The 56,266-nt window shown below is 62.4% G+C and carries 56 protein-coding genes, 1 tRNA gene and 1 pseudogene (1 of these 58 cut by a window edge); 46 read left to right on the forward strand and 12 right to left on the reverse strand.

Features of this window, described 5'->3' with window-relative positions:
• Both ACLEJU_RS12795 and norR read right to left on the reverse strand, forming a co-directional pair.
• Positions 1-1,269, reverse strand: a 1,269-nt coding sequence (locus ACLEJU_RS12795; protein WP_440776682.1) for an Ig-like domain-containing protein, incomplete at its 3' end; no start/stop codon positions are given.
• Between the two features lie 138 nt (positions 1,270-1,407).
• On the reverse strand, positions 1,408-2,961 hold the full coding sequence (gene norR, locus ACLEJU_RS12800) for a nitric oxide reductase transcriptional regulator NorR (RefSeq protein WP_435424860.1): 1,554 nt from the start codon (positions 2,959-2,961) through the stop codon (positions 1,408-1,410).
• 155 nt (positions 2,962-3,116) lie between these two features.
• Between norR and hmpA the strand changes: the two genes are divergently transcribed.
• The 12 genes from hmpA to ACLEJU_RS12860 all read left to right on the forward strand — a co-directional run bounded on the left by hmpA (position 3,117) and on the right by ACLEJU_RS12860 (position 14,604).
• A complete protein-coding gene (gene hmpA / locus ACLEJU_RS12805) occupies positions 3,117-4,292 on the forward strand; it encodes an NO-inducible flavohemoprotein (protein WP_435424861.1) in 1,176 nt (391 codons plus the stop codon).
• Positions 4,293-4,638: 346 nt separating this feature from the next.
• A complete protein-coding gene (locus tag ACLEJU_RS12810; protein WP_159412057.1) occupies positions 4,639-5,145 on the forward strand; it encodes a disulfide bond formation protein B in 507 nt (168 codons plus the stop codon).
• Positions 5,146-5,703: 558 nt separating this feature from the next.
• Positions 5,704-6,639, forward strand: coding sequence for a ubiquinol oxidase subunit II (gene cyoA, locus ACLEJU_RS12815; protein WP_103445643.1), 936 nt, complete (start codon positions 5,704-5,706; stop codon positions 6,637-6,639).
• A gap of 3 nt (positions 6,640-6,642) precedes the next feature.
• Positions 6,643-8,661, forward strand: coding sequence for a cytochrome o ubiquinol oxidase subunit I (cyoB, locus tag ACLEJU_RS12820; protein ID WP_027920309.1), 2,019 nt, complete (start codon positions 6,643-6,645; stop codon positions 8,659-8,661).
• A gap of 3 nt (positions 8,662-8,664) precedes the next feature.
• Positions 8,665-9,288 (forward strand): cytochrome o ubiquinol oxidase subunit III, encoded by a 624-nt coding sequence (cyoC, locus tag ACLEJU_RS12825; protein ID WP_027920308.1) that lies wholly within the window; start codon positions 8,665-8,667, stop codon positions 9,286-9,288.
• The gene (cyoD, locus tag ACLEJU_RS12830) at positions 9,288-9,620 is read left to right on the forward strand and encodes a cytochrome o ubiquinol oxidase subunit IV (protein WP_103445642.1); all 333 of its coding nucleotides are present in this window, start codon (positions 9,288-9,290) and stop codon (positions 9,618-9,620) included. The genes cyoC and cyoD overlap by 1 nt, the downstream gene beginning before the upstream one ends.
• Positions 9,621-9,631: 11 nt before the next feature.
• Positions 9,632-10,519 (forward strand): heme o synthase, encoded by an 888-nt coding sequence (cyoE, locus tag ACLEJU_RS12835; protein WP_110638487.1) that lies wholly within the window; start codon positions 9,632-9,634, stop codon positions 10,517-10,519.
• A 336-nt stretch (positions 10,520-10,855) separates the two neighbouring features.
• Positions 10,856-12,064: an alanine transaminase gene (gene alaC, locus ACLEJU_RS12840; RefSeq protein WP_054887540.1), complete on the forward strand. Its 1,209-nt coding sequence runs from the start codon at positions 10,856-10,858 to the stop codon at positions 12,062-12,064.
• 151 nt (positions 12,065-12,215) lie between these two features.
• A complete protein-coding gene (locus tag ACLEJU_RS12845) occupies positions 12,216-12,599 on the forward strand; it encodes a YkgJ family cysteine cluster protein (protein WP_079229671.1) in 384 nt (127 codons plus the stop codon).
• Positions 12,600-13,094: 495 nt separating this feature from the next.
• A complete protein-coding gene (locus tag ACLEJU_RS12850) occupies positions 13,095-13,658 on the forward strand; it encodes a GNAT family N-acetyltransferase (protein WP_103445639.1) in 564 nt (187 codons plus the stop codon).
• Positions 13,655-14,212 (forward strand): hypothetical protein, encoded by a 558-nt coding sequence (locus ACLEJU_RS12855; RefSeq protein WP_435424295.1) that lies wholly within the window; start codon positions 13,655-13,657, stop codon positions 14,210-14,212. Before ACLEJU_RS12850 ends, ACLEJU_RS12855 begins: the two co-directional genes overlap by 4 nt.
• An 11-nt stretch (positions 14,213-14,223) precedes the next feature.
• Positions 14,224-14,604, forward strand: a complete 381-nt coding sequence (locus tag ACLEJU_RS12860; protein ID WP_435424296.1) for a lysozyme inhibitor LprI family protein — start codon at positions 14,224-14,226, stop codon at positions 14,602-14,604.
• Positions 14,605-14,752: 148 nt separating this feature from the next.
• On the opposite strand, the gene mnmH is transcribed toward ACLEJU_RS12860, so the two are convergent.
• Positions 14,753-15,853, reverse strand: a complete 1,101-nt coding sequence (gene mnmH / locus ACLEJU_RS12865; protein WP_435424297.1) for a tRNA 2-selenouridine(34) synthase MnmH — start codon at positions 15,851-15,853, stop codon at positions 14,753-14,755.
• Positions 15,853-16,887 (reverse strand): selenide, water dikinase SelD, encoded by a 1,035-nt coding sequence (gene selD / locus ACLEJU_RS12870; protein WP_435424298.1) that lies wholly within the window; start codon positions 16,885-16,887, stop codon positions 15,853-15,855. The genes mnmH and selD overlap by 1 nt, the downstream gene beginning before the upstream one ends.
• 130 nt (positions 16,888-17,017) lie before the next feature.
• Here selD and ACLEJU_RS12875 point away from each other — a divergent pair, with 130 nt between their 5' ends.
• The 4 genes from ACLEJU_RS12875 to phnE are packed head-to-tail and all read left to right on the forward strand — an operon-like array spanning position 17,018 to position 20,251.
• Complete coding sequence (locus ACLEJU_RS12875; protein ID WP_435424299.1) at positions 17,018-17,872, forward strand: putative selenate ABC transporter substrate-binding protein; 855 nt, start codon at positions 17,018-17,020, stop codon at positions 17,870-17,872.
• Complete coding sequence (locus ACLEJU_RS12880; RefSeq protein WP_435424300.1) at positions 17,869-18,666, forward strand: phosphonate ABC transporter ATP-binding protein; 798 nt, start codon at positions 17,869-17,871, stop codon at positions 18,664-18,666. Before ACLEJU_RS12875 ends, ACLEJU_RS12880 begins: the two co-directional genes overlap by 4 nt.
• A complete protein-coding gene (locus ACLEJU_RS12885; RefSeq protein ID WP_435424301.1) occupies positions 18,660-19,487 on the forward strand; it encodes a PhnE/PtxC family ABC transporter permease in 828 nt (275 codons plus the stop codon). Before ACLEJU_RS12880 ends, ACLEJU_RS12885 begins: the two co-directional genes overlap by 7 nt.
• Positions 19,484-20,251 carry a phosphonate ABC transporter, permease protein PhnE gene (phnE, locus tag ACLEJU_RS12890; protein ID WP_435424302.1) on the forward strand — a complete coding sequence of 256 codons (768 nt, stop codon included), beginning with the start codon at positions 19,484-19,486 and terminating at the stop codon, positions 20,249-20,251. Before ACLEJU_RS12885 ends, phnE begins: the two co-directional genes overlap by 4 nt.
• 30 nt (positions 20,252-20,281) lie before the next feature.
• On the opposite strand, the gene ACLEJU_RS12895 is transcribed toward phnE, so the two are convergent.
• Positions 20,282-21,172 carry a bestrophin family protein gene (locus tag ACLEJU_RS12895; RefSeq protein WP_435424303.1) on the reverse strand — a complete coding sequence of 297 codons (891 nt, stop codon included), beginning with the start codon at positions 21,170-21,172 and terminating at the stop codon, positions 20,282-20,284.
• Positions 21,173-21,379: 207 nt separating this feature from the next.
• On the opposite strand from ACLEJU_RS12895, the pseudogene ACLEJU_RS12900 reads away from it, so the two are divergent.
• A pseudogene (locus tag ACLEJU_RS12900) lies at positions 21,380-21,508 on the forward strand (addiction module antidote protein); the annotation flags it as partial.
• Between the two features lie 28 nt (positions 21,509-21,536).
• Here the strand turns inward: ACLEJU_RS12900 and ACLEJU_RS12905 are convergent.
• The gene (locus tag ACLEJU_RS12905; RefSeq protein WP_435424304.1) at positions 21,537-22,016 is read right to left on the reverse strand and encodes an N-acetyltransferase family protein; all 480 of its coding nucleotides are present in this window, start codon (positions 22,014-22,016) and stop codon (positions 21,537-21,539) included.
• A gap of 180 nt (positions 22,017-22,196) precedes the next feature.
• Between ACLEJU_RS12905 and ACLEJU_RS12910 the strand changes: the two genes are divergently transcribed.
• The gene (locus tag ACLEJU_RS12910) at positions 22,197-23,261 is read left to right on the forward strand and encodes a diguanylate cyclase (RefSeq protein ID WP_435424305.1); all 1,065 of its coding nucleotides are present in this window, start codon (positions 22,197-22,199) and stop codon (positions 23,259-23,261) included.
• An 11-nt stretch (positions 23,262-23,272) separates the two neighbouring features.
• On the opposite strand, the gene ACLEJU_RS12915 is transcribed toward ACLEJU_RS12910, so the two are convergent.
• The gene (locus tag ACLEJU_RS12915; protein ID WP_435424321.1) at positions 23,273-23,920 is read right to left on the reverse strand and encodes a trypsin-like peptidase domain-containing protein; all 648 of its coding nucleotides are present in this window, start codon (positions 23,918-23,920) and stop codon (positions 23,273-23,275) included.
• A gap of 249 nt (positions 23,921-24,169) precedes the next feature.
• On the opposite strand from ACLEJU_RS12915, the gene ACLEJU_RS12920 reads away from it, so the two are divergent.
• The gene (locus ACLEJU_RS12920; RefSeq protein ID WP_435424306.1) at positions 24,170-24,379 is read left to right on the forward strand and encodes a Fic family protein; all 210 of its coding nucleotides are present in this window, start codon (positions 24,170-24,172) and stop codon (positions 24,377-24,379) included.
• A 272-nt stretch (positions 24,380-24,651) separates the two neighbouring features.
• Here ACLEJU_RS12920 and ACLEJU_RS12925 read toward each other — a convergent pair whose 3' ends face one another.
• Positions 24,652-25,722, reverse strand: coding sequence for a hypothetical protein (locus ACLEJU_RS12925; RefSeq protein WP_435424307.1), 1,071 nt, complete (start codon positions 25,720-25,722; stop codon positions 24,652-24,654).
• Positions 25,723-25,860: 138 nt separating this feature from the next.
• A tRNA-Leu gene (locus ACLEJU_RS12930) sits at positions 25,861-25,945 on the reverse strand.
• A gap of 108 nt (positions 25,946-26,053) precedes the next feature.
• Here ACLEJU_RS12930 and queA point away from each other — a divergent pair.
• The 6 genes from queA (at position 26,054) to ACLEJU_RS12960 (ending at position 32,118) form a co-directional block, all read left to right on the forward strand.
• Entirely contained in the window at positions 26,054-27,103 is a 1,050-nt protein-coding gene (gene queA / locus ACLEJU_RS12935) for a tRNA preQ1(34) S-adenosylmethionine ribosyltransferase-isomerase QueA (RefSeq protein WP_435424308.1), read from the forward strand.
• Positions 27,104-27,117: 14 nt separating this feature from the next.
• Positions 27,118-28,233, forward strand: a complete 1,116-nt coding sequence (gene tgt / locus ACLEJU_RS12940; RefSeq protein WP_163986015.1) for a tRNA guanosine(34) transglycosylase Tgt — start codon at positions 27,118-27,120, stop codon at positions 28,231-28,233.
• A gap of 42 nt (positions 28,234-28,275) precedes the next feature.
• Positions 28,276-28,611 carry a preprotein translocase subunit YajC gene (gene yajC / locus ACLEJU_RS12945; protein ID WP_027920288.1) on the forward strand — a complete coding sequence of 112 codons (336 nt, stop codon included), beginning with the start codon at positions 28,276-28,278 and terminating at the stop codon, positions 28,609-28,611.
• 64 nt (positions 28,612-28,675) lie between these two features.
• On the forward strand, positions 28,676-30,538 hold the full coding sequence (gene secD / locus ACLEJU_RS12950) for a protein translocase subunit SecD (RefSeq protein ID WP_435424309.1): 1,863 nt from the start codon (positions 28,676-28,678) through the stop codon (positions 30,536-30,538).
• A 10-nt stretch (positions 30,539-30,548) separates the two neighbouring features.
• Positions 30,549-31,457, forward strand: coding sequence for a protein translocase subunit SecF (gene secF, locus ACLEJU_RS12955; protein ID WP_060511428.1), 909 nt, complete (start codon positions 30,549-30,551; stop codon positions 31,455-31,457).
• 118 nt (positions 31,458-31,575) lie between these two features.
• Positions 31,576-32,118, forward strand: coding sequence for a glycine zipper 2TM domain-containing protein (locus ACLEJU_RS12960; protein ID WP_103445626.1), 543 nt, complete (start codon positions 31,576-31,578; stop codon positions 32,116-32,118).
• Between the two features lie 104 nt (positions 32,119-32,222).
• Here ACLEJU_RS12960 and suhB read toward each other — a convergent pair whose 3' ends face one another.
• Entirely contained in the window at positions 32,223-33,041 is an 819-nt protein-coding gene (gene suhB / locus ACLEJU_RS12965; RefSeq protein WP_435424310.1) for a type III secretion system regulator SuhB, read from the reverse strand.
• A 151-nt stretch (positions 33,042-33,192) separates the two neighbouring features.
• Between suhB and trmJ the strand changes: the two genes are divergently transcribed.
• The 21 genes from trmJ to ACLEJU_RS13070 all read left to right on the forward strand — a co-directional run bounded on the left by trmJ (position 33,193) and on the right by ACLEJU_RS13070 (position 51,958).
• Positions 33,193-33,963, forward strand: coding sequence for a tRNA (cytosine(32)/uridine(32)-2'-O)-methyltransferase TrmJ (gene trmJ / locus ACLEJU_RS12970; RefSeq protein ID WP_435424311.1), 771 nt, complete (start codon positions 33,193-33,195; stop codon positions 33,961-33,963).
• 3 nt (positions 33,964-33,966) lie between these two features.
• Entirely contained in the window at positions 33,967-34,755 is a 789-nt protein-coding gene (gene cysE / locus ACLEJU_RS12975; protein ID WP_103445624.1) for a serine O-acetyltransferase, read from the forward strand.
• 179 nt (positions 34,756-34,934) lie between these two features.
• Positions 34,935-35,426, forward strand: a complete 492-nt coding sequence (gene iscR, locus ACLEJU_RS12980) for a Fe-S cluster assembly transcriptional regulator IscR (protein ID WP_054887562.1) — start codon at positions 34,935-34,937, stop codon at positions 35,424-35,426.
• 46 nt (positions 35,427-35,472) lie between these two features.
• Positions 35,473-36,687: an IscS subfamily cysteine desulfurase gene (locus ACLEJU_RS12985; RefSeq protein WP_103445623.1), complete on the forward strand. Its 1,215-nt coding sequence runs from the start codon at positions 35,473-35,475 to the stop codon at positions 36,685-36,687.
• A gap of 46 nt (positions 36,688-36,733) precedes the next feature.
• The gene (gene iscU / locus ACLEJU_RS12990) at positions 36,734-37,120 is read left to right on the forward strand and encodes a Fe-S cluster assembly scaffold IscU (RefSeq protein WP_007929523.1); all 387 of its coding nucleotides are present in this window, start codon (positions 36,734-36,736) and stop codon (positions 37,118-37,120) included.
• Between the two features lie 35 nt (positions 37,121-37,155).
• Positions 37,156-37,479 carry an iron-sulfur cluster assembly protein IscA gene (iscA, locus tag ACLEJU_RS12995; protein WP_023630636.1) on the forward strand — a complete coding sequence of 108 codons (324 nt, stop codon included), beginning with the start codon at positions 37,156-37,158 and terminating at the stop codon, positions 37,477-37,479.
• An 8-nt stretch (positions 37,480-37,487) separates the two neighbouring features.
• On the forward strand, positions 37,488-38,009 hold the full coding sequence (gene hscB, locus ACLEJU_RS13000; RefSeq protein ID WP_435424312.1) for a co-chaperone HscB: 522 nt from the start codon (positions 37,488-37,490) through the stop codon (positions 38,007-38,009).
• A 42-nt stretch (positions 38,010-38,051) separates the two neighbouring features.
• Positions 38,052-39,914, forward strand: coding sequence for a Fe-S protein assembly chaperone HscA (hscA, locus tag ACLEJU_RS13005; RefSeq protein WP_435424313.1), 1,863 nt, complete (start codon positions 38,052-38,054; stop codon positions 39,912-39,914).
• A 3-nt stretch (positions 39,915-39,917) separates the two neighbouring features.
• Positions 39,918-40,259 (forward strand): ISC system 2Fe-2S type ferredoxin, encoded by a 342-nt coding sequence (fdx, locus tag ACLEJU_RS13010; RefSeq protein WP_027920278.1) that lies wholly within the window; start codon positions 39,918-39,920, stop codon positions 40,257-40,259.
• A 10-nt stretch (positions 40,260-40,269) separates the two neighbouring features.
• Complete coding sequence (iscX, locus tag ACLEJU_RS13015; RefSeq protein ID WP_027920277.1) at positions 40,270-40,470, forward strand: Fe-S cluster assembly protein IscX; 201 nt, start codon at positions 40,270-40,272, stop codon at positions 40,468-40,470.
• An 89-nt stretch (positions 40,471-40,559) separates the two neighbouring features.
• Positions 40,560-40,985, forward strand: coding sequence for a nucleoside-diphosphate kinase (gene ndk, locus ACLEJU_RS13020; RefSeq protein ID WP_008092560.1), 426 nt, complete (start codon positions 40,560-40,562; stop codon positions 40,983-40,985).
• Positions 40,986-41,013: 28 nt separating this feature from the next.
• On the forward strand, positions 41,014-42,159 hold the full coding sequence (rlmN, locus tag ACLEJU_RS13025; protein ID WP_054887568.1) for a 23S rRNA (adenine(2503)-C(2))-methyltransferase RlmN: 1,146 nt from the start codon (positions 41,014-41,016) through the stop codon (positions 42,157-42,159).
• 13 nt (positions 42,160-42,172) lie between these two features.
• Positions 42,173-42,934 (forward strand): type IV pilus biogenesis/stability protein PilW, encoded by a 762-nt coding sequence (gene pilW, locus ACLEJU_RS13030; protein WP_435424314.1) that lies wholly within the window; start codon positions 42,173-42,175, stop codon positions 42,932-42,934.
• Entirely contained in the window at positions 42,931-43,950 is a 1,020-nt protein-coding gene (locus tag ACLEJU_RS13035; RefSeq protein WP_435424315.1) for a RodZ domain-containing protein, read from the forward strand. Before pilW ends, ACLEJU_RS13035 begins: the two co-directional genes overlap by 4 nt.
• A 3-nt stretch (positions 43,951-43,953) precedes the next feature.
• Positions 43,954-45,063: a flavodoxin-dependent (E)-4-hydroxy-3-methylbut-2-enyl-diphosphate synthase gene (gene ispG, locus ACLEJU_RS13040; protein WP_027920273.1), complete on the forward strand. Its 1,110-nt coding sequence runs from the start codon at positions 43,954-43,956 to the stop codon at positions 45,061-45,063.
• A gap of 24 nt (positions 45,064-45,087) precedes the next feature.
• Entirely contained in the window at positions 45,088-46,377 is a 1,290-nt protein-coding gene (gene hisS / locus ACLEJU_RS13045) for a histidine--tRNA ligase (protein WP_435424316.1), read from the forward strand.
• A gap of 39 nt (positions 46,378-46,416) precedes the next feature.
• Positions 46,417-47,055, forward strand: a complete 639-nt coding sequence (locus ACLEJU_RS13050) for a tetratricopeptide repeat protein (protein ID WP_435424317.1) — start codon at positions 46,417-46,419, stop codon at positions 47,053-47,055.
• Complete coding sequence (bamB, locus tag ACLEJU_RS13055) at positions 47,056-48,198, forward strand: outer membrane protein assembly factor BamB (protein WP_435424318.1); 1,143 nt, start codon at positions 47,056-47,058, stop codon at positions 48,196-48,198.
• A 117-nt stretch (positions 48,199-48,315) separates the two neighbouring features.
• Positions 48,316-49,779 (forward strand): ribosome biogenesis GTPase Der, encoded by a 1,464-nt coding sequence (gene der / locus ACLEJU_RS13060; protein WP_103445617.1) that lies wholly within the window; start codon positions 48,316-48,318, stop codon positions 49,777-49,779.
• A 251-nt stretch (positions 49,780-50,030) separates the two neighbouring features.
• A complete protein-coding gene (locus ACLEJU_RS13065; RefSeq protein WP_435424319.1) occupies positions 50,031-51,179 on the forward strand; it encodes a pyridoxal phosphate-dependent aminotransferase in 1,149 nt (382 codons plus the stop codon).
• A complete protein-coding gene (locus tag ACLEJU_RS13070; RefSeq protein ID WP_435424320.1) occupies positions 51,167-51,958 on the forward strand; it encodes an amidohydrolase in 792 nt (263 codons plus the stop codon). Before ACLEJU_RS13065 ends, ACLEJU_RS13070 begins: the two co-directional genes overlap by 13 nt.
• A 169-nt stretch (positions 51,959-52,127) precedes the next feature.
• Here the strand turns inward: ACLEJU_RS13070 and ACLEJU_RS13075 are convergent, their stop codons facing one another.
• Together ACLEJU_RS13075 and ACLEJU_RS13080 are read right to left on the reverse strand one after the other, a co-directional pair.
• A complete protein-coding gene (locus tag ACLEJU_RS13075) occupies positions 52,128-54,683 on the reverse strand; it encodes a PepSY domain-containing protein (RefSeq protein ID WP_435423405.1) in 2,556 nt (851 codons plus the stop codon).
• A gap of 102 nt (positions 54,684-54,785) precedes the next feature.
• Positions 54,786-56,266: the 3' portion of a TonB-dependent receptor gene (locus ACLEJU_RS13080; protein ID WP_435423402.1), read on the reverse strand. It continues 829 nt past the right edge of the window; only the last 1,481 of its 2,310 coding nucleotides appear in the window; its start codon lies beyond the right edge, outside the window; it ends in the stop codon at positions 54,786-54,788.

Below are 56,266 nucleotides of genomic sequence, written 5' to 3' on the forward strand. Positions count from 1 at the left end.
CGCCGGGGGTTGCAGGTCGGGCGAGGTGACCGAGCCCGGTTGCGAAACGTTACCGGCTGCGTCGGTGAGGGTCACCTGAACACTGCTGCCATCGTTCACTGCCGGGTTCAGGGTGATCTGGAAGTTGCCATCGGCCCCGACCGTACCACTGGCAATCAGGTTGCCCTGGGCATCGCGCACCTGCACGCTGGCGCCGACCTCGCCGCGGCCGCTGAGCTGCTGACCGGCCTGGCTGATCACAAGGCCGGTCGGGGCGTCTGGGGGCGTGGTGTCGGGGGGATTGCCGATACCATCGTCCGGTGCGCTGATGGTGGTGGCGCTGGACATGTTACCGGCAGGGTCGGTGACCGTGACCTGCAAGGCTTGGCCGTCGGTCTGCGGCGGCTGCAAGGTGACGCTGAACTGGCCGTCGGCACCGGCTACCGCACTCCCCAGAACAGCGCCGTTGGGGCCGAGTACCTGCACGGTCGAGCCGGGTTCGGCGCTGCCGGTGAGGGTGTTGCCTTGCGCGTTGATTGCCAGCTCTGTCGGTGCGGTTGGTGCGGTGGTGTCCGGTGCGGTTACTGCACCAGGCTGCGACGCGTTACCCGCGGGATCGGTCAGGGTGACGCCGAGGTTTTCACCGTTGGCCTGAGGGGTGTTCAAGGCGACATTGAAGCTGCCGTCGGCATTCACCGTGCCGCTGCCGATCAGGTTGCCTGCGGCGTCGAACACCTTCACCGCGGCACCCGCTTCACCGCGCCCGCTCAGGCGCAGGCCGTCAGGCGAAACCAGAAGGTCGATGGGCGTGGCGGGTGGTGTGGTGTCGCCGGGCGCACTGCCGCCACCTCCGCCACCACTGCTGTTGTTGGCCGCTGCGGCTACGCCGCCGACACCGAGCAGGCTGAGGCCGGCGATGGCGAAGGTCGAGGTGCCGGCGCCAGCGACGCCGATACCGGCCACCAGCTCGTCAAGCGAGGCCACTTCGTCAAAGGTGAAGCCAGTGAACGCCGTCGCATCATAGTTGGCGTGCCACAAAGTGCCGTCTTCGCCAACGAACACCATGTCGCTGCCAACACCTGCCTGGTCCACGGCAAAGAAATTGCCGACGGTGACCTTTTCTCCGGATTTGAGCGTGACAATCAGGTCCTGGCCGCGCCGGGTGACGGTGGCCACCTGGTCGGGAGCGACGGGCATCTGCACCACGCCTGGGCTGTTGAGGGTGATGTTGCCCCAGGCATTCTGGGTGGCTACGGCGGATTGCTTGTCGGCGACGACGATGTTGTCCATGAGTGCTCCCTGCTGGATTTCGGTACACAGGGGCGCATTCGCGACCCATGGCCGTGTAACCGGAGATTAGGGAGATATAGCAGTCCAGCAGATTGCCACCAGATGGCTTTCCGGATAGTCCTTTAGTGAATGCGGGGGTCAGCGAAGCCCCAGGCGACGAGCCAGGCGGCTCAGATTGGCACGGTCCAGGCCCAGCTCGCGGGCTGCTGCGGCCCAGTTGTCCTGATGACGTTGCAGGCAGGCATCGATCATCTGGCGTTGGTAATCATCCAGTGCTTCGCGTAGGCCGCCGACGGGTACCGTCAGGGCTGCAGGCGTGGCATGGGCAAGAGGCACTGCCGTGGCTGGCTGGGCGGCTCGCAGGTCAAGGTCGCTGGCTTCCAGTGTGAGGATGCGTGGGCGCTCCGGGTGTTGGCCCATGGCCTTGAGGGCCGAGCGACCGATCAGGTGTTCGAGTTCGCGTACGTTCCCCGGCCAGTCATATGCCAACAGAGCTGCTTGCGCTTCACTGCTCAGCCGAAGGCTGTTCAAGCCAAGGCGCGATCGGTTCTGTTCGAGGAAATAGCCGGCAAGAAGCAGCACATCGCGCCCACGTTCGCGTAACGGCGGCACCTGTAGCGGATACACGCTGAGGCGGTGGTAGAAGTCGGCGCGGTAGTTGCCTGTGCGCACCTCGGCGGCCAGGTCGCGGTTGGTGGCGGCGATCAGGCGCACATCGACGCGGTGTTCGCGGTCCGAGCCCAGGCGCTGCAGCTGGCCGCTCTGCAGCACACGCAACAGCTTGGCTTGCACGCTCAACGGCAATTCGCCCACTTCATCGAGGAACAACGTACCGCCGTTGGCCAACTCGAACTTGCCGCGGCGTTCGCCATGGGCGCCTGTGAATGCGCCACGCACATGGCCGAACAGTTCGCTTTCCACCAGGGTGTCGGGGAGGGCTGCACAGTTGAGGCTGACCAGGGGTTTGTCGGCGCGGTTGCTGGCCTGGTGCAGGGCCATGGCCACCAATTCCTTGCCCACACCAGTTTCGCCAGTGATCAACACGGTCAGCTCGCTGCCGCCCACCAGGCGTATTTCTTCGAGCAGGCGCTTGTGCGCCGGGCTCTGGCCGATCAGCTCCTTGTCCTGGCCGCTGGCCTGGCGGTAGATCTCGGCGCGGTGGTGCTCGTCCTCGGCGCGCAGGGCCAGGTGCTCGATGCGCTCGGCCACGGTCACGGTGGCGGCGGCCAGGCTGGCGAAGGCTTGCAGGGCTTCCAGCTCCAGGCTCTGGAACTGGCCGGGGGTCAGGGCGTCGAGGGTAACCAGGCCCCACGGGCGCTCGTCGACCATCAGTGGGCAACCCATGCAGTCGTGCACCTCAAGGTCGGCGTCAGGTGCATTGACCAGGCCATCGTAAGGGTCGGGCAGCTCGGAGTCGCTGGCAAAGCGTGTCGGCTCCGGGCGGCTGAGCAGGATCTGGAAGCGCGGGTGCTCACTGACCTTGAAGCGACGGCCCAGGGTATCGGGCGAAAGCCCATCGACCGCCAGCGGCACCAGCCATTCACCATCCAGGCGTAGCAGCGCGGCAGCATCGCAGGGCAACAGCCCGCGCATGGCCTGCAGCAGGCGGCGGTAGCGTTCCTGGTCGGGCAAGTCGCGGGACAAGTCGCTGACCAGGGGCAGCAGGGTGGTGAGCAACGGCTTTGTAGTCATATGGACTCCTGTTAGTCGTTTTGACTATACGCTCGGGCAGGTCGATTTGACATGATCGGCGTCAATACCCTGATTTCATTGGAGAAAAAAGTTGGCATGATTGCTGTAATAACAAGGGCAACCATTTGAAGCCTCAGGCTCAGGAGTTGTCGCAAATGCTCAATGCCGAACAACGTGCAATCATCAAAGCCACTGTCCCTCTGCTGGAAACCGGTGGTGAGGCGCTGACCACCCACTTCTACAAGATGATGCTCAGCGAGTACCCAGAGGTTCGCCCGCTGTTCAACCAGGCCCACCAGGCCAGCGGCGACCAGCCACGCGCTCTGGCCAATGGCGTGCTGATGTATGCCCGTCACATCGACCAGCTGGAGCAGTTGGGTGGCCTGGTCGGCCAGATCATCAACAAACACGTTGCCCTGCAGATTTTGCCGGAGCACTACCCGATCGTCGGCAGCTGCCTGCTGCGCGCCATCGAAGAAGTGCTGGGCAAGGAAATCGCCACCCCTGAAGTCATCGCTGCCTGGGCCGCTGCCTACGGCCAGCTGGCCGACATCCTGATCGGCGCCGAGGAAAGCCTCTACAAACAGAAAGAAGAGGCTACCGGCGGCTGGCGTGGCACTCGCGAATTCCGCCTGGCCCGTCGCGAGCAGGAAAGCAGCGAGATCACCTCGTTCTACTTCGCCCCGGTGGATGGCCAGCCGGTACTCAAGGCCGAGCCTGGCCAGTACATCGGCCTGCAGCTGTTCATCGACGGTGTCGAGCAGCGGCGCAACTATTCGCTGTCGGCCCTGTGCGACGGCCAGCAATACCGCATCAGCGTCAAGCGCGAGGAGGGCGGCAAGGTCTCCAACTACCTGCACGATGAGCTGGTGGTGGGCGACACCCTGCAGCTCTTCCCGCCTGCGGGTGACTTCACCCTGGCGGCCAGCGACAAGCCGCTGGTGCTGATCAGCGGTGGTGTGGGCATTACCCCAACCCTGGCGATGCTTGAAGCCGCACTGCAAACCCAACGTGAGGTGCATTTCATCCACTGCGCGCGTAACGGAGCCGTGCATGCGTTCCGCGACTGGGTCGACGGCCTGGCCGAGCGCCATCCGCAGCTCAAGCGTTTCTACTGCTATGCCGAGCCGGAAGGTGGTGCTGCCGCCGATGCTGTGGGCCTGCTGAGCGAGGAACTGCTGGGCGAGTGGCTGCCGCACGGGCGTGACGTGGATGCCTACTTCCTTGGGCCCAAGGGCTTCATGGCGGCGGTCAAGCGCCAGTTGAAGGGCCTGGGTGTGCCGGAGCAGCAGAGTCGCTACGAGTTCTTCGGGCCGGCGGCAGCCCTGTAGGAGCGGGCTTGCCCCACGAAAGGGCCGGTGCAGGCGAATATTTTTCTGCCTATATATAAAGAAAGGTGAAAGGTGCCTTGGGCACCTTTCATCTTTAATCCTCCTTTAATCACTGTATCCTTCACTCCCGGGTGTCGAGGGGCTTGCCCCTGCGCGGCACCCGGGCAGCCGCTTTTTTACCGGCCGACGTTGAACCGACGTTGCTGCAGCCGGTCACAGAGTCTCCGGATAGCCCTGCGCAGTGCTGTCTCGCCGCCCCCTCGCACGCTAATGGGCCATGCCTGCGTGTAGAATTGCACTCAGGCGGGCGGACCACGCTGCCACCTATCCATCGAAGGAATCGGCAATGAACGAACAAACATCGCGCCTGAATCGCGAACGGCGTTTTCTGGTGCTGCTGGGGGTGATCTGCCTCGCCCTGATCGGCGGTGCGCTGTACATGCAGGTGGTACTGGGCGAGGCACCTTGCCCACTGTGCATCCTGCAACGCTATGCCTTGCTCTTTATCGCCCTCTTCGCGTTCATTGCCGCTGCCATGCCCGGGCGCCGCAGCCTGACCCTGTTCGAGGGCCTGGTGGTGCTCAGTGCCATTGGCGGAATCGTTGCGGCTGGCAACCATGTGTATATACTCGCCAACCCCATGGTCAGTTGCGGCATCGATACCCTGCAACCGATCGTCGACGACCTGCCCCTGGCCAAGCTCTGGCCACTGGCGTTTCAGGTCGACGGCTTCTGCAGCACGCCGTACCCGCCGATCCTCGGCTTGTCACTGGCGCAGTGGGCGCTGGTGGCGTTCGTCCTGACGGCCATCCTGGTACCGTTCGGCATCTACCGCAACCGGCGCCAGTCTTAGACATAAGTCCCGAATTCGGTGTGGTCTTTTGCACCGGATGAGAAGAGTGAAAAGTCCTCCCCCGCTTGATCCAGATCAACCTCGAAGCCTTGCGAAATGCGGGTTCCAGGGCTAGCAAGCGGGGTGCGACAAACTGTCGCGAAGTTGATTTGTCGAGCTGGATTGTTACGGATTCCGTAAAGGACTGTTGCTCAATAAGTCATAGTCAAGGGTTGGCGACCTATCTACAATCGCCCCCAATTTCCGTTCGGCACTGCTTGCGAGTCGCAGGATTGAAGGAAGCCCCAGCGCTCCTTTTTGCTGACTTCGTCAAGTTTCGCCCAACGGCGATACCGGGCGGACCCCCCTCCGCGTTTTCCCGCACCAAATGGACTTGGTCTGAAGTACAGGCCTGTTGCCTACGAAACCATAAGCACCGCTAACACGCTTTGCGCCAAGGTCCTGCAGTCGGACCCGGGCAGGAGCGAGTACGGGCGCGAAATGCCGCACTTGGCAGGACGAAGTGTTGGCTACCAAAACACAAATTGCATTGAAGCAAGCTGATCTAGAGGTCGTGAGATGAGTAAAAAGCGTTACCCCAGACTGTTTGGCATATTGCCCTTTTTAGGCATGCTTTTACTCAGTGGGTGCAACTGGACCCTGCTCGACCCGAAAGGTCAGGTCGGCATTGAGCAAAAGAACCTGATCCTGATCGCTACCGGCCTGATGCTGCTGGTGGTGATTCCGGTCATCATCATGACCGTGGCGTTCGCCTGGAAGTACCGTGCTTCCAACAAGGCTGCCACCTACACCCCAGACTGGTCGCACTCGACCAAGATCGAACTCGCGGTGTGGATCATCCCGATCATCATCATCATCGCCCTGGGCTACGTCACCTACAAGTCGACCCACAAGCTGGACCCATACCGTCCGCTGGATTCCGACGTGAAGCCGATCCAGATCGACGTGGTCGCGCTGGACTGGAAGTGGCTGTTCATCTACCCAGAGCAAGGCATTGCCACCGTCAACCAGATCAACTTCCCGGCTAACGTCCCGGTGAACTTCCGCGTCACCTCCGACGCCGTGATGAACTCGTTCTTCATCCCGGGCCTGGGTGGCCAGATCTACGCGATGGCGGGCATGACCACCAAGCTGCACCTGATCGCCAACGAAAATGGCGTCTTCGACGGTATCAGCGCCAACTACAGCGGTGCTGGCTTCACCGGCATGAAATTCAAGGCTAATGCGACCTCTCAGGAAGACTTCGACAAATGGGTCGCCGAGGTCAAGCAGTCGCCGCTGAAACTGGGCAAGGCCGAGTACGAAGCACTGGCCAAACCTAGCGAATACAACCCAGTCGCGCTGTACAGCGAGGCACCTGCTGAACTGTTCCAGACCATCGTCGACAAGTACGAAGGTATGAACCGCGGCAAGCCGGTCCACGAAGAAGCAGGCAGCAAAGATCTGGCCACCACCGAGTCGAGTGTGCAACCAGCTGCCGGTGCAGAGGAGTAAGAGATGTTCGGTAAATTAACCCTGGAGGCGATACCCTTCCACGAGCCGATAGTCATGGTGACGCTTGCCATGATCGCGCTCGGGGGTATTGCTGTCGTTGGTGCTATCACCTATTTCCGCAAGTGGACCTACTTGTGGACCGAGTGGCTGACTACTGTCGACCACAAAAAGATCGGCGTGATGTACATCGTCGTCGCGATGGTCATGCTGCTGCGCGGCTTTGCCGACGCCATCATGATGCGTACCCAGCTGGCTGCCGCTACCGGTGGCTCCGAAGGCTACCTGCCGCCTGAACACTATGACCAGATCTTCACCGCTCACGGTGTGATCATGATCATCTTCATGGCGATGCCGTTCTTCACCGGCCTGATGAACCTCGCGGTTCCCCTGCAGATCGGTGCACGTGACGTTGCCTTCCCGTTCCTGAACTCCCTGAGCTTCTACCTGCTGCTGGCAGGCGTGCTGCTGGTCAACATCTCGCTGGGCGTTGGTGAATTCGCCAAGACCGGCTGGGTTGCCTATCCGCCGCTCGCGGGCATTCAGTACAGCCCTGGGGTGGGTGTCGACTACTACATCTGGGCGCTACAGCTCTCAGGCTTGGGTACGACACTGACCGGTGTGAACTTCCTCGTCACCGTGATGAAGATGCGCGCACCTGGCATGAAGCTGATGGACATGCCGATCTTCACCTGGACCTGCACCTGGGCCAACGTGCTGATCGTGGCTTCGTTCCCGATCCTGACCGCTGCACTCGCACTGCTGACTGTTGACCGTTATCTGGACTTCCACATTTTCACCAACGAGCTTGGTGGGAACCCGATGATGTACGTCAACCTGTTCTGGGCGTGGGGTCACCCTGAGGTATACATCCTGATCCTGCCGGCCTTCGGCGTGTTCTCGGAAGTGACTTCGACCTTCTCCGGCAAGCGTCTGTTCGGCCACCACTCGATGATCTACGCATCGGGCGCCATCGCCGTTCTGGGCTTCGCTGTATGGCTGCACCACTTCTTCACCATGGGTGCCGGCGCCAGCGTCAACACCTTCTTCGGCCTGGCGACGATGCTGATCTCCATTCCGACCGGTGTGAAACTGTTCAACTGGCTGTTCACCATGTACCAGGGCCGTGTGCGCTTCACCGCGCCAATGCTGTGGACCCTGGGCTTCATGATCACCTTCTCGATCGGTGGCATGACTGGCGTTCTGCTGGCTGTTCCAGGTGCTGACTTCGTACTGCACAACAGCCTGTTCGTAATCGCTCACTTCCACAACGTGATCATTGGTGGTGCGGTATTCGGCTACATCGCCGGCTTCGCCTACTGGTGGCCAAAAGCGTTCGGCTTCAAGCTGAACGAGAAGTGGGGCAAAGCTGCCTTCTGGTTCTGGATCTCCGGCTTCTACGTAGCGTTCATGCCGCTGTACGCCCTGGGCTTCATGGGCATGACCCGTCGTCTGAACCACTCCGACAACCCACTGTGGGAACCCTACCTGTACGTAGCCGTTGTCGGCGCCGTGCTGATCCTGTTCGGTATCGCCTGCCAGCTGATCCAGATCGTCGTTTCGATCCGCGATCGCGAGCAGAACCTGGACGTGACCGGCGACCCATGGGGCGGCCGTACCCTGGAATGGTCGACCTCGTCGCCACCTCCGTTCTACAACTTCGCCCACATGCCAGAGAAAGTTGGCCTGGACTGCTGGAACGAAGCCAAGGAAGCCGGTGTTGCCTACAAGGTGCCGGGCAAGTACGAAGCGATCCACATGCCGAACAACACCGCTACCGGTCTGTTCATGGGTATGTTCCTGACTGTCTTCGGCTTCGCTTTCATCTGGCACATCTGGTGGCTGGTTGGCGCGAGCCTGCTGGCAACCATCGCGGTCTTCGTTCGCCACGCTGCGCGTGACGACCAGGGCTACATGGTTCCGGCCGAAGAAGTGGCGCGCATCGAAGGCGAGCGTCTGAAGGCGCTGGCCAAAGCAGGTGCTCTGCCTGCCGGCGCACGTGTCGAATCGTTTGAACGGGTGTAATCAATGTCCAGTCAAGTAATCCACGGTGGCGCGCATGGTCATGACCATGCTCACGATGACCACCACCACGACTCGGGCCAGATGACCGTCCTCGGTTTCTGGCTGTACCTGATGACCGACTGCATCCTGTTTGCGTCGCTCTTCGCCACCTACGCGGTGCTGTCCGGCAGTTTTGCCGGCGGCCCGTCGGGTCACGACATCTTCCAGCTCGACTTCGTAGCTGTAGAAACGCTGTTCCTGCTGCTGTCCTCGATCACCTTCGGCTTCGCCATGCTGAAGATGTTCGACGGCAAGAAAGCGGGCGTACTGGGCTGGTTGGCTGTGACCTTCCTGTTCGGTGCAGGCTTCATCGCGATGGAAATCTATGAATTCCATCACCTGATCGGCGAGGGCTTCGGCCCGACCCGCAGTGGCTTCCTGTCGGGCTTCTTCGCCCTGGTAGGTACCCACGGTCTGCACGTGACCGCCGGCCTGATCTGGATGGCAATCATGATGTACCAGATCAACAAGCACGGCATCACGCCGACCGCCAAGACCCGCATGAGCTGCCTGAGCCTGTTCTGGCACTTCCTTGACGTGGTCTGGATCTGCGTATTCACCGTCGTCTACCTGCTGGGAGTTCTGTAATGGCTAACGCACACGACACTCATCACGAAGGTAACCACGGCAGCGTCAAGTCGTACATGATCGGCTTCATCCTGTCGATCATCCTGACCGCGATCCCGTTCGGCCTGGCCATGTCGCCAAGCCTGCCGAAGAACCTGACCGTTCTGATCATCGTGGCCATGGCCGTGATTCAGGTAGTGGTACACCTCGTGTACTTCCTGCACATGGACCGCTCGAAAGAGCAACGTTCCAATGTGTCGACGTTCCTGTTCACCGCGATGGTAATCGCTCTGCTGGTCGGCCTGTCGCTGTGGATCATGTTCAGCATCCACTTCGAAATGATGGCCAAGTGAGGTAAGACTGCATGTCCGTTAAGCACTTTATCCAAATCACCAAACCGGGGATCATTTTCGGTAACGTGCTTTCCGTGGCAGGCGGTTTCTTCCTTGCCTCGAAGGGCCATGTGGACTTCGCCCTGTTCCTGGCGGTGGTGATCGGTACTTCGCTGGTGGTGGCGTCCGGATGCGTGTTCAACAACTGCATCGACCGTGACATCGACCACAAGATGGAGCGCACCAAGAACCGCGTCATGGTCCAGGGCGGCATGTCGCTGACCCTCGCGCTGGTCTACGCCACCCTCCTCGGGGTGGCGGGCTTCAGCTTGCTGTATGTCCAGGCCAACCCGCTGTCGGCGTTCTGTGCGCTGATCGGCTTCATCGTCTACGTCGGTTTCTACAGCCTCTGGCTGAAGCGCAAATCGGTGCACGGCACCTTGGTCGGCAGCCTGTCCGGTGCCATGCCTCCGGTGATCGGCTACTGCGCCGTGAGCAACAGCTTCGACCTGGCTGCAGTGACCCTGCTGGTGATGTTCAGCCTGTGGCAGATGCCGCACAGCTTTGCCATCGCGATCTTCCGCTTCAAGGATTACAGCGCTGCCAACATTCCGGTCCTGCCGGTGGCTCGTGGTGTCCTCGCAGCGAAGAAGCAGATCGTGCTGTACGTGCTGGCGTTCCTGCTCGCTACCTTGATGCTTACCCTCGGCGGTTACGCCGGCCTCGGCTACCTGGCCGTGGCGGCAGCCATGGGTCTGTACTGGCTGTACATGGCCTGGGGTGGCTACAAGGCCGAGGATGACAGCAAGTGGGCCCGCAAGGTGTTCGGCTTCTCCATCCTCACTGTCACTGCCCTGAGCGTGATGATGGGTGTGGACAGCCAGACCGCTGCAGACGTGCTGATGACCTACGCGCGCTGATCGAGGCGAGTGCTTCACTAAAGAACCCGGCCATTGCGCCGGGTTTTTTTATGCCTGTGATTTTTGCGTTGGCTTCTTCGCGGGCACGCCCGCTCCCACAGGGTTATGCACATGCCGTGGGATAGTGCGGTACTTGTGGGAGCGGGCGTGCCCGCGAAGAGGCCTGGCCTGAAAACATAAAACTCTGATTTTCAAGCGATAAATCTGAAAAGTCTTAACAAAACAGGAAATTATCCTTTACAGGCATCCTGTTTCGGCACTATCTTCTGATTCAGGCCGCCGCAGCGGCCAGCGTCGCTCGGACGGTTCCGGGCGCTTACGTCTCCAGAGGAAACCATGGCCAATCCAGGTTCGCCGCGCCGCTTCGCGCGCATCGATCGTCTTCCCCCTTACGTCTTCAACATCACTGCCGAGCTCAAGATGGCTGCCCGCCGCCGTGGCGAGGACATCATCGACCTGAGCATGGGCAACCCTGATGGCGCGACCCCGCCGCACATCGTCGAGAAGCTGGTGCAGGTCGCCCAGCGTGATGACACCCATGGTTACTCCACCTCCCGCGGTATCCCGCGCCTGCGCCGGGCTATCTCCAACTGGTACAAGGAACGCTACGAGGTCGACATCGACCCGGAAAGCGAAGCCATCGTCACCATCGGCTCGAAAGAGGGCCTGGCGCACCTGATGCTCGGCACCCTCGACCACGGCGACACCGTGCTGGTGCCCAACCCGAGCTACCCGATTCACATCTACGGTGCCGTGATCGCCGGTGCCCAGGTGCGATCGGTACCACTGGTGCCAGGGGTAGACTTCTTCAACGAGCTGGAGCGGGCGATTCGCGAGTCGATCCCCAAGCCGAAGATGATGATCCTCGGCTTCCCGTCCAACCCCACCGCTCAGTGCGTGGAGCTGGACTTCTTCGAGCGCGTGGTGGCGCTGGCCAAGCAGTACGACGTGCTGGTGGTGCACGACCTGGCCTACGCCGACATCGTCTACGACGGCTGGAAGGCCCCGTCGATCATGCAGGTACCGGGCGCCAAGGACATCGCGGTGGAGTTCTTCACCCTGTCCAAGAGCTACAACATGGCCGGCTGGCGGATCGGCTTCATGGTCGGGAACCCCGAACTGGTCAGCGCCCTGGCACGGATCAAGAGCTACCACGACTACGGCACCTTCACCCCGCTGCAGGTGGCTGCAATCGCCGCGCTGGAAGGCGACCAGCAGTGCGTGCGTGACATCGCCGAGCAGTACCGCCAGCGTCGCAATCTGCTGGTCAAGGGCCTGCACGAACTGGGCTGGATGGTCGAGAACCCCAAGGCGTCGATGTACGTGTGGGCGAAGATTCCGGAGCAATATGCGCACCTGGGTTCGCTGGAGTTCGCCAAGAAACTGCTGGCCGAGGCCAAGGTCTGCGTGTCGCCGGGCATCGGTTTTGGTGACTATGGCGACGACCATGTGCGCTTTGCCTTGATCGAGAACCAGGACCGCATTCGCCAGGCGATCCGCGGTATCCGCCAGATGTTCCGGGCCGATGGCCTGACCCAGAAATAACGCTTCACCCGGGCCCGCTTCGGCGGGCTCGGGCCTGCCGGATCAACGGCAAACTATTTTTGCATTGCCCCTCTTCTCAGCCGACCTGGCTTCGATTACAAATGGCGCGCGGGCCCAGCCCCGATAACAACAACCTTCCTTCCGTGCCATCATGTCCGAATACAACCCTTGCCTTGACTGCGGCGCCTGCTGCGGGTACTTCCGTGTGTCCTTCTTCTGGGGCGAATGCCAGTCTGCCGGCGGCCTTGTGCCGGATGACCTGGTGGTACAGATCAACCCCACCCGCGTTGCCATGATCGGCACCGACGCCAAGCCTTGTCGCTGCGTGAGCCTGCAGGGCGAAATCGGTACCGAGGTGGCGTGCACCATCTACGCCAACCGTTCCAGCCCGTGCCGTGAGTTCGAGGCGTCGTGGGAAGGTGGGGTACATAACCCCAGCTGTGACGATGCGCGGGCGGCCTATGGGCTGCCGCCACTGACCCCGCCGGGGGCCAACGAGCCGCATTGGCCGGATGATGGGGCCGAGGTGGCCTGAGCCATCAGCTGTAGAAAAAATCTGAATCTGAAACCAAATGCTTCAGCAGGGCAGGGTTGGCGATTTATCCTACGGCCTCTGTCGGATGCCGTCTGATAGGCAGGGAACCGCTTCAGCGATAACTTCATGGCTCGCCCACATTGGCGAGCGAGTGTGAGAACTCGTTGTTGGTAGACGGCCATTTTTCTGGCAGCTGTGCGCGTGCAGGCTTCGGTCTGACCGTGATGTCTCCAACACGGGCTTCTCACCTCGCGCACGGCTGCCACCCTAATCTGTGAGAAGGATTGAGGCGGTTGCCCTGATAGTTTTTGGAGCCGCTTTGCGGCCCATCGCCGGCAAGCGCGGCTCCCTCAGGTACAGCGCAAGCCTCAGGCTTGTGACACTCCTGTGGGAGCTGCGCTTGCCGGCGATGGGCTGCAAAGCAGCCCCGGGATGCTCGAACCGGTCACATGACGTTAAACTGTCATCTCCCCAGCAATGGACAGGAGATCCGGCGTGACCCCACCCCGCAGTTTCCCGACTGACCTCTGCCTCGACAGCCCGCGCCTGCAGCTTCGGCCGATGCGCCATGCCGACGCTGAGCAGTGGCTGACGATCATGGCCGACCCCGAGGTCATGCGTTACTGGCACCATGCGCCCTGGCAAGACCTGGCCGAAGCCGAAAGCGCCCTGGCCGCCGACCGCGAAGCCTATACCAATGGCGACCAGCTCAAGCTCGGCATGTACCGCCGCGACAATGGCGAACTGATCGGCATGGTCCAGCTGTTCAACATCGACGATGTCTCGCGCCGCGGCGAGATCGGCTACTGCTTGGCCAGCGCGGTGCAGGGCAGGGGCTACATGGACGAAGCGCTGACCTGCTTCATCGACTACATTGCCCATACCCTGCACATGCGCCGCCTCGAAGGCGAGATCGACCCACGCAATCAGGGCTCGGCCCGCACCCTCGAACGCCAGGGCTTCGTCCTTGAAGGCACGTTGCGGGCGCGCTGGTGCGTGGCGGGTGAGCTGACTGATTCAGGCATCTACGGCCTGCTGCTGGAGCCGCCAGTCGCATGACCCTGGGCGCCCGCTTACCGGCCCTCTACCTGACCCTGAGCCTTGCCCTGTACCTCCTCAGCCTGGCCTTCGATGGCGCCCAAATGAGTGCTGGCCGGCACATGCCGGCGCTGCAGATGTTCCTGTACGGCCCTTGGGGTATTCCCTTCGGCATGTTCCAGTGGTTCGCCAATCCGCTGCTGGCGGTGGCCATCCTTTGCCATCGACGCTTTCGTCGGCTGGCGTTGCTGCTTGGGCTGGGCGCGTTATACCTGGCGGCCACCAGCTTCGGCATCGAACGCCTGCCAGACAACATCAGCTATGAATTCACCAACCGTACCGGTTTCGGCGTGGGCTTCTACCTGTGGCTAGCAGCGATCTCGGTGTTCTGCGTGGGCCAGGCCTGGCAATGCTGGACCGCACGCAGCAGTGACAATGTGCCGGGCTGGAACTGGCTGGATGTCGCCCTGATTGCGGCACTGGCCGTGACCGCCTACGCGGCGACCCAGATGCCAGCGCTGCAATTCGAGCCGGGCAAGGTGCTGATGCCGCCGGAGCCGGTACAAACGTTATGAAGGGGTTTGTGATGAACAAGCGATACCTGATGCTACTTGCCTTCTTCGCGCCGGTGGCGCTGGCTGACGACAACTCGCCGGCCTACAGCCAGTGCATGGACAAAGCCTCCAGCACGCTGGCCATGAGCAGTTGCATCCAGACAGAGACCCAACTTCAGGACCAGCGCCTGAACCGGGTCTACAAACAGCTGACGAGCAAGCTCGAATCGGGGCCGCAGAAGAGCCTGCGTGATGTGCAGCGGCAGTGGATCGCCTACCGTGATGCCAACTGCAAGTTCCATGTGCAGGCCAGTGGCGGGACCATGGCGCAGCTGGAAGGCGGCATGTGTGTGCTGAACATGACCCGCGAACGGTCGGCGGAGCTGGAGCGGGTGCTCAGCCCCGGGATGTGAAGGGATTGATGGGGACTGTAGGAGCGGCCTTGTGTCGCGAAAGGGCCGCAAAGCGGCCCCCAGCGATGTGTGCATCTGCGCTGAAACCCTAAGGCTGCTTCGCAACCCTTTCGCGACACAAGGCCGCTCCTACAAGGGCGCGTTTCGATCAGCGTCGGGCTCGGGCCTTGAGGTACTCGCGCACTTCCACGCCATCCCCGGCAAACTCGATCCGCTCGGCCTTGGCATCACGCTGGTAGGCGTACATCGGGTCGTAGTATTCCTTGAGTAATCCTTCGATCCAGCCCCGGTGCAGGCCCACCGCGCCACTGCGCAGTTGCTCGTCCAGCGCCTCACCGAGGATCGCTGACAAGCGCTGGAAGCGCTCTCCACCAAGACGCTTGCGGATATTGGCCATGCTCTGCAGCAGGCGTTCGGCATACAGCCGGCGACCTTGCTCTTCGCCATGCACGGCGACGAATTCTGCGCACAGGTTGATCACGTAATCGCGCAGGATGCGCTCGACGCGATTCTCGAAACTGTCCTCCAGCCACACCATCGGGTACTGCTGCATGCCTTGGTACAGCTCCAGCGGCACCGAGCAACTGCCGACGATCCGGCCTTCATCTTCCAGCACGAATTGTTCTATGCCGCGGGCACGCTTCTTCAGCACGTCGACGGCCAGCTTGTTCTCGAAGTCGATCTGCGCCGGCTGGCCGGTGGCGCGCTTGCCGAAACTGGAGCCGCGATGGTTGGCGTGGCCTTCGAGGTCGAGGACGTTGTTCAGCTGGTGCAGCACTTCGGTCTTGCCGGTGCCGGTGAGGCCGCCGACCAGCACGAAATCGCATTGCTCGACGGCCTGCTGAGTGGTTTCCAACAGGAAGGTACGCATGGCCTTGTAGCCGCCCTTGATGCGCGGGTAGTTGATGCCGGCCTCGTCGCGCAGCCACTGCTGCACGATCAGCGAGCGCAGGCCGCCACGGGCGCAGTACAGGTAACCATCAGGGTGGGCCTTGGCGAAGCTGGCCCAGGCATGCAGACGCTCGCGCTTGGTCGCGCCACTGACCAGCTGGTGACCGAGGGTGATGGCGGCGGCCTGGCCCTGCTGCTTGTAGCAGGTGCCGACCTTTTGCCGCTCCTGGTCGGTCATCAGCGGCAGGTTGACGGTGCCGGGGAAGGCGCCTTTGACGAATTCGATCGGTGCGCGCATGTCCATCATCGGCGCGTCGTCGAGGAACAGCTGGCGGAAGTCGGTGCAGTCGGGGCGCATCAGTTCACCTCGACCGCATGGCTCTGTCGCTCGACCAGCAGGCCGATTGGCGACAGATTCAGCCCCAGTTCGCCTGCCACTGCCAGGAACTCGGCTTCGCCTTCAGGGGTAACGGCAACCAGCAGGCCGCCACTGGTCTGCGGGTCGCACAGCAGGTGCTTCTGCTCGTCGCTCAAGGCGCCGAGCTTGTGCCCGTAGCTGTCGTAATTGCGCAGTGTGCCCCCAGGAATGCAGCCTTCGGCCAGGTAATGGTCGACGCTCGGCAGGCGTGGCACGGCGGCGTAGTCCAGCTCCGCCGTCAGGCCGCTGCCTTCTGCCAGCTCCACCAGGTGGCCGAGCAGGCCGAAGCCGGTAACGTCGGTCATTGCCTTGACCCCATCGAGCTTGCCAAAGCGGCTGCCCGGGGTATTCAGGGTGCACATCCAGTCGCGTGCCAGGCCCTGGTCCTGCTCGCGCAGCTTGGCCTTCTTCTCGGCGGTGGTGAGGATACCGATGCCCAATGGCTTGGTCAGGTACAGGCGGCAGCCTGCAGTGGCGGTGTCATTGCGCTTGAGATGGCGCTTGCTGACCACGCCGGTGACCGCCAGGCCGAAGATCGGCTCGGGTGCGTCGATGGAGTGGCCGCCGGCCAGCGGGATGCCGGCTTCGGCGCACACGGCGCGGCCGCCGCGGATCACTTCGCGGGCGACTTCCGGTGGCAGCACGTTGACCGGCCAGCCGAGGATGGCGATTGCCATCAGCGGGTCGCCGCCCATGGCGTAGATGTCGCTGATGGCATTGGTGGCGGCGATGCGCCCGAAGTCGTACGGGTCATCGACGATCGGCATGAAAAAGTCGGTGGTCGATACCACCCCGCGCTCGTCATCCAGGGCATACACGGCGGCGTCGTCACGCGAGGCATTGCCGACCCACAACTTCGGGTCCAGGGCCTGGGCGCCGCTTTCGGCGAGGATCACATCCAGCACCTTCGGGGAGATCTTGCAGCCACAGCCGGCACCGTGGCTGTACTGGGTGAGGCGAATCGGCTCGCTCATGTGTACCTCGCAAAGGGGTCAATTTGTTGCGCCGATTGTAGCAAAGCTGGCCTTTGCGCCTGCGCCTCTTATACTTCCCACGGTCGGCGCGCATGCCGACCTTTGCCTGCAATTGACCCGGAGAATTCCCATGCTCAAACGCCCCCTGGCGCTCGCCGCCGGCCTCGTGCTGTCCTGCTGTGCCGTAGTTGCCCAGGCTGCTGACATCCTGCGGGTCAGTGCCATCCCCGACGAAGCGCCGACCGAACTGCTGCGCAAGTTCGAGCCATTGGGCAAGTACCTGTCCAAACAGCTGGGCATGGAGGTGAAGTTCGTGCCGGTGGCCGACTACCCGGCGGTGGTAGAGTCGCTGGCCAGCAACCGCCTGGACATGGCCTGGCTGGGTGGTTTCACCTTCGTCCAGGTGCACCTGAAGGACCCGACCGCCACGCCGCTGGTGCAGCGTGAGCAGGACGCCCAGTTCACCTCCAAGTTCATTACCGCCAACCCGGCCGTGAAAAGCCTGGCCGACCTCAAGGGCAAGTCGTTCGCCTTCGGTTCCATCTCGTCCACCTCGGGCAGCCTGATGCCGCGCTACTTCATGCTCAAGGAAGACAACATCAAGCCTGAGAGCTATTTCAGCCGCGTGGCCTACTCCGGTGCCCACGACGCCACCGTTGCCTGGGTACAGGCGGGCAAGGTCGATGGCGGTGTGCTCAATGCCAGCGTCTGGCAGAAGCTGGTCGATGCCGGCAAGGTCGATACCAGCAAGGTCAAGGTGTTCGCTACCACGCCAGCCTACTACGACTACAACTGGACCGTGCGCGGCAACATGGACCCGGCGCTGAAAGAGAAAATCAAGAAGGCCTTCCTCGACCTCGACCCGGCCAACCCGGAGCACAAGGCGATCCTCGATCTGCAGGCGGCCAGCCGCTTCATCGAGACCAAGCCTGAAAACTATGCGGGCACCGAGCAAGCCGCACGTGAGGCCGGCCTGCTCAAGTGACTATTCATGTACACGGCGCTGGCCTGCGCCACGGGCAGGTCCGCGCGCTCGAGGCTGTCAGCCTGAGCATCGCCAAGGGTGAGCGGGTGGCGATCATCGGCCCTTCGGGCGCCGGCAAGTCCAGCCTGCTGCACCTGATGGCCACCGCCGTGCAGCCCAGCAGCGGGCATCTGGAACTGTTCGGTGAGCAGCCCTGGGCGCTGTCTGCCGGGGCGCGCCAGCGCCTGCGTGCGCGGATTGGCCTGGTGCACCAGGCTCCGCCGCTTCCTCCGCGCCAGCGGGTGGTGACGGCCGTACTCGCGGGGCGCCTGGGGCAGTGGGGCCTGCTGCGTGGCCTGCTCAACCTGGTGTATCCGACTGATGTGCCGGGGGCGCGTCAGGCCTTGGCCGAGCTAGGCCTGGCCGACAAGCTGTTCGTCCAGTGCGGGCAGTTGTCCGGTGGGCAGTTGCAGCGGGTCGGCATCGCCCGGGCGTTGTATCAGCGCCCGGAAGTGCTGTTGACCGACGAGCCGGTGTCGGCCATGGACCCGGTGCTGGCCGATCATAGCCTTGCATTGCTCAATCGCCATGCCGTGGCCAATGGCGTGACCCTGGTGGCAAGCCTGCATGCGGTGGACCTGGCGCTGGCGCACTTTCCGCGGGTGATTGGTATTCGTGAAGGGCAGGTGGCGTTCGACTGCCCGGCCGAGGCGGTAACCGAGCAGTTGCTGGATGCGTTGTACGCCAACGAGCAACTGGGCTCGCCTGTGCAAGCCCAGGGGCCGACCCTGACCGTGCAGATTCCACGATGCTGAAGGCCGACACGCGCGACCCGGCTGCGTTGCCGCGGTTGCTGCTGACCTTGCTGGCGTTGGCCGTGCTGTGGCCTGGCCTGCAATTGAGCGAACTTAACCCTGGCGTATTGCTGCAGGCGGAGAACCGGCAGCAGATCGCCAGCTTCACCAGCGCCTTCTGGCCGCCGGCGCACAGTGCCGAATTCCTCAAGTTGCTATACGAGTCCACCTTGCAGACCTTGGCGGTGGCGACAGCCGGCATGGCCCTGGCACTGGTGCTGGCGGTCCCGACCAGCCTGCTGGCCAGCCGTGCGCTGTCCCTGCGCGCTGCCTCCCGGGGTGGCCGGGCTGGGCCGTGGTCGCGCTTGTTGCGCCTGCCAGTGCGCGGCTTGCTGATATTCCTGCGCAGCGTGCCGGAGATTGTCTGGGCGCTGCTGTTCGTGCGGGCTGTTGGCCTGGGGCCGACAGCCGGGGTGCTGGCCATCGCCATCACCTACAGCGGCATGCTCGGCAAGGTCTACGCGGAAATCTTCGAATCGGTCGACCAGCGCCCGGCGCATGCCTTGCTGCAGGCCGGCAGCGGTCGGTTGGCGGCGTTCTTCTACGGCATCTTGCCCAGTGCGTCGGCGGAAGTGGTGTCCTATACCGTCTACCGCTGGGAATGTGCCGTGCGCGCGTCGGTGGTGATGGGCTTTGTCGGCGCCGGCGGGCTGGGGCAGCAGATCGACCTGTCGATGCGCATGTTTGCCGGGGGCGAAGTGGCGAGCATGCTGCTGGCGTTCCTCGGCCTGGTACTGCTGGCCGACCTGCTGAGCCGCTTCCTGCGCGGGAGGCTGGCATGAACCGGGTAATCAACCTGCTGGTGATCGTTGCCATCGGGGTGGCGGTGGTGGCGTCGTTCGGTTATCTGCAACTGGACCTGCATGCCTTGGTGGGGGATGGCGGATTAGGGCAGATGGGCGAGTATGCCGCTCGCTTCCTGCATCCTGACTTGTCCGGCGAGCACTTGCAGGCTGTAGGACGGGGTGCCATGGAGACCCTGGCCATGTCCGGTCTGGGCACCTTGCTGGCGATGGCCATCGGTATGCTGTTGGCCCTGCCGGCGGCGGGGCGTTTCGGTTGGCCGCTGCAATCGCTGGCGCGATTGCTGCTCAATGCCTTGAGGGCCATTCCGGAGTTGGTGTGGGCCGCCTTGACGGTACTGGCGGCGGGCCTGGGGCCTAATGCCGGTACCTTGGCCCTGGCGTTGCACACGTCCGGGGTGTTGGGGCGCCTGTTCGCCGAGGCGCTGGAGAATGCGCCGGCAGAACCTGCCGCAGCGATTCGCCTGCAGGGTGGGGGGCAGGTGGCCGCGTTCTGTTTCGGGACCTTGCCGAACCTGTGGCCGCAGTTGCTCGCTTACAGCCTGTACCGCTGGGAGAACAACATTCGCATGGCCAGTGTGCTGGGGTTTGTCGGGGCAGGGGGGCTGGGGCAGATGCTCTATACCACCCTGAGCCTGTTCCAGGAGGCCCAGGCCAGTACGGTGATCATGGCCATGTTGGTGTTGGTGTTGTTGGTTGATGCCTTCAGTGATCTGCTGCGTCAGCGATATGTGCGCGCCTGACAGATAGCCGGGGCTGCAAAGCAGCCCCATTCACGATACCAACTCCCCACACTGAGCTTCCCGCTGCATCGACTCCAGATTCCGCTCGATGGTTTCGCAGATGGTATCCATCTGGATCTGATGCTCACTGAAGCGAAACGGACTCTGCAGATCCGTCCCGATCCGCTCGATCGCCAGCAGCATGAACCCGACCACCGTCGACGCCAGCGGCGTGAACCAGCCCAGCGATTCCACCAGCCCCACCGGCACGATCAGGCAGAACAGGGTGATGAACAGCCGTGGGAAGTACACGTAGGGGTAGGGCAGCGGTGTATTGGCGATCCGTTCCATGCCACCCTGGGCGTTGGACAGGTCCACCAGTGTCGACTCCAGCCGCGCCAGGCGAATGCTGTCCAGCCGCCCGGCCTGGTATTCCCGTGCCAGTAAGGCCGCCGAGCCGCTGAGAATATCGTTGGCGAAGTTGTTCGAATGGTTACGCCGCTCGAACTCCCCCGGCGGGATGAACGCCATCAGCTCGTCCGGGCAGGCTTCACCCTTCAGGTGCGCCGCCAGGCAGTTCACATAGGCGATGTGCCGACGCAACAAGGTCGCCTTGACCGGATTCAGTCCATCCTCGGTGTCATCGATCAGCGTCAGCGTCTGCCGGGCGAAGCTGCGCGAACCGTTCACCAGTGCCCCCCACAAGGTGCGCGCTTCCCACCAGCGGTTGTAGGCGCTGCTGTTGCGAAAGCTCACCAGCACCACCAGCGCCGAACCTAGCAAGGTCAGCGGGATCAGCGGCAGGGTGAACTTGCTGTTGAAGAACAGCATGAAGTCGATGGTGACCAGCACGTCCCAGAGCAGCAGCCAGAACAGCGACCAGCCGATGTAGCCGAACGTCTTCACGATCAGGCGGTACTTGCGGGCGATGACGTCTTTCACACGAGCTGCCTCGAAAAGCCGGGGATGCAGGATGGGACGTCGAGGGGCGGGGATGGTTCGGTGATGTTCGTCTTGGGGTGTTACTGAACGTGTTGTTAAAAGCGGGAAACGGCCTACACAGCTTTCGGATGCCGCTGGCTAGAGGGTCAAAAAAAGAACTGGCACTGTCGATGCTTCTTCATTTCGCGCATTTATGCAGGGGTTGTGATGGAGCGAAACCTGATTCCTTTCGACATGGCAAAGCTTCTGGATTGCGAAGCAGCAATCCAGGAGTACCTGATACAAGTAATGAACGATGGCGACTCTGCCGAGCTTGCCCGGGCGCGGCTTCACATCGACAAAGCCTGGTCGCGTAATGCCATGATCAACTCAATTGCTGTTTCATCTGCACCAACGCCACCCGCCTGCCATCCGGAGCCTGGCGCTCCTCAATGCCAAACGGCACGAAACCAAGCTGTGGATAAAGCAGCAAACCCGCAGTGTTGTGGTTGAAGCAGGATACCCAGACCTCCCGCGCCGCGAACTGCTCGCGGGCCAGGTCGACCATGCATTGCACCAGGTAACGCGCCACGCCCTGGCCGCGAGCGGCGGGGGCGACCACCACGTTGCCGAGGGCGCAGATACCGCCGTGCTCGGCTTTGTAGAAGTTGGCGAAACCGAGTACCAGCCCGTCGCCTTCGACCACGGTCGAACCGCTGCGCTGGGCGATGGCATCGCTCAGTTGCTCGGGGGTCAGCGGGTAGGCGGCCTTGGGGAACATGTAGAACAGCTCATCCGGGCCTTGCGGGAAGCAGCAGATGGCCGGGATGTCACCAGGATGAACGGGGCGGTGGGCAAGCTGCATGGCAGGTCCTTTTGCATGAGTGTAAAGGCCGTACCATCATAATCGGCATTTCGTCCGCCAGGTTTGGTGCCCTGAAATAAGTGATGGCACAATGCCTTCGTCGCCGAACCGCCGGGCACTATTCCGCCGCGCAGCCTGTCCGGTGCATTGAAAGTACAGCAATCTTTCGGTGAGCCCGCCATGAACGAGCGCAGGGGCAAAGGCCTCTCTTTCGCAAAACGCATGCATATTCCCCGCGCCATCGGCACGGGGCTGGGCTTCTTCTGTGTGATGATTGGCATTGCGCCGCTGCAGCCGAGCGGGTGGGTGTGGGGCTTGCTGGCGGTGCATGGCTTCGTCTGGCCGCACCTGGCCTACCTGATTTCGCGCGTTTCGCCTCACCCGTTCCGCGCCGAACAGCGCAACCTGATCTTCGACGGTTTCGCCGGTGGCTGCTGGGCCGGGGTGATGGGCCTGAACCCGCTGCCGAGCGTGATCATTTTGTCGATGATCGCGATGGACAAGATCGCCGCTGGCGGCTGGCACATGTTGTTCAAGACCTTGCTGGCCCAACTGGCGGGTATCGGCTTGGGCATCTGGCTGTACGCGCCGGTGCTGTTCCCGCAGACAACTCAGGCACAGATGCTTGCCTGCCTGCCGATCTTGCTGATCTACCCTATGGCCATCGGCATGATCTGCTACCAGGTCACCGTGCAACTGGCCCAGCACAAGCGTGCGCTAGCCCGTCTCAGCCAGACCGACAGCCTGACCGGCCTGAGCAATCACGGGGCCTGGCAAAGCATGTTGCTGCGTGAGTTCCGCCGCTGCCAGGCGAATGGTGCCAGCAGCTACCTGGCGCTGCTCGACATCGACCATTTCAAGCAGATCAACGACCGCCATGGCCACCTGATAGGCGACAACATACTGCGGGTGATCAGCGCCAGCTTGACGCTGCATCTGCGCAAAAGTGACCCGGCGGCGCGCTATGGCGGGGATGAGTTCTGTGTGATGCTGCCCGACACCAGCGCCGAGCAGGCCATCGACATTCTCGAGCGCCTGCGCCAGGCCATCGAAGCCTTCCACGACCCTGCCCTGCCGCAGTTGTCATTGACCCTGAGCATCGGCATTGCGCCCTTCGACGCTGAGCTGGTCAATGCCGAAGCCTGGCTGCATGCCGCCGACATGGCGCTTTACGCTGCAAAGCATGCTGGCCGCAACTGCATCGTGCTGGCCGGCGCAGATGAACAGGTGGAACGTTCTGCCTGACCTTCGAAGGCTCAAGGCTTGCTGGCCAGCGCGACATAACCCTTGATCGCCGCAGGCGCGCCGTGCGGCTTGCCCTTGTGCGCCAGGTATTGGAAGCGGCGCCATTCCTTGTCGATTTCACTGTAGGACATGAACACGCTGACCCGCGCCTTGTCGGCCAGGTCTGGGCGGTTACGGGCATCGATCCCGTCCTTGGCGATGAAGGCGATGTTCATTCCGACCACCTTGCCGTCATCGGCGAATACCGGGCCACCGGACATGCCTTTGGTGATAGGGCCGTCATGCACCGAGTAAAAGACGCTGCCCGGCGTACCGTCCAGGCGCACGAGTGAGTCGAGCGTACGCCCCTTGCCTTGCACCGGCATCATGAAGCTGTTGAAGCCGACCGCAGTCACCGACTCGCCCGGAACGAATTGGCGCCACTGCGGCACCTTGCTGGCCTTGTGCTTGAAGAACACCACATCACCCAAGCCTTCATGCACCACGTTGCGCAGGAACGGAGTGTGCTTGGCAGTGACGGCGTAGTCTTCGTTCCACTGGATGGCGCTGGCCATCAACAGCATCGGCAGGGGGGCGCCGGAGGTGACGACAAAAGCCTGGTCGTAGACAGGGTCTGAAACGTAAGCGGTTGGCATTCCATTGCACCCACTCAGCAGCATCATTGCTGCCAGACAGGGCGCGGTTTTGTTCATGGGGCACGCAGAGGTGGTAAAAGGGGTGAGTGAATATGGCCAAGTGGCATCACTGTGGCAATGCTTTTGATATATACCCGACGAGTGACAGCTTATGGCCATCATTGGGGTGGCGGCCAATTGATTTGCTGGATGCTTGGAAGGCCTGAAGTCGTTGGGGTGACGTCAAAAGGTCGGGCTTGTCAGAACGAATGAGCTGGGTTGAGCTGCATTGGGGTGCCTTCTCTGCTGGACGAGATGTTCGGGCAGGTGCTCGATAAGGCACGACAGATCAAGAACCCGATCGAGGCTGCATTCTTCCTGTGGATAAACCTGGCTTATCTGCAACCGTTCGAGGATGGCAACAAGCGCACGAGCCGACTGGCAGCGAATATTCCTTTGATGCTCTACAACTGCTCGCCGTTGTCGTTCCTGGTTGCTCAATGAGGCGATCAATGCCGTAGTCCGTGAGGGATAAGCGCAGATCAGGTGGAGGCTGGGCTGGAATTATCGGTAGAAGAAAAACACCAGTTCGAAACTTTGTTGCGGGGGAGTTGGACATTCTCGCGCTGCACAACTGTGCCCGTTATCGGTTGACGATGAAGCAAATCAAGGCGTGGATCGATGCAGGTCGTCCATTCTGAGGTTGCTTGAACGCTCCACAGCCAGCCACACGGCTGTGTAATCTGCTGTGGAGTGATCGCAGTGTCAGGTGAGATTCATAGGCCGGGTTGGTCGTGGCGCAGTGTGACCACGCTGTAGGCAAATTCGTTGTCCTTTTTGGACTTCCCGTTGGTTGCGTCGGTAACCTGAACCCTGTCGTCGTCATGCACGACCATTACCTGGCTTTCGCTCAGCACCTCGACGCCCTCCGGCTTGTTGTCGAACCACAGGGGCTCCCCCTCAGGGCCGAGGACTGGCTGCGGCGAACCTGCGTGGTCTTGAGACAGTAAGGACAGAGGCAGGCTCCACAGGTAGCCGCCGATCTCTTCGCCATCCTCATGGCTGGTGGTTGCCAGCAGGCGCTTGTTGTAGGGGTCGTATTCCAGCCCGGAGAGGCTTAGAGGGCGCTCGTCCCCCGGCATTTTCGGGGTGAACCGGTAGGCCTGTTCAAATTCGCCGCTCAGTACGATTTCACCTTTGTGCATCTTCATGGGTGCCCGCAGGATGATGAAGTCTGGTTTGGCCGTCTTTGAGTCGGCGCCCAGTCGGCGGATCCCCAGTAGCAGGTTCCTGTCAGGATCGACCGCGATGCCTTCGACCTGAAAGAAAGGTTCGCCGACCACTGCATTGATCTGTTGCCGAAGCTGTTGCGGATCACCGAATACCTTCGCCGCCCTGGGGTTATTCACAGGCCAGTACAGAATTCTGCTGGAAGCTGGATTGCTTGCCCGGGTGAACGCGTTGGTAGCGATTGCAAAGTGGGTATAGTCGAAGGTGACCTTCGTCAGGCCCTCGAGCTTTTCTGCGGCGTCGATCAAATCGCCTCGCAGGTAGCTCAGATGTTCAAAGTCCAATGGCGGCTTTGGTGTGCCTTGCAGGTCAATCGAGAACAGCGTCGAAGTGCCTAGGCCCTGGATGGGTTTGTCATTGGCGAAGAACAGTTGCTGGCCGATTTTCACCACGCCGGATACTTCACAGTTCACATCCTTGTCACCGCGATGGGCAGCATCGAGGCAGCGGCCTGTGAAGTGTTGAACAGAAATGGCCTGGATGGGGGCTGCGGCATTGGCCGCTGCAGTTGCCAGGGAAACCGAGGCAAACAGGGCGCAGCGTAGACTCTTTTGCATTTCGCGATTCCATGCGTGAACGGGAGTAGGGGTCAGGCTATGGAACCGGGGGCGAGAGTGGAACTGGTAGTTTTGCCAGGTGCAAGCCAAATTGCGGGCACAAAAAAACCGACCATAAGGTCGGTTTTTTCTGGATCTTGGTGCCCCGAGGGAGACTCGAACTCCCACTCCTTTCGAAAACGGATTTTGAATCCGCCGCGTCTACCAATTCCGCCATCAGGGCTTGTGGCGCGCAGTATAGAGAGGTCGCCCAAGCCGGTCAATCGGCTTTCATGGTCAATTTTCACGCATTGGGCTAAACTTCCCGGCCCTGTCGAACCCGAACATCATCATGCGCGTCGCCGATTTTTCTTTCGAACTCCCCGATTCCCTGATCGCCCGCCACCCTCTGGCCGAGCGCCATGGCAGCCGTCTGCTGGTCCTCGATGGGCCGAGCGGGGCGTTGGCGCACAAGCAATTCCCCGATCTGCTCGACTATCTGCGGCCGGGCGACCTGATGGTGTTCAACAACACCAGGGTGATTCCGGCGCGGCTGTTTGGCCAGAAAGCCTCCGGCGGCAAGCTGGAAGTGCTGGTCGAGCGTGTGCTCGACAGCCACCGCGTACTGGCCCATGTGCGTGCCAGCAAGGCGCCGAAAGAGGGGGCAGTGATCCTCATCGATGGTGGTGGCGAGGCCGAGATGGTTGCCCGCCACGACACGCTGTTCGAGCTGCGTTTCACCGAAGAGGTGCTGCCATTGCTCGAGCGCGTTGGCCACATGCCACTGCCGCCCTACATCGACCGCCCGGACGAAGGCGCCGACCGTGAGCGCTACCAGACTGTGTACGCCGAGCGCGCCGGTGCGGTGGCCGCGCCCACTGCCGGCCTGCACTTCGACGAAGCGCTACTGGAAAAGATCGCCGCCAAGGGCGTCGAGCGCGCCTTCGTCACCTTGCACGTGGGAGCCGGTACCTTCCAGCCGGTGCGGGTCGACAAGATCGAAGACCACCACATGCACAAGGAATGGCTTGAAGTGAGCCAGGATGTGGTCGATGCCATCGAGGCCTGCCGTGCCCGTGGCGGCCGGGTGATCGCGGTCGGTACCACCAGCGTCCGCTCGCTGGAGAGCGCAGCGCGTGATGGCGTGCTCAAGGCCTTCAGCGGTGACACCGACATCTTCATCTACCCGGGCCGCCCATTCCATGTGGTCGATTGCCTGGTCACCAACTTCCACCTGCCAGAGTCCACGCTGCTGATGCTGGTCTCGGCCTTCGCCGGTTACCCCGAGACCATGGCTGCCTACGCGGCGGCGGTGGAGAACGGTTACCGCTTCTTCAGTTACGGTGATGCCATGTTCATCACCCGCAATCCGGCGCCACGCGGCCCAGAGGATCAAGCATGAGTCGCACCTGTCGAATGTCGTTCGAACTGCTGGCTACCGACGGCAAAGCCCGTCGTGGCCGGCTGACCTTCCCCCGTGGCACGGTCGAGACCCCGGCGTTCATGCCGGTGGGCACCTATGGCACGGTCAAGGGCATGCTGCCGCGTGACATCGAGGCCATCGGCGCCGAGATCATCCTCGGCAACACCTTCCACCTGTGGCTGCGCCCAGGTACCGAGGTGATCAAGAAGCACAATGGCCTGCATGACTTCATGCAGTGGAAAGGCCCGATCCTCACCGATTCCGGCGGCTTCCAGGTGTTCAGCCTGGGCGCCATGCGCAAGATCAAGGAGGAGGGTGTCACCTTCGCCTCGCCCGTCGATGGCTCCAAGGTGTTCATGGGCCCGGAAGAGTCCATGCAGGTGCAGCGCGACCTGGGCTCGGACATCGTGATGATCTTCGACGAGTGCACGCCGTACCCGGCCGAGCACGACGTGGCGCGCACCTCCATGGAGCTGTCGCTGCGCTGGGCCCAGCGCTCGAAGAATGCCCACGGCGACAGCACCGCAGCGCTGTTCGGTATCGTCCAGGGTGGCATGTACCAGGACTTGCGCATGCGCTCGCTGGAAGCGCTGGTCAATATCGACTTCGACGGCCTGGCCATCGGCGGCCTGTCGGTCGGCGAACCGAAGCACGAAATGATCAAGGTCCTCGATTACCTGCCAGATCAGATGCCGGCTGACAAACCTCGTTACCTTATGGGGGTAGGCAAACCGGAAGATCTGGTTGAGGGTGTGCGCCGCGGCGTCGACATGTTCGACTGCGTGATGCCCACGCGCAACGCGCGCAACGGCCACCTGTTCGTCGATACAGGGGTGATCAAGATCCGCAACGCGTTCCATCGCCACGATGATTCGCCGCTGGATCCGACCTGTGACTGCTACACCTGCACCAACTTCTCCCGCGCTTATCTGCACCATCTGGACAAGTGCGGCGAAATGCTGAGCAGCATGCTGAATACCATCCACAACTTGCGCCATTACCAGCGCTTGATGGCCGGTTTACGCGAGGCTATTCAACAGGGTAAATTGGCCGCCTTTGTCGACGCCTTCTACGCCAAACGCGGGCTTCCTGTGCCGCCTTTGGACTGACTGTTCGCATCCATTATTAGAAAATTACATTAGGAGTGCCCAATGAGCTTCTTGATCCCCGCCGCTTACGCGGACGCTGCAGCACCCGCCGCTGGCCCAGCCGGTACCGGCTTCGAGTGGATTTTCCTGGTCGGTTTCCTGGTCATCTTCTACCTGATGATCTGGCGCCCGCAGTCCAAGCGCGCCAAAGAGCAGAAGAACCTGCTGAGCAACTTGCAGAAAGGTGACGAAGTTGTCACCAACGGCGGCATCGCCGGCAAGATCGTCAAGGTTTCCGATGACTTCGTGGTCCTGGAAGTTTCCGACACCGTCGAACTGAAGTTCCAGAAGGGTGCCATCGCGGCCACCCTGCCAAAAGGTACGCTCAAGGCTATCTGAGTTACCGGTTTCATTTTTCCAGTCGGGGCGCGCAAAGCGCCCCGCGTCTTGAACGGGCGGCGTGATGCTGAACAAATACCCTCTGTGGAAATACGCACTGATCCTGGTGGTACTGGCGATCGGTTTCATTTATTCCGCTCCCAACCTCTACCCGGATGATCCGGCGGTGCAGATCAGCGGAGCCAGCTCGGCGCTGCAGGTCAAACAGGCCGACCTCGACCGCGTCAGCAAGGCGCTGGGCGATGCCGGTATCACCGTCAAGGGCGCAAGCCTGGGTGAGAAGGGCAGTGGGCTGATTCGCCTGACCAACCAGGAAGATCAACTGCCAGCCAAGGATGTAGTGCGCAAGGCACTGGGCGATGATTACGTCGTGGCCCTGAACCTCGCCCAGACTACCCCGCAATGGCTGCGCAACCTGGGTGCAAGCCCGATGAAGCTGGGCCTGGACCTGTCCGGTGGTGTGCACTTCCTGCTGGAAGTGGACATGGACAAGGCCATGAGCGCCCGCATGAAAGTCTACGAAGGCGAGGTCAAGACCTTGCTGCGCAAAGAGCGCATCCGCTATCGCAGCCTGCCGCAGCAGGATGGCGGTGTGATGCTGGGCTTCGCTGACGATGCTACCCGTGAACAGGCACGTGCCCTGATTCGCAAGAATTTCAATGATTTCGACCTGACCACCACTGAGCGCAACGAGCTCGCCGTGCTGCGTCTGGCGCTGACCCAGGCGAAAGTCGCCGAGATCCGCGAATACTCTATCAAGCAGAACCTCACCACCGTCCGCAACCGTGTGAACGAGCTGGGCGTGGCCGAGCCGCTGGTGCAGCGCCAGGGCGCCAACCGCATCGTGGTCGAGCTGCCGGGCGTGCAGGACACTGCCGAAGCCAAGCGTATCCTCGGCAAGACCGCCAACCTGGAGTTCCGCTTCGGTGCCGAGCCGGGCGCTTCCAAGGCCACTACCGAGGTCTTCGAGTTCCGCGAAGGCAACCGTTCCGCTGCTGTCGAGCGTGGCCTGATCATCACCGGTGACCAGGTCACCGATGCTCAGGCCAGCTTCGACGAGCATGGCCGCCCACAGGTGAACATCCGCCTGGATGGCCACGGTGGCGAGCTGATGAGCCGCGCGACCCGCAGCAACGTTGGTCGCAGCATGGCGGTGATCTTCATCGAGCAGAAGCCGGTCACCCGCTACGTCAAGCAGACTGTCGATGGCGTCGAGAAGGACGTTGCCGTACAGAGCTTCCAGGAAGAGAAGAAGATTATCAGCCTGGCGACCATCCAGTCGCCGCTGGGCAGCCAGTTCCGCATCACCGGCCTGAACGGCCAGGGCGAATCCTCGGAACTTGCCCTGCTGCTGCGTGCCGGTGGTCTGGCTGCGCCGATGTACTTCGCCGAAGAACGTACCATTGGTCCAAGCCTGGGTGCTGACAACATCACCAAGGGTATCGATGCGTCGCTGTGGGGCATGCTGTTCGTCTCGCTGTTCATCATCGCCATCTACCGTGGCTTCGGCGTGATCGCCACCATCGCCCTGGCGGGCAACATGGTGCTGCTGCTGGCGCTGATGTCGCTGCTGGGCGCGACCCTGACCCTGCCGGGTATCGCCGGTATCGTGTTGACCATGGGTATGGCGGTGGACGCCAACGTGCTGATCTTCTCGCGTATCCGCGAGGAGCTGAATGCCGGCATGTCGGTGCAGCGCGCCATCCACGAAGGTTTCAACCGCGCCTATACCGCGATCATCGACGCCAACCTGACCAGCCTGCTGGTCGGCGGCATCCTGTTCGCCATGGGTACCGGCCCTGTCAAGGGCTTCGCGGTCACCATGTCCCTCGGGATTTTCACCTCGATGTTCACCGCCGTCATGGTGACCCGTGCAATGGTCAACCTGACCTGCGGCGGGCGTGACATCAAGAAGCTGTGGGTTTGAGGGAGCTGCGATGAAAACCATCAACTTCATGGGCGTGCGCAATGTCGCGTTCGCCATCACTGTGCTCCTCACTGTGCTGGCACTGTTCAGCTGGTGGCAGAAGGGCCTGAACTTCGGCCTGGACTTCACCGGCGGTACGCTGATCGAGCTGACCTACGAGCGCCCGGCCGACCTCAAGGCGGTGCGTGCCGAGCTGGTCGATTCCGGCTTCCACGAGGCCGTGGTGCAGAGCTTCGGCGCCACCACCGACCTGCTGGTGCGCATGCCGGGCGATGACCCGCAGCTGGGTGCCAAGGTCGGTGCGGCCTTGCAGAAGGCTGGCGGCGACAACCCGGCCACCCTCAAGCGCGTCGAGTTCGTCGGCCCGCAGGTGGGTGAAGAGCTGCGTGACCAGGGCGGCCTCGGCATGCTCCTGGCACTGGGCGGCATCCTCATCTACCTGGCCTTCCGCTTCCAGTGGAAGTTCGCCGTGGGCGCGATCGTCTCGCTGATCCACGACGTGGTGGTGACCCTGGGTATCCTGTCGTTCTTCCAGATCACCTTCGACCTGACGGTGCTGGCGGCGGTGCTGGCGATCATCGGCTACTCGCTGAACGACACCATCGTCGTGTTCGACCGGGTGCGTGAGAACTTCCGTGTGATGCGCAAGGCCTCGCTGATCGAAAACATCAACGTCTCGACCACCCAGACCCTGCTGCGGACCATTGCCACCTCGGTGTCGACCTTGCTGGCGATCGCCGCGCTGCTGTTCTTCGGTGGTGACAACCTGTTCGGCTTCTCCCTGGCGCTGTTCATCGGTGTCATGGCTGGTACCTACTCGTCGATCTACATCGCCAACGTGGTACTGATCTGGCTGAATCTGAACAGTGAAGATCTGATCCCGCCGGTGAAAAACGAAGGTGTGGATGACCGTCCTTAAGGGCTAGTCCTACGCCGTTCGGCGATGAAAAGGCGTGAGTGTTGAACTCACGCCTTTTTTTTTGCTCCAAGGCTGGGAGAAAGCAGGTTAGCTCCTGCAGGTACAACAGGAGGTTCATGTGAACAAATCAATGCTCGTAGGCGCTGTGCTGGGTGCTGTCGGTGTTACTGCCGGAGGTGCTGTTGCCACCTACAGCTTGGTGAACAAAGGGCCTGAGTACGCCCAGGTCACCGACGTGCAACCGATCAAGCAACAGGTCAAGACACCCCGCGAAGTCTGCAAAGATGTTGCCGTGACCCGCCAGGCGCCGGTCAAGGACCAGCACCAGATCGCCGGTACCGTGGTTGGCGCCCTTGCAGGTGGCCTGCTGGGTAACCAGATCGGCGGCGGTACCGGTAAGAAGATCGCTACCGTGGCCGGTGCAGTCGGTGGTGGTTATGCCGGTAACAAGGTGCAGGAAGGCATGCAGCAGCGTGATACCTATACCACCACGCAAACCCGTTGCAACACGGTCAATGACATCAGCGAGAAGGTAGTGGGTTACAACGTGACCTATTCCATCGGTGATCAGGTGGGCAAGGTGAAGATGGATCGTGAGCCGGGTTCGACCATTCCACTGGACAAGAATGGCAAGCTGATCCTCAGTGAAGCCGGGCAGTAAGCCAGGTGCAGGCCGCTCCTGCAAAGGGCGCGTATGGTTGGGCTTAACCATCAGGCACAAAAAAGCACCCCGAGGGGTGCTTTTTTTTTGCCTGCAATCCGCGCTTAGCGCTTCATGTGCTCTGGCAGGTGTGGCTGGATAGCAGTGAGTACGGCCTTGAAGCACTTGATGTTGCCTGCAACGATGTGGCCCTTGTCGAGGAACTCGTGGCCACCGTTGAAGTCGCTCACCAGGCCGCCGGCTTCCTGGATCAGCAGCACGCCCGCCGCCATGTCCCACTCGGACAGGCCCGACTCCCAGAAGGCGTCGAAGCGGCCGGCAGCCACATAGGCCAGGTCCAGGCTGGCGGAGCCGGCGCGGCGGATGCCGGCGGTCTGGCCAGTCAGGGCGCGGAACATGCCCAGGTAGTTGTCCATGTCAGCCATCTGGTTGTCACGGAACGGGAAGCCGGTACCCAGCAGGGCGCCGTCCAGGCTGGTACGCGAGCTGACGCGCAGGCGGCGACCATTGAGCTGGGCGCCACGGCCACGGCTGGCGGTGAATTCTTCCTGGCGAACCGGGTCGACGATCACGGCGTGCTCGAGGCGGCCACGGTATTTGCAGGCGATGCTGACAGCGAAGTGCGGGATGCCACGCAGGAAGTTGGTGGTGCCGTCCAGCGGATCGATGATCCACAGGTAGTCTTTGCCTTCTTCGCCGGTGCCGGCGTGCAGGCCGGTTTCTTCACCTTGAATGGAGTGGTTCGGGTAGGCCTTGCGCAGGGCGTTGACGATGCTCTGCTCGGCGGCGCGATCCACTTCGGAGACGTAGTCCTTGGCCTCTTTCTCGTCGACCTTGATGCTATCCAGGCGTTCGATGGAGCGGAAAATCAGTTCACTGGCGCTGCGAGCGGCGCGCAGGGCGATATTCAGCATAGGCTGCATGGGCGGGTCACCTGGAGATGTTAAAGAAGAAAGCCGAACATTCTAGCAGAAAAGTTTGGCGGCAGAAGTGTCACATTTGCTTTCATGGCGTTACGCTGGTCGGTTCTGTAAGATCGATTACCCCCAAACCTGCATCTGTGAGCACAACACCTTGCTGCAAAATATTCGTGTTGTTCTGGTCAATACCAGCCACCCCGGCAACATCGGCGGCGCTGCGCGTGCCATGAAAAACATGGGCTTGTCGCGTCTGGTGCTGGTGCAGCCAAAAGAGTTCCCGTCCGGCGACGCCACCGCGCGCGCCTCGGGCGCCGACGACATCCTGGCCAATGCCCAGGTGGTCGACTGCCTTGAAGACGCGCTGGTCGGCTGCAGCCTGGTCATGGGCACCAGTGCCCGTGAACGCAGCATCCCCTGGCCGTTGATCGACCCGCGCGAGTGTGGGGCCAAGGCCGTGGAGCACGCCACCGGCGGTGAAGAGATCGCCCTGGTGTTCGGGCGTGAACACGCCGGCCTGACCAACGAAGAACTGCAGCGATGTCACTTCCACGTGCACATTCCCTCGAACCCCGATTTCAGCTCGCTGAACCTCGCCGCCGCGGTCCAGGTGCTCTCCTACGAGGTGCGCATGGCCTGGCTGGCAGTCGAAGGCGCGCCGTCGAAAGTCGAGAAGTTCGATGCCAACTCGCTGCGCAGCAACGAGCTGGCGACCATGGACGAAATGGAGCTGTTCTATGAACACCTGGAGAAGACCCTGGTGGACATCGGCTTCCTTGACCCTGAGAAGCCCAAGCACTTGATGGCGCGCCTGCGCCGGCTATATGGGCGCAGCTCGGTCAATCGTTCGGAAATGAGCATTTTGCGCGGCATCCTCACCGAGACCCAGAAGGTCGCACGGGGCGAGCCGCATAAACGGAAGGACTGACAGATGTTCGAGCGTCTGCGTGAAGATATCCAGAGCGTTTTCCATCGCGACCCGGCGGCGCGCAATGCCTTCGAGGTGCTGACCTGCTATCCCGGCATGCACGCCATCTGGCTGCATCGCCTGGGCAACGCCCTGTGGAAGCGCGATTTCAAGTGGCTGGCCCGCCTGGTGTCGAACTTCGGTCGCTGGCTGACCGGCATCGAGATTCATCCCGGTGCGACCATCGGTCGGCGCTTCTTCATCGACCACGGCATGGGCATCGTCATCGGCGAAACCGCCGAGATCGGCGACGATGTCACCCTTTATCAGGGCGTGACCCTGGGCGGCACCAGCTGGAACAAAGGCAAGCGCCACCCGACCCTGGAGAACGGTGTGGTGGTAGGGGCGGGCGCCAAGGTGCTGGGCCCGTTCACCGTCGGTGCCGGGGCCAAGATCGGCTCCAATGCGGTGGTGACCAAGGCGGTGCCGGCCGGTGCCACAGCAGTCGGCATCCCGGGGCGGATCATCGTCAAGAACAGCGAGGACACCGAACTCGAGGCCAAGCGCAAGGCCATGGCCGAGAAGATCGGTTTCGATGCCTATGGGGTCAGCGGCGACATGCCGGACCCGGTGGCCCGGGCCATCGGCCAGATGCTCGACCACCTGCAGGCCGTCGACGAGCGCCTGGAGGGTATGTGCGGCGCGCTGACCAAGATGGGCAGTGACTACTGTGCCAAGGAGCTGCCGAAGCTACCGGAAGACGACTTCGCGGTCGAAACCCAGGCCGCCCAGCGCGACACTCAGTCGCATTGATTGCGCCGCAGTGAAGTCACTCTGACATATGGGGCGTGTGCTCACGCCCCATTGCTGCTACACTCGCGCCCGCCTCCCAGATGCAAATCCGACTAAAGCAGTAGGTCTAATAGTTGACTTAAATGCTCAGGAATCGCATACTCGCACACATTCCGTAACTCCCGTGGTACCCATTAGCCATGCGACTGACTACCAAAGGCCGATACGCCGTCACTGCCATGCTCGACCTGGCATTGCACGCGCAGCATGGGCCGGTGTCTTTGGCCGACATTTCCGAGCGCCAGGGCATTTCCCTTTCTTATCTGGAACAGCTGTTCGCCAAGCTGCGCCGCAGCAGTCTGGTCTCCAGCGTGCGCGGTCCGGGCGGGGGCTACCAGCTGTCGCGCGGCATGGAAACCATCCAGGTGGCCCAGGTCATCGACGCGGTCAACGAGTCGGTCGACGCCACCCGTTGCCAGGGCCTCGGGGATTGCCATGCCGGTGACACCTGCCTGACCCACCACCTGTGGTGCGACCTCAGCCAGCAGATCCACGAATTCCTCAGCGGCATCAGCCTGGCCGACCTCGTCATGCGCCGCGAGGTGCAGGAAGTCGCCCAGCGCCAGGACCTGCGGCGTGTCGCAGGCCGTACCGCCTTGCTGGACAAGATTGAGACGTCCGCCGTCGACTGACCTTTTAATAGTGACGAGCGACGCCACCGCCTGATAGGAGATACCCATGAAGTTGCCGATCTACCTCGATTACTCCGCTACCACGCCGGTCGACCCACGTGTCGCCCAGAAGATGGCCGACTGCCTGCTGGTCGACGGCAACTTCGGTAACCCGGCCTCGCGTTCCCACGTGTTCGGCTGGAAGGCCGAAGAAGCGGTCGAGAACGGTCGCCGCCAGGTTGCCGACCTGATCAATGCTGATCCGCGCGAAATCGTCTGGACCAGCGGTGCCACCGAGTCCGACAACCTCGCCCTGAAAGGCGTGGCGCACTTCTATCAGACCAAGGGCAAGCACATCATCACCTCCAAGATCGAGCACAAGGCGGTCCTGGATACTGCTCGCCAGCTCGAGCGTGAAGGTTTCGAAGTCACCTACCTGGAACCGGGCGAAGACGGCATCGTCACCCCGGCCATGGTTGAAGCCGCCCTGCGCGACGACACCATCCTGGTCTCGCTGATGCACGTGAACAACGAAGTCGGCTCGATCAACGACATCGCCGCCATCGGTGAACTGACACGTTCGCGCGGCGTGCTATTCCATGTCGACGCCGCCCAGTCGGCCGGCAAGGTCGAAATCGACGTTCAGAAGCTGAAGGTCGACCTGATGTCGTTCTCGGCGCACAAGGTCTACGGCCCTAAAGGTATCGGCGCGCTGTACGTCAGCCGCAAGCCGCGTGTGCGCCTGGAAGCCATCATTCACGGCGGTGGCCATGAGCGCGGCATGCGTTCGGGCACCCTGCCGACCCACCAGATCGTCGGCATGGGCGAAGCGTTCGCCATCGCCAAGCAGGAAATGGCCGCCGAGAACGTGCGCATCAAGGCCCTGAGCGACCGCTTCTTCAAGCAGGTCTCGGACCTTGAAGAGCTGTACGTCAACGGCAGCAAGACTGCCCGCGTGCCGCACAACCTGAACCTGAGCTTCAACTACGTCGAAGGCGAGTCGCTGCTGATGTCCCTGAAGGACATCGCGGTATCGTCCGGTTCGGCCTGTACCTCCGCTTCGCTCGAGCCGTCGTATGTACTGCGCGCTCTGGGCCGCAACGACGAGCTGGCGCACAGCTCGATCCGCTTCTCCTTCGGCCGCTTCACCACCGAAGAAGAAGTCGACTACGCCGCGCAGCAAGTCTGCATGGCTGTCAACAAACTGCGTGAGCTGTCGCCGCTGTGGGACATGTACAAAGACGGCGTTGACATCTCCAAGATCGAGTGGGCCGCCCACTAAGCAGTCGCCGGCAAGAGCGGCTCCCTGATGAGGAAGGAATTGCACCATGGCATACAGTGAAAAGGTCATCGACCACTACGAAAACCCACGCAACGTCGGCAAGATGAACGCCGAGGACCCGGATGTCGGTACCGGCATGGTCGGCGCTCCGGCGTGCGGTGACGTGATGCGCCTGCAGATCAAGGTCAACGAGCAAGGCATCATCGAAGATGCCAAGTTCAAGACCTACGGCTGCGGTTCGGCCATCGCCTCCAGCTCCCTCGCCACCGAGTGGATGAAGGGCAAGACCCTGGACGAAGCCGAAACCATCAAGAACACCCAGCTGGCGGAAGAACTGGCGTTGCCGCCTGTGAAGATCCACTGCTCGGTACTCGCCGAAGATGCCATCAAGGCTGCCGTTCGCGACTACAAGCAGAAGAAAGGCTTGATCTAAGCTGCCCGTTGCAAGGTAAGACTCAAGGAGTTCCGATGGCTATCAGCATGACAGAAGCCGCCGCCAACCACATTCGCCGCTCCCTCGACGGGCGCGGCAAGGGTGAGGGCATTCGCCTGGGCGTGCGCACCACCGGCTGCTCGGGCCTGGCCTACGTGCTGGAGTTCGTCGACGAGCTGGCCGCAGAGGACCAGGTATTCGAGAACCATGGCGTCAAGGTGATCATTGATCCCAAGAGCCTGGTTTACCTCGATGGCACCGAGCTGGACTTCGTCAAGGAAGGGTTGAACGAAGGCTTCAAGTTCAACAACCCCAACGTGCGCGGTGAGTGTGGCTGCGGCGAAAGCTTCAACGTCTGAGGCTGGCCGTGGGTACTCCTTGTCATTTCGCTCTGTTTGACCTCCAGCCCTGCTTCCGCCTGGACCTCGACAAGCTGGCCACTCGCTATCGCGAGCTGGCCCGCGAGGTCCATCCGGACCGCTTCGCCGACGCCTCCGAGCGCGAGCAGCGGGTAGCGCTGGAAAAGTCCGCAGCTCTCAACGACGCCTACCAGACCCTGCGCAGTGCGCCGCGCCGTGCCCGCTACTTGCTGGCTATCGGTGGCCACGAAGTGCCCCAGGAAGTCACGGTCCATGACCCTGACTTCCTGTTGCAGCAGATGCAGTGGCGCGAAGAGCTCGAAGAGCTGCAGGACGAAGCCGACCTCGATGGCGTGGCCGTGTTCAAGAAGCGCCTGAAGGCCGCTCAGGACTCGCTCAACGAGGATTTCGCCGCCTGCTGGGATGTGCCTGCCGAGCGCGACAAGGCCGAACGCCTGATGCGCCGCATGCAGTTCCTCGACAAGCTCGCCCAAGAAGTGCGCCAACTGGAAGAGCGCCTCGACGATTAACCCGGTGTCGCCCGTGATGACGCCTAAGGTATTCAGATAAGCATGGCCCTACTGCAGATCGCCGAACCCGGTCAAAGCCCTCAGCCGCACCAGCGTCGCCTGGCGGTGGGGATCGACCTGGGTACCACCAATTCTCTGGTCGCTGCCGTACGCAGCGGTCGTAGCGAGCCCCTGCCCGATGCGCAGGGCAACGTCATTCTGCCGTCGGCGGTGCGTTACCTGGCTGGCCACAACGAAGTCGGCCTGGCCGCGCGTGAAGCGGCATCCAGCGACCCGCTGAACACCGTGCTGTCGGTCAAGCGCCTGATGGGTCGTGGCCTGGCAGACGTCAAGCAGCTCGGCGAGCAGTTGCCGTACCGCTTCATCGGCGGTGAGTCGCACATGCCGTTTATCGACACCGTCCAGGGGCCAAAAAGCCCGGTGGAAGTGTCCGCCGACATTCTCAAGGTGCTGCGTGAGCGTGCCGAAGCTACCCTCGGTGGTGAGCTGGTGGGTGCGGTCATTACCGTGCCGGCCTATTTCGACGACGCCCAGCGCCAGGCTACCAAGGACGCCGCGCGCCTGGCCGGCCTGAACGTGCTGCGCCTGCTCAACGAACCGACCGCCGCTGCCGTGGCCTATGGCCTGGACCAGAATGCCGAAGGCCTGGTGGCCATCTATGACCTGGGCGGTGGCACCTTCGATATTTCCATCCTGCGCCTGACTGCCGGTGTGTTCGAAGTGCTGGCTACCGGTGGCGATACAGCCCTGGGCGGCGACGATTTCGACCACGCCATTGCTGGCTGGATCATCGAACAGGCCGGCCTCTCCGCTGATCTCGACCCGGCCACCCAGCGCCAGCTGCTCCAGGCCGCCTGCGCCGCCAAGGAAGCACTGACCGACGCTGATACTGTCAGTGTCAGCCACGGTGGCTGGACTGGCGAGCTGAGCCGCACCGCTTTCGAAGCGATGATCGAACCCCTGGTTGCCCGCAGCCTGAAAGCCTGCCGCCGCGCCGTGCGCGACAGCGGTGTCGAGCTGGAAGAAGTGGGCGCAGTGGTGATGGTCGGTGGTTCGACCCGCGTGCCGCGCGTGCGCGAAGCGGTGGGCGCGCTGTTTGGCCGCACCCCGCTGACTTCGATCGACCCGGACCAGGTCGTGGCCATTGGCGCCGCCATCCAGGCCGACACCTTGGCCGGCAACCGCCGCGAAGGTGGCGAATTGTTGCTGCTCGACGTCATCCCGCTGTCCCTGGGCCTTGAGACCATGGGCGGTCTGATGGAGAAGGTGATCCCGCGCAACACCACTATTCCGGTGGCCCGCGCCCAGGAATTCACGACTTATAAAGATGGCCAGTCGGCCATGATGATCCACGTCCTGCAGGGTGAGCGCGAGCTGATCAGCGACTGCCGCTCCCTGGCCCGCTTCGAGCTGCGCGGCATTCCGGCCATGGTGGCCGGCGCCGCCAAGATTCGCGTGACCTTCCAGGTCGATGCCGACGGCCTGCTCAGCGTTGCTGCCCGTGAACTGGGTTCGGGCGTGGAAGCCAGCATCCAGGTCAAGCCGTCCTACGGCCTGACCGACGGCGAGATCGCTCGCATGCTCAAGGACTCCTTCGAGCACGCAGGCTCCGACAAGCAGGCGCGCCAGCTGCGCGAGCACCAAGTCGACGGCGAGCGCCTGCTCGAAGCGGTGCAGGGCGCTCTGGATGCCGACGGTGACCGCCTGCTCAGCGAAGATGAGCGGGTCGCCATCGAGTACCAGATGCAAGAATTGCGTGATTTGCTCAGCGGCACCGATGGCGCGGCCATCGAGCAGCAGACCAAGCGTCTGTCGCAGGTGACCGATGCATTTGCCGCCCGTCGCCTTGATTCGACGGTCAAAGCCGCACTGGCCGGGCGCAACCTGAATGAGATCGAGGAGTAACCGATGCCCCAGGTGATTTTCCTGCCGCACGAGAAGTTCTGCCCGGACGGGCTGGTGGTTGAGGTGGAGCCAGGGACCAACATCCTGGAGCTGGCCCACGAGCACCACATCGAGATGGAAAGCGCGTGCGGCGGTGTGTGCGCCTGCACCACTTGCCACTGCATCGTGCGCGAAGGCTTCGACTCGCTCGAGGAAGCCGACGAGCTGGAAGAGGATATGCTGGACAAGGCCTGGGGCCTGGAGGCGCAATCGCGCCTGGCCTGTCAGGTGATCGTTGGTGAGGATGACCTCACCATCGAGCTGCCCAAATATACGCTCAACCACGCTGCCGAAGCGCCGCACTGAGGTTTGCCCCATGAGCTTGAAATGGATTGATGTACTTGAGATCGCCATCCAGCTTGCGGAAAGCAAGCCAGACGTCGATCCTAAATATGTGAATTTCGTCGATCTGCACCGTTGGGTGCTGGCCTTGCCAGAATTCAGCGACGATCCGTCACGTGGCGGTGAGAAAGTGCTCGAGGCCATCCAGGCGGCCTGGATTGAAGAAGCCGACTAAGCGTGACGCTGCAGGTTAGGCAATCCCCTGGAACCCGCGTATAATTCGCGGGTTTAATTTTTCGTAACACTCATATTCTGGAGTTTTCCATGGCTGTTCAACGTACTTTCTCGATCATCAAGCCTGACGCCGTTGCCAAGAACGTTATCGGCAAGATCACCACCCGCTTCGAAGAAGCTGGCCTGAAAATCGTTGCCTCGAAAATCAAGCAACTGTCCAAAGCCGAAGCCGAAGGCTTCTACGCCGAGCACAGCGCTCGTGGCTTCTTCGGTGACCTGGTTGCCTTCATGACTTCCGGCCCAGTTGTCGTTCAGGTTCTGGAAGGCGAAAACGCCATCGCTCTGAACCGTGAGCTGATGGGCGCTACCAACCCTAAAGAAGCTGCTGCCGGCACCATCCGTGCTGACTTCGCCGAGTCGATCGACGCCAACGCCGTTCACGGTTCGGACTCCGAAGCTGCTGCTGCTCGCGAAATCGCTTACTTCTTCGCTGCTACCGAGGTAACCACTCGCTAAGCGAAAGCTTACGGGTGAGGGTGAATCCATGACGACATCTACTGGCAAAATCAACCTGTTGGGGCTGACCCAGCCGGAAATGGAAAAGTTCTTCGACTCGATAGGGGAGAAGCGCTTCCGTGCCGGTCAGGTGATGAAATGGATTCACCATTTTGGCGTGTCCGACTTTGCGGCCATGACCAACGTTGGCAAGGTCTTGCGCGAAAAGCTCGAGGCCGTTGCCGAGATTCGCCCCCCGGAAGTGGTCAGTGAAGACATTTCCGCCGACGGCACCCGCAAGTGGGTGATCCGCGTTGCCTCCGGCAGCTGCGTCGAAACCGTCTACATCCCCACCGACGACCGCGGTACCCTCTGCGTTTCGTCGCAAGCCGGCTGCGCCCTGGATTGCAGTTTCTGCTCCACCGGCAAGCAAGGCTTCAACAGCAACCTCACTGCCGCCGAAGTGATCGGCCAGGTGTGGCTTGCGAACAAATCCTTCGGGACCGTCCCGGCCAAGATCGACCGCGCGATTACCAACGTGGTCATGATGGGCATGGGCGAGCCCCTGCTGAACTTCGACAACGTCATCGCCGCCATGCACATCATGATGGATGACCTGGGCTATGGCATCTCCAAGCGCCGCGTCACCCTTTCCACCTCGGGCGTAGTGCCGATGATCGACGAACTGGCCAAGCACATCGACGTGTCCCTGGCGCTGTCGCTGCACGCGCCGAACGACGAACTGCGCAACCAGCTGGTGCCGATCAACAAGAAGTACCCGCTGAAGATGCTGCTGGAATCGTGCATGGGCTACATGTCGACCCTGGGCGGCAAGCGCGTGCTGACGATCGAGTACACCCTGCTCAAGGACGTCAACGACCAGCCTGAGCATGCGGCACAGATGATCGAGCTGCTGCGCGACGTACCGTGCAAGATCAACCTGATCCCGTTCAACCCGTTCCCGCATTCGGGCTACGAGCGGCCGAGCAACAACGCGATCCGCCGCTTCCAGGACCTGCTGCACCATGGTGGTTTCAACGTCACCACCCGTACCACCCGCGGCGACGACATCGACGCCGCCTGTGGTCAGCTGGTCGGCCAGGTCAACGACCGTACCCGCCGCAGCGAGCGCTACATCGCGGTACGCCAGCTGTCCGCTGACGCCGAGCTGCAAGACAGCGCCGTGCGTCACTGAGTACGGCCTTGCCATGAGCCTGCGCGCCGCGCTGTCGATCCTTGCGCTTTCGCTGCTGGCCGGCTGCGTGTCGGGCGGCGCGAGCGATCCACTGGCCAACCGGCAGGGGCGGACGGAGGCAGGGCGGGCCTACACGCAGCTTGGCCTGGGTTATTTGCAACAAGGTTTGACCCAGCAGGCCAAGGCCCCCTTGGCCAAGGCCCTTGCGCTGAATGCCGGGGATGCCGATGCTCACGCGGCCCTGGCCCTGGTGTTCCAGGCCGAAGGCGAGCCGGCCCTTGCCCAGGCGCACTTCGAAAAAGCGCTTGCAGCCCGCCCGGGCGACACGCGAATTCGCAACAACTACGGCAGTTTCCTATATGCTCAGCAACGTTTTGTCGAAGCCGAGCAGATGTTTCGCCTGGCCAGTGCCGATACCCTGTATCCTGAACGTTCGCGTGTGTACGAGAACCTTGGCCTGACGGCCCTGGAGCTCGACGATCGCGTCCAGGCACATGCGTATCTGACCAAGGCCCTGCAACTCAATCGACGCCAGCCCAGAGCGTTGCTGGAAATGGCTGAGTTGTCCTACGAAAACAGGCATTATGTGCCGGCCCGGGATTACTACGATCGTTTCAGCCAGTTGAGCGATCACAGCGCCCGTAGCCTTCTGCTGGGCAGCCGCCTTGCCCGGGTATTCGACGAGCAGGGCACCCTGGCCGATCTGGGCCAGCAATTACAACGACTTTATCCCGGCACGCCGGAATATCAGCAATACCTGTCGGAGCAACGATGAAAGCCGCGCATCCCGAAGTAGCAGCAGCGACTGGCCAGAACCCCGGCGAGCTGTTGCGCCAGGCCCGCGAGAAACGGGAGTGGTCGCAAGCCGAGGTGGCCCGCAAGCTCAACCTCACCGTAAGTTCGCTGAACCACGTGGAAACCGGCGCCTTCGACAAGCTGCCTGGGCATACCTTCGCTCGTGGTTACATCCGCGCCTATGCCAAGTTGATGGACATGGACCAGGCACCGCTGGTCGAGGCCTTCGACCGATACACAGGCACCCATGCCAAGGGCAGTGAAGTGCACTCCCTGGGTCGTATCGAAGAACCGATGCGTCTTTCGCACAACATCATGCGCGGCGTCACCCTGTTGCTGCTGGTCGCGGTGGTCGGCGGCAGCTTCATCTGGTGGCAGGACCAGGGCAGCATGAAGGGCAAGGACCTGGCCAAGATGGCGCTGGAGCACGTGGAAGTCGAAAGTGCCGACGGCACCACCCAAATTCACCCGCTGGACGAGCCGGAAGACCAGGCCGTGACGGCGGGTCAGCAACCTGAGAGCGCACCGCTGCCGCTGGAACAGGGCTCTGCCGAAGCCGAAACCACCAGTGAAGCCGCCCCTGCTGCTACTGCGCCGGCTCCAGCGCCTGTTACTGCACCGGTTCAGCAGGCACCGGCCCATGCTGTCGCACCAGCCCCGGCCCCTGCGGCCCCGGTAGCGCCGGCCGCGCCAGCTGCCAGCGTGCCGGCCGTCGCCGCCGCCGAGCCTGCCGCCCCTGCGGCCGTGCCGGCCGGCAGCGCCAAGGTTGCAATCCAGTTCACCGCCGATTGCTGGACCCAGGTGTCCGATGGCAACGGCAAGGTGCTGTTCAGCGCCATCAAGCGCAAGGGGGACAACCTCGAGCTGACCGGCAAGCCGCCGTTCGCGGTCCGCCTGGGCTTTGCCCGCGGCGCCCAGGTCAGCTACAACGGCCAGGCCGTCGATGTTGCCCCGTTCACCAGTGGCGAGACCGCTCGCCTGAAGTTGGGACAGTAAGTCATGCACGGCGAATCTCCGATCAAACGTCGCGAATCCCGCAAAATCTGGGTCGGCAATGTGCCGGTGGGTGGTGATGCCCCCATCGCGGTGCAGAGCATGACCAACACCGACACCAACGATGTCATGGCCACCGTGGCGCAGATCCAGCGCCTGGTCGATGCCGGCGTCGACATCGTTCGCGTTTCGGTGCCGGACATGGACGCCGCCGAGGCGTTCGGCAAGATCAAGCAGCTGGTCAGCGTGCCGCTGGTTGCCGATATCCATTTCGACTACAAGATCGCCCTGCGCGTGGCCGAGCTTGGCGTCGATTGCCTGCGCATCAATCCGGGCAACATCGGCCGGGAAGACCGTGTGCGCGCGGTGGTCGATGCCGCCCGCGACCGTGGTATCCCGATCCGCATCGGCGTCAACGCCGGTTCCCTGGAAAAGGACCTGCAGAAGAAGTATGGCGAGCCGACCCCGGCCGCGCTGGTCGAATCGGCCCTGCGTCACGTCGAGCACCTCGACCGCCTGGACTTCCAGGACTTCAAGGTCAGCGTCAAGGCCTCCGACGTGTTCATGGCCGTCGAAGCCTACCGCCTGCTGGCCAAGCAGATCATCCAGCCGCTGCACTTAGGCATCACCGAAGCCGGTGGCCTGCGCTCGGGGACGGTGAAATCCGCCGTCGGCCTCGGTATGCTGCTGGCCGAAGGCATCGGCGATACCATCCGTATCTCGCTGGCGGCCGACCCGGTCGAAGAAGTGAAGGTCGGCTACGACATCCTCAAGTCGCTGCACCTGCGTTCGCGCGGCATCAACTTCATCGCCTGCCCGAGTTGCTCGCGGCAGAACTTCGATGTGGTCAAGACCATGAACGAGCTGGAAGGGCGCCTGGAAGACCTGCTGGTGCCGCTGGACGTGGCGGTGATCGGTTGCGTGGTCAACGGCCCTGGCGAAGCCAAGGAGTCCCATGTGGGGCTGACCGGCGGTACGCCGAACCTGGTCTACATCGACGGCAAGCCGGCGCAGAAGCTGACCAATGACAACCTGGTCGATGAGCTGGAGAAGCTCATCCGCCAGAAAGCGGCCGAAAAGGTCGAGGCTGACGCGGCGCTGATCGCCCGCAGCTGACACACAGATTCGTAAGGACTTTTCGTGAGCAAATCGCTGCAAGCCATCCGTGGCATGAACGACATCCTGCCAGAGCAGTCGCCACTCTGGCGTTACTTCGAAGGCACCGTCGCCGGCCTGCTGGACACCTACGGGTACAGCCAGATCCGCACGCCGATCGTCGAGTTCACCGAGCTGTTCAAGCGCTCCATCGGTGAAGTGACCGACATCGTCGAAAAAGAGATGTACACCTTCGAGGACCGCAACGGCGATTCGCTCACCCTGCGCCCTGAAGGCACTGCCGCCTGCGTGCGGGCAGTGCTGGAGCATGGCATCACCGGCAACGGCCAGGTGCAGAAACTCTGGTACATCGGCCAGATGTTCCGCCATGAGCGCCCGCAGAAGGGCCGCTATCGGCAGTTCCACCAGATCGGTGTGGAAGTGTTCAACCTGGACGGTCCGGACATCGACGCCGAGCTGATCATGCTGACCTGGCGCCTGTGGGGCCTGCTGGGCATCCAGGACGCGGTCAAGCTCGAACTCAACAGCCTGGGCACCAGTGAAGCCCGTGCCCGCTACCGTGACGCGCTGGTCGAGTTCCTCTCGGCGCGCCTGGAGCAGCTCGACGAAGACAGCCAGCGCCGCCTCAAGAGCAACCCGCTGCGCATCCTCGACAGCAAGGACCAGGGCACCCAGGCGGTGCTGGTCGGCGCGCCGAAGCTGGAAGATTACCTGGACGAAGATTCCCGCGTGCACTTCGAGGGCCTCAAGGGACGCCTCGATGCCGCTGGCATCCCGTTCGTGATCAACACCAAGCTGGTACGCGGCCTGGACTACTACAGCAAGACCGTGTTCGAGTGGGTCACCGACAAGCTCGGCGCCCAGGGCACCGTCTGCGCCGGTGGCCGTTATGACGGCCTGGTCGAGCAGATGGGCGGCAAGCCGACCACGGGCGTTGGCTTCGCCATGGGCATCGAGCGTCTGATCCTGCTGCTGGAAACCCTCGGCAAGGTCCCCGAGTCGATCAACCGCACCATCGACGTCTACCTGTGCGCCTTCGGCGAGCAGGCGGAACTGGCCGGCCTGCGCCTGTCCGAAGGCCTGCGTGATCGCTTGCCGGGCCTGCGCCTGGCGGTCAACGCCGGAGGTGGCAGCTTCAAGAGCCAGTTCAAGAAAGCCGACAAGAGCGGCGCGCTGTTCGCCCTGATCCTCGGCGACGACGAACTGGCCAAGCAAGAGATCGGCTTGAAGCCCCTGCGTGGTCAGGGCGAACAACAGAATATTGCCTGGGATGCTCTGGCTGAGCACCTGGAAACCGCGATCGCTCAGGCGTAACGCGGTTCAACAAGCGAATAGGCGAAAAGGAGTATTGGGGTGTCGAGTACCGATGATGAACTGGCAGGGGTCAAGGACTGGTGGAACCGCAACGGCAAGCCGCTGCTGACCGGTGCCCTGCTGGCTGGCGTGGTGGTGTTGGGCTGGAATACCTGGCACAAGTACCAGAACAACCAGTCGCAAGGTGCCTCGCAGCTGTATCAGGCTTTGCTTGAGACCAGCCTGACGCCGAATGGCCAGCCAGACGCGACCAAGGTTGCAGAACTGGCCGGCAAGCTCAAGAGCGAGTTCGGCGGTACTGCATATGCCCAGTACGGCAGCCTGTTCGTGGCCAAGGTCGCGGTCGAGAGCGGCAAGCTCGACGACGCTGCTGCCGAGCTGAAAAACGTGCTGGACAAGCCGGCCGACGTCACCTTGGGCGAAATTTCGCGCCAGCGTCTGGCTCGCGTGCTCGCCGCCCAGAACAAGGCCGAAGACGCCCTCAAGTTGCTCGACGGCGATGCGGACAAGGCCTTCCTGGCCAGCCGCGAAGAACTGAAGGGTGACCTGCTGGTGCAGCTGGGTCGCGGCGACGATGCCCACAGTGCCTACGAAAAAGCCAAGGCCGCGCTGTCTGACGAAGCAGCGGTCGGTGGCCTGCAACTGAAGCTGGATGACCTGGCCAAAGGGGACGCGTAAGTGATCGGTTGGAAACAAGCAGCAGTGCTGACCCTGGCCGTGTTGGCCGCAGGTTGCAGCAGCAACAGCAAGAAGGAACTGCCACCGGCCGAGCTGACCAAGTTCACCGAAGAAGTGGTGCTGAAGAAGCAGTGGAGCCGTTCGATCGGTGACGGCCAGGGTGAAACCTACAACACCCTGGTTCCGGCGATCGAGAACGACCGTATCTACGCCTCCGACGTCAACGGCGAAGTCTTCGCCCTCGACCGCATCACCGGAGACGTGGTGTGGAAGAAAGACCTCGAGCTGCCGGTGTCCGGCGCAGTCGGCGTGGGCTACGGCCTGGTGATGCTCGGCACCCTCAAGGGTGAAGTCATCGCGCTGGATTCCAGCACCGGTGAAGAGCGCTGGCGCTCGCGTGTTACCAGTGAAGTGCTGGCGCCACCTGCCAACAATGGTGACGTGGTGGTGGTGCAAACCCAGGACGATCGTCTGATCGGCCTGGATGCCGCTACTGGCGACCGTCGCTGGATCTATGAAAACACCCCGGCCGTGCTGACCCTGCGTGGCACCGGCGCGCCAATCGCCACCAATCGCCTGGCCGTCGCCGGCCTGTCCACCGGCAAGGTGGTAGCGGTTGACATCAACAACGGCGTGCCGGTGTGGGAGAGCCGCGTGGCCATCCCGCAGGGCCGTTCCGAGCTGGACCGCGTGGTCGACATCGACGGCGGCCTGCTGCTGTCCGGTGGTACCCTGTACGTCAGCACCTACCAGGGCCGCGTAGCGGGCCTGGACCTGGAAAGCGGCCGTGTGCTGTGGCAGCGCGATGCCTCCAGCTACGTGGGGGTCGCCCAGGGCTACGGCAACGTCTATGTCAGCGAAGCCACCGGAACCGTTGAAAGTGTCGACGAGCGCTCTTCCAGCGCGCTGTGGAGCAACGATTCGATGGCCCGCCGTCAGCTGACCGCGCCTGAAGTGTTCTCCAGCTATGTGGCTGTGGGGGACTTTGAGGGTTACCTGCACCTGCTGAGCCAGGTCGATGGCCGCTTCGTCGGCCGTGAGCGTATCGACAGCGATGGCCTGCGCGCCCGCCCACTTGTGGTCGGCGACACCATCTACGTCTTCGGCAACAGCGGCAAGCTCGAGGCACTGACCATCCGCTGAAGCTATGCTTGAAGCCTTGGCGGGCTTCAGGCCGCGGCGTAGGACACGCCGCCCGAACTCCGGCCGCTGCCTTGCAGCGGCCTTTGCATTTTCAAGAATTCAAGAGTGGAGAGCCGCATGGTTCCCGTAATCGCCCTGGTGGGCCGCCCGAACGTCGGCAAATCCACCATGTTCAACCGCCTGACCAAGACCCGCGATGCCATCGTCGGTGACTTGTCGGGCCTGACCCGTGACCGTCAATACGGTGATGCCACCTGGCAGGGTCGTTCCTTCATCCTCATCGACACCGGCGGTATCACTGGTGACGAAGTGGGCATGGACGAGAAGATGGCCGAGCAGTCGCTCATGGCCATCGAAGAAGCTGACTACGTGCTGTTCCTGGTCGACGCCCGCGCCGGCATGACCGCCGCCGACCAGATGATTGCCGAGCACCTGCGCAAGCGCAACAAGTCGGCCATCCTGGTGGCCAACAAGATCGACAACATCGACGCCGACGTCGCCCGCGCCGAGTTCTCGCCGCTGGGCATGGGCAATGCCATTCCGGTGGCCGGCTCCCAGGGCCGTGGCATCAATGCGCTGATGGAAAGCGTACTCGGCCATATTCCTCGTGACGCAGAGGAAGAAGCCCTGGACCAGGAAGTCGCCGAAGGCGAGGAAGCGGTTCGCATTCCCGGCCCGAGCGAGAAAGATGGCATCAAGATCGCCATCATCGGCCGCCCGAACGTGGGCAAGTCGACCCTGGTCAACCGTATGCTCGGGGAAGAGCGCGTGGTGGTCTACGACCAGCCGGGCACCACCCGCGACAGTATCTACATCCCGTTCGAGCGCGATGGCGAGAAGTACACCTTCATCGACACCGCTGGCGTGCGCAAACGCGGCAAGATCCACGAGGAAGTCGAAAAGTTCTCGGTGGTGAAGACACTGCAGGCGATCAAGGACGCCAACGTGGTGATCTTCGTCATGGATGCCCGCGAAGGTGTGGTCGACCATGACCTCAACCTGCTGGGCTTCGCCCTGGAAGCTGGCCGTGCCATCGTCATCGCCCTGAACAAGTGGGACGGCATGGAATCGGGCGAGCGCGACTACGTGAAGACCGAGCTGGAGCGCCGGCTGTTCTTCGTCGACTTCGCCGACATCCACTTCATCTCTGCCCTGCACGGCACTGGCGTGGGCCACCTGTACAAGTCGGTACAGGCTGCGTTCAAGTCGGCGGTCACCCGCTGGCCGACCAGCCGCCTGACGCAGATCCTCGAAGATGCCGTGAGCGAGCACCAGCCGCCGCTGGTCAACGGTCGCCGCATCAAGCTGCGCTATGCCCACCTCGGTGGCGCCAACCCGCCGCTGATCGTGATCCACGGCAACCAGACCGAGAAGATTCCGAAGTCCTACTCGCGTTACCTGGAAAACACCTACCGCCGCGTGCTGAAGCTGGTCGGTACACCGATCCGCATCGAGTACAAGGGCGGTGAGAACCCGTACGAGGGCAAGAAGAACACCCTCACCGACCGCCAGGTCAACAAGAAGCGCCGCCTGATGTCGCACCACAAGAAGGCCGAGAAGAAGCGCCGCGACAAGCGCTGATTAAAAGCTGGCGCAATCTCTGTGGGAGCGGCCTTGTGTCGCGAAAGGGCCGCATAGCGGCCCCCGGGTGTCAGCGATGACGCTGATATTGCTGGGGCTGCTTCGCAGCCCTTTCGCGACACGAGGCCGCTCCCACAAGGGCCTATTGATCCAGGGCAATCCCCCTATTGTTTCAACCTTTTTCCTGACCGCTCGATCCGCTATGCTCGGACTCCACCCCGTGCCGGATAAACCCCAGGAAAGAGGGCTCCATGATCCGCAGCAAACTGCCGAATGTCGGCACGACCATCTTCACCACCATGTCCCAGCTCGCCGTGCAGACCGGCGCGCTCAACCTGTCCCAGGGTTTTCCCGACTTCAACGGCCCGCAGGCGCTGCTCGATGCAGTCGGCCGGCACGTGGCCGCCGGGCACAACCAGTACTCGCCGATGACCGGCCTGCCGGCCCTGCGCCAGCAAGTGGCGGCCAAGGTCGCGCGGTTGTACGGCGCGCAGGTGGATGCCGATCAGGAAGTGACCATCACCCCAGGTGCCACCGAGGCGATCTTCTGCGCCATTCAGGCGGTCATCCACGCGGGTGACGAGGTGATCGTCTTCGATCCCTGCTACGACAGCTACGAGCCCTCCGTGGAGCTGGCGGGCGGGCGCTGTGTGCATGTGCAACTGAGCGACGGCGACTTCCGCATCGACTGGCAGAAGTTCAGCGATGCGCTGAGCCCACGCACACGCATGGTCATTCTCAACTCGCCGCACAATCCCAGTGGTGCGCTGATCAGCCGTGAAGACCTTGACCAGCTGGCCCGGCTGATCGCCGATCGCGATATCTACCTGATCAGCGACGAAGTCTACGAGCACCTGGTGTACGACGGCGCGCGCCATGCCAGCGTGCTGGCCCACGAGCAGCTTTACCCGCGGGCGTTCGTCGTCAGCTCGTTTGGCAAGACCTACCACGTCACCGGCTGGAAAACCGGCTACGTGATCGCGCCGCCGGCCTTGAGCGCCGAACTGCGCAAGGTGCACCAGTACGTCAATTTCTGTGGTGTGACACCGCTGCAATGCGCATTGGCTGACTTCATGGCCGAGCACCCGGAGCACATCAATGAGCTGCCGGCCTTCTACCAGGCCAAGCGCGACCTGTTCTGCGGCCTTCTCGAAGGCTCACGCTTCAGCTTTACCCGCACAGCGGGCACTTATTTCCAACTGGTGGACTACTCGCAGATCCGCCCCGACCTGAACGATGTCGACATGGCCTTGTGGCTCACCCGTGAGCATGGCGTGGCGACCATTCCGGTGTCGGTGTTCTACCAGCAACCCATCCCCGAGCAACGCCTGGTGCGCCTGTGCTTTGCCAAACGTGAGGAGACGCTGCGTCAGGCAGCGGAAAAACTATGCGCGATCTGAGTGCACTGCCCAACCTGAGAGTCGCCCTGGTCCAGACCACCCTGGCCTGGCATGACCGTGAGGCCAACTACGCGCATTTCGAGGTGCTGCTGGACCAGGCTCGCGGCAGCGACCTGGTGGTTCTGCCAGAGATGTTCACCACGGGTTTTTCCATGCAGTCGGAAACCCTCTGCGAGCCGGAGAACGGCCCGACCTACAAATGGCTCAAGGCCCAGGCCAAGCGCATCGACGCGGTGATTACCGGCAGCGTGATCATCCAGGCCGCTGACGGCAGCCACCGCAACCGCTTGCTGTGGGCGCGGCCGGACGGCGAGATCCTGCATTACGACAAGCGTCACCTGTTCCGCATGGCGGGCGAGCACAAACACTACACCCCGGGTGAGCGCCAGGTGCAGTTCGAGGTCAAGGGTTGGCGGGTTCGCCCGCTGATCTGCTACGACTTGCGTTTCCCGGTGTGGAGCTGCGATGCCCAGGACACCGACCTGCTGCTGTACACCGCCAACTGGCCGGCGGCGCGCCGCCAGCACTGGAACCGCCTGTTGCCGGCGCGAGGCATAGAGAACCTGTGCTACGTGGCGGCAGTGAACCGGGTGGGGACGGACGGTAAAGGCTTTGCCTACTCCGGGGACAGCCAGGTGCTGGACTTCCAGGGTGAGAGCCTGCTCAGTGCAGGGGAAGCGGACGGAGTGTTCACCGCAGTGTTGAGCGCTGCGGAGCTGGGCGCTTACCGCACCAAGTTCCCGGCCAACCTGGATGCCGATACCTTCGAGTTGCACTGAACCGACACTGGCCCGTATACACGGGACGGGCCCCTTTGTAGGAGCGGCCTTGTGTCGCGAAAGGGCTGCGCAGCAGCCCCAGGATCTCATCGCAGACACATAAATTGCAGGGGCTGCTGCGCAGCCCTTTCGCGACACAAGGCCGCTCCTACAAAGCCGATGGTGCTAGTTAGTACACATCCCGCCGATAGCGCCCATCTTCGATCAGCTGCTGCACCGCTTCTTCTCCAAGCAGACCATTGAGCGCCGCATCCACCCCGGCAGCCATGCCTTGCAGGCTACCGCAGACATACACGCAAGCCCCGTCAGCCATCCAGCGCTTGAACTCATCGGCGTGCTGCAGCAGCACATCCTGCACATACACTTTCTCGGCCTGATCCCGCGAAAACGCCAGGTCCAGCCGCGCGAGGTCGCCGCTGTCGAGCCAACCTTGCAGCTCCGCGCCACACAGCAGGTCATGCGCCCGGTTACGCTCGCCGAACAGCAGCCAGTTGCGCTGCTCGCCCGCATTGACTCGCGCCCGGATCAGGCTGCGCAGGCCGGCCAGGCCGGTGCCGTTGCCGATCAGGATCATCGGTGCAGAGGTCTCCGGGAGGTGGAAACCGCTGTTGCGGCGCAGGCGCAGGCTCAAGGTGCCGCCCTGCGGCAGGTACTCGGTCAACCAGCCGGAACCCAGGCCGAGGTCGCCGTCGGCATGGCGCTCCTGGCGCACGATCAGCTCCAGCACGCCATCACTGGCAATCGAGGCGATCGAGTACTCGCGGCTACCGATCGGCACCAGCGCATCGACCAATGCCTGCGGATGCATGCCTAGCAGGTGATCGCGACGGCTCGGTAGCTGACGGCCAGCCAATGCCTGGCTCAAGGTCTGCTGCAGGCCATCGACGTGTACGCTGGCCATGGCGTCCAATGCCATGCCGTGAAGGAACGCGTCGATCCGCGACTGGCCATTGAGCGGCAGGATCTCCACCAGGTCACCGGCTTCCCAGCTGGCGGGCTCTTCAGGTTGCAAGCCCAGCAGGTAGACCGGCTGGCCTTGGCTGCCCGGGTTGAGCAGATCGCGCTGCACCAGGGTCCAGTTGCCGAAGCTTGGCGGTTGCCAGGCGCTTACCGGTTGAGCACCGGTCAGTTGCGCCAGTTCCTGCTGCCACTGCTGCAGTGCGGCCTGGTCGGCGTTGTCCACTTCCACCGGGCTGAATGCGCTGCTGGCGCCACGCTCGCCAAGCCACGCCTGCAAGCGCCGGGCGAAGCCGCAGAAGTGCGGATACTGGCGGTCGCCGAGGGCGAGCAGGGCATAGCTGAGATTGTTCAATGCCCACGGCTGGCCGAGGATCTTGCGTTCGAAACCGCGGGCACTGTCGGGCGCCTCGCCATCGCCGAAGGTACTGACCACGAACAGCGCACGGCGGGACTCACGCAGGTCCTCTTCGCGCAGGTCGCCAAGGGCTCGAACCTGAACCGGCAGACCTGCTGCCTGCAACTGCCCGGCACTCTGCCAGGCCAGTTGCTCGGCGAAACCGCTCTGGCTGGCGAAGCCGATCAGCCAGCTTTCGCCGCTGGCCTGGTTGCCATCGACAGTGCCGCGGGCGGCGCGCACTTGGCGCTTCTTGCGGCGACGGTCGAGGTACAGCAGCCAGCCGGTAACGAAGAACAACGGCATGGTCAGACTGGCGATGGTTACGATGATGCGCCCCGGCAGGCCGAAGTATTCGCCGACATGCAAGGCGTAGACGCTCTGCAGCAGCTGCGCCTTGAAGGACTTGTCGGTGTAGCGGTCATGGCTTTTCACCTGGCCAGTGGCCGGGTCCAGCACCAAGGTGTTGAAGGCGCGCGGGTGGTCGGCGGTGTCGAGCAGGTAGAACAGGTTGGCCGGTTGACCGCCTGCGGGCGGCAGACGCAGGTTGTAGGCAGCCAGGCCCGGGCCTGCGGCGTCCTTGAGGTTGGCCCAGATGGCGTCGTAGTCGACCACCAACGGTGGCGCATTCTTCTCGACCTTGGGTGGTCCATGGCGGCCACGGCCTTCGCCTCGTTTCTGCTGCTGCCCTGCGGCGGGCTCATCGGCCAGCAGTTTGTTCAGGCCAGAGCGGTACCATTCATAGGACCAGAACAGGCCGGTGAGCGCGAACAGGAGATAGAACAGCAGGCACCAGGTACCGGCCACAGCATGCAGGTCCCAGTTGAAGGCTCGGCCTTTCTTGGCCCAGTCGAAGGTCAGCCAGGTGCGCCAGTTCAGCGCCTTGCGCGGCCAGCGCAGGTACAGGCCGGACAGGCAGAAGAACACCAGCATCAAGGTGCAAGCACCAGTGATCTGGCGGCCGGTGTCGCCCATGGCGAGGAAGCGGTGCAGGGTCAGCATCAGGTTGAAGAAGCCTTGCCCTGTGGCCTCACCCTTGAGCTCGCCAGTGTAAGGGTCGGCGTAACGCAGTTCGCCACGGCGCTCCCCGGGCGGCGGGGTGAAGAAGATCCGTGCGGCGTTGCCTTCACGCACATCCACCCACAGCATCGATACCTTTTTGCCTTGCTCGGCCTCGACCCGGCGAACCAGTTCGGCGGGTGGCAGCACGCCCTCGGCGCGTACCTCGACCTTGAGCACATCGGCGTTGAAGGCGCGCAGCAGCTCTTCCTGGAACGAATACAGCGCCCCGGTGATGCCCATCAAGGCCAGCACCAGGCCAGCGGTGATGCCAAAGAACCAGTGCAGTTGGAACAACGACTTCTTCACCACATCTCTCACCTTGTGTTGCTGCCACAGACCGCGCTGCGTGCATTATGCCTTGATACGCAAAAGCCCCGTTCACAAGAATGAACGGGGCTCGGCGGTGTTTCGTCAGAAGTGGACGCTGGTGGTCAACAAGGCTGTCCGCCCAGCCGCCTGGTTGGCGAAGTGGGTGGAGAAGGCCTTGTCGTAGTACACCTCGTTGGTCAGGTTCTGCACGTTGAGTTGCAGATCGACGTTCTTGGTCAGCTTGTAGGCGGCCATGGCGTCGTAACGCACGTAGCTGTCGACCATGGTGGTGTTGGCCACGCTGCCGTACACGTCATCCACGTAGAACGCACCACCACCAACAGTCAGCTTTGGCGTGATCGAGTAGGTTGTCCACAGGCTGGCACTGTTGTTCGGCGTGTTCGGCAGCTGGTTGCCGTCGTTGGCCTTGCCCAGCGGGCCGCCGTCGATCTGGCGCGCTTGCATGTAGGTGTAGCCGGCGAATACCTGCCACTTGTCGGTGATCTTGCCACTGGCCGACAGCTCGATGCCCTGCACGCGGGTTTCGCCGACGTTTTCGTAGGTGGTGGTGTTCACCTGGACGCGGGCGTTTTCTTTCTCGGTGCGGAACAGCGCAGCGGCCAGGGACAGGCGCTCGTCGAGCAGGTCCCACTTGGTGCCGATTTCGTAGTTGGTGGTTTCTTCCGGCTCCATGTCGCTGCTCAACAGGTTGCCGCTGCGGTCGGTGGTGTTGCCGAGCGGGTTGCCTTCAGTGCCTTCACCGAGCATCGCACCGGGTGGGGTGGCGGAGGTGGCGTAGGACACGTAGATGCTGCCGTTGTCGGCCGGCTTCCATACCAGGCCCAGCTGGCCGGTGACGAACTCGCTGGTGTCCTTGCCCTTGGAGACGATGCCCTTGGTACTTACCGCAGTGCTGCCGTTGGCGTTGTAGCCACGGTACTGGGTATCGAAGTGGTCGTAACGCAGGCCCATGTTCAGCAGCCACTGTGGCGACAGCTCCAGAGTATCGAACACGTAGATGGCCCGGGTGTTGCTCTTGGTGTTGGTGCCGGCATAGTTGCGCGAGATCGCGCCGTTCCATGGATCATCCGGGTTCGGGTTGCTCAGCGAGGTGCAATTGTAGCCACTGGTGGCGCCGATCATGCCTGGGGTGCAGTTGGTGTTTGCTGCGCCACCGGCGACGGTGTCGGTGTCGACGTTGTAGCTTTCGCGATCGCTTTCTTCGCGGCTTAATTCGATACCGGTGGAGAAGCTGTTCTTCATGCCACCCAGGTAGAACTCGCCGAACAGGTCGGTCTGGTTGGTGGTTGTGGAAGTATTGCCCACACGAGTGTTGGCACGGCGCCAGACGCTGCCATTGTTGACGTTGCCCTTGCTGTCGTCAGGCTGGGTCAGGATGTAGTCCTGCATGCTGTTGCCGTGACGGAAGGTGTTCTTGATGGTCAGCGCGTCGGTCAGATCGTGCTCGATGGCGAAGGTGGCGATATCGACGCGGCTCTTGCGGAAGTCGCGGTCGGTCAGGCCATAGAAGTTGTCGCTGTCGCCACCGTCGTTCGGCTTGCTCGGGTGCGCAGAGGTACGCG

Source organism: Pseudomonas sp. SMN11 (assembly GCF_052041945.1).
GTDB lineage: Bacteria > Pseudomonadota > Gammaproteobacteria > Pseudomonadales > Pseudomonadaceae > Aquipseudomonas.

Bases quoted from the DNA above. Each gene is read 5' to 3' on its own strand.
- cyoD (WP_103445642.1), top strand. From the start codon at position 9,288: ATGGCTAACGCACACGACACTCATCACGAAGGTAACCACGGCAGCGTC.
- fdx (WP_027920278.1), top strand. From the start codon at position 39,918: ATGCCCCAGGTGATTTTCCTGCCGCACGAGAAGTTCTGCCCGGACGGG.
- rlmN (WP_054887568.1), top strand. From the start codon at position 41,014: ATGACGACATCTACTGGCAAAATCAACCTGTTGGGGCTGACCCAGCCG.
- suhB (WP_435424310.1), bottom strand. From the start codon at position 33,041: ATGCAGCCTATGCTGAATATCGCCCTGCGCGCCGCTCGCAGCGCCAGT.
- ndk (WP_008092560.1), top strand. From the start codon at position 40,560: ATGGCTGTTCAACGTACTTTCTCGATCATCAAGCCTGACGCCGTTGCC.
- secF (WP_060511428.1), top strand. From the start codon at position 30,549: ATGAAAACCATCAACTTCATGGGCGTGCGCAATGTCGCGTTCGCCATC.
- ACLEJU_RS13065 (WP_435424319.1), top strand. From the start codon at position 50,031: ATGATCCGCAGCAAACTGCCGAATGTCGGCACGACCATCTTCACCACC.
- iscX (WP_027920277.1), top strand. From the start codon at position 40,270: ATGAGCTTGAAATGGATTGATGTACTTGAGATCGCCATCCAGCTTGCG.
- queA (WP_435424308.1), top strand. From the start codon at position 26,054: ATGCGCGTCGCCGATTTTTCTTTCGAACTCCCCGATTCCCTGATCGCC.
- ACLEJU_RS12985 (WP_103445623.1), top strand. From the start codon at position 35,473: ATGAAGTTGCCGATCTACCTCGATTACTCCGCTACCACGCCGGTCGAC.
- cyoB (WP_027920309.1), top strand. From the start codon at position 6,643: ATGTTCGGTAAATTAACCCTGGAGGCGATACCCTTCCACGAGCCGATA.
- secD (WP_435424309.1), top strand. From the start codon at position 28,676: ATGCTGAACAAATACCCTCTGTGGAAATACGCACTGATCCTGGTGGTA.
- selD (WP_435424298.1), bottom strand. From the start codon at position 16,887: ATGAGCGAGCCGATTCGCCTCACCCAGTACAGCCACGGTGCCGGCTGT.
- cyoA (WP_103445643.1), top strand. From the start codon at position 5,704: ATGAGTAAAAAGCGTTACCCCAGACTGTTTGGCATATTGCCCTTTTTA.
- ACLEJU_RS12845 (WP_079229671.1), top strand. From the start codon at position 12,216: ATGTCCGAATACAACCCTTGCCTTGACTGCGGCGCCTGCTGCGGGTAC.
- der (WP_103445617.1), top strand. From the start codon at position 48,316: ATGGTTCCCGTAATCGCCCTGGTGGGCCGCCCGAACGTCGGCAAATCC.
- ACLEJU_RS12810 (WP_159412057.1), top strand. From the start codon at position 4,639: ATGAACGAACAAACATCGCGCCTGAATCGCGAACGGCGTTTTCTGGTG.
- ACLEJU_RS13035 (WP_435424315.1), top strand. From the start codon at position 42,931: ATGAAAGCCGCGCATCCCGAAGTAGCAGCAGCGACTGGCCAGAACCCC.
- phnE (WP_435424302.1), top strand. From the start codon at position 19,484: ATGAACCGGGTAATCAACCTGCTGGTGATCGTTGCCATCGGGGTGGCG.
- hscA (WP_435424313.1), top strand. From the start codon at position 38,052: ATGGCCCTACTGCAGATCGCCGAACCCGGTCAAAGCCCTCAGCCGCAC.
- tgt (WP_163986015.1), top strand. From the start codon at position 27,118: ATGTCGTTCGAACTGCTGGCTACCGACGGCAAAGCCCGTCGTGGCCGG.
- ispG (WP_027920273.1), top strand. From the start codon at position 43,954: ATGCACGGCGAATCTCCGATCAAACGTCGCGAATCCCGCAAAATCTGG.
- alaC (WP_054887540.1), top strand. From the start codon at position 10,856: ATGGCCAATCCAGGTTCGCCGCGCCGCTTCGCGCGCATCGATCGTCTT.
- ACLEJU_RS12860 (WP_435424296.1), top strand. From the start codon at position 14,224: ATGAACAAGCGATACCTGATGCTACTTGCCTTCTTCGCGCCGGTGGCG.
- hmpA (WP_435424861.1), top strand. From the start codon at position 3,117: ATGCTCAATGCCGAACAACGTGCAATCATCAAAGCCACTGTCCCTCTG.
- ACLEJU_RS12910 (WP_435424305.1), top strand. From the start codon at position 22,197: ATGAACGAGCGCAGGGGCAAAGGCCTCTCTTTCGCAAAACGCATGCAT.
- ACLEJU_RS12875 (WP_435424299.1), top strand. From the start codon at position 17,018: ATGCTCAAACGCCCCCTGGCGCTCGCCGCCGGCCTCGTGCTGTCCTGC.
- iscU (WP_007929523.1), top strand. From the start codon at position 36,734: ATGGCATACAGTGAAAAGGTCATCGACCACTACGAAAACCCACGCAAC.
- cyoC (WP_027920308.1), top strand. From the start codon at position 8,665: ATGTCCAGTCAAGTAATCCACGGTGGCGCGCATGGTCATGACCATGCT.
- yajC (WP_027920288.1), top strand. From the start codon at position 28,276: ATGAGCTTCTTGATCCCCGCCGCTTACGCGGACGCTGCAGCACCCGCC.
- iscA (WP_023630636.1), top strand. From the start codon at position 37,156: ATGGCTATCAGCATGACAGAAGCCGCCGCCAACCACATTCGCCGCTCC.
- ACLEJU_RS12925 (WP_435424307.1), bottom strand. From the start codon at position 25,722: ATGCAAAAGAGTCTACGCTGCGCCCTGTTTGCCTCGGTTTCCCTGGCA.
- ACLEJU_RS13070 (WP_435424320.1), top strand. From the start codon at position 51,167: ATGCGCGATCTGAGTGCACTGCCCAACCTGAGAGTCGCCCTGGTCCAG.
- cysE (WP_103445624.1), top strand. From the start codon at position 33,967: ATGTTCGAGCGTCTGCGTGAAGATATCCAGAGCGTTTTCCATCGCGAC.
- ACLEJU_RS12915 (WP_435424321.1), bottom strand. From the start codon at position 23,920: ATGCTGCTGAGTGGGTGCAATGGAATGCCAACCGCTTACGTTTCAGAC.
- ACLEJU_RS12905 (WP_435424304.1), bottom strand. From the start codon at position 22,016: ATGCAGCTTGCCCACCGCCCCGTTCATCCTGGTGACATCCCGGCCATC.
- cyoE (WP_110638487.1), top strand. From the start codon at position 9,632: ATGTCCGTTAAGCACTTTATCCAAATCACCAAACCGGGGATCATTTTC.
- iscR (WP_054887562.1), top strand. From the start codon at position 34,935: ATGCGACTGACTACCAAAGGCCGATACGCCGTCACTGCCATGCTCGAC.
- norR (WP_435424860.1), bottom strand. From the start codon at position 2,961: ATGACTACAAAGCCGTTGCTCACCACCCTGCTGCCCCTGGTCAGCGAC.
- mnmH (WP_435424297.1), bottom strand. From the start codon at position 15,853: ATGCGCCCCGACTGCACCGACTTCCGCCAGCTGTTCCTCGACGACGCG.
- pilW (WP_435424314.1), top strand. From the start codon at position 42,173: ATGAGCCTGCGCGCCGCGCTGTCGATCCTTGCGCTTTCGCTGCTGGCC.
- ACLEJU_RS12885 (WP_435424301.1), top strand. From the start codon at position 18,660: ATGCTGAAGGCCGACACGCGCGACCCGGCTGCGTTGCCGCGGTTGCTG.
- ACLEJU_RS12855 (WP_435424295.1), top strand. From the start codon at position 13,655: ATGACCCTGGGCGCCCGCTTACCGGCCCTCTACCTGACCCTGAGCCTT.